Here is a 57,203-nt window from a genome sequence, read left to right as displayed (position 1 = left end):
CGGGAAGTCGCGCTCGAACTCGCTGATGTTGCGGATGTCGGCGCCGCGGAACGCGTAGATCGACTGGTCCGAGTCACCCACGACCGTGAGCGACGCGCCGGCCTTGTCGGGGTCGTCGGCCGGATCGGGCTCGAAGATCATCATGCCGCCGGCGCCCGCCAGGGGCGCGGCATCCGACCCGATTGGCCTGGTGAGCTCGTGGATCAGCGAGTACTGCGCGTGGTTGGTGTCCTGATACTCGTCCACGAGCACGTGGCGGAACCGGCGGCGGTACACGTCGGCCACGTGCGGGAACGCGCGGAACAGGAAGACCGTCTGGGCGATGAGGTCGTCGAAGTCGAAGGCGTTGGCCCGCTGCAGCTCGCGCTGGTACGCGGCGAACAACTCGACGAAGACGCGTTCGGCGGGATCGCTCATGTTCGCCGAGCGGGCGTAGGACTCGGCATCCGCCAGCTCGTTCTTGAGCTTGGAGATCTTGCCCTGCGTGGCCGCCGGCGTGAGCCCGTAAGCGTCGGCCTCGTGCTCTTTGACGAGGCGTTTGATGAGCGCGCGGGAGTCGCCGGAGTCGTAGATCGTGAAGGCCTTCGTGAAGCCGAACTGCTCGGCCTCGCGCCGCAGGATGCGCACGCACGCCGAGTGGAACGTCGAGATCCACATGCCACGAGCGGTGTCGCCCACGAGCTGCTCGACGCGCTCGCGCATCTCGCCCGCCGCCTTGTTGGTGAACGTGATCGCGAGAATCTGGCTCGGCCACGCCTCGCGGTTGCGCAGCAACGACGCGATGCGCCGCGTGAGCACGCTCGTCTTGCCCGATCCGGCGCCGGCCACGATGAGAAGCGCCTGTCCGCGGTAGGTCACAGCCTCGCGCTGCTGCGGGTTGAGTCCCGCGAGCAGGTCCTCGTCGGCGCGCGCGTCAGGGGACTCGTGAGCGCGCGGGCCGGCGCTGCCGTCCAGAACGATGGGACGGGATGCCGCGCCCGGCGCGGTCGGAGTGGCGTCGGTCATGTCCCACCAAGTCTAGGTCGCGCGACCGACACCCGAACGGGGCGTCAGAGCAGGCGCCGGGCCGACGCCCACGCGGTCAGCTCGTAGCGGGACGACAGCTGCAGCTTGCGCAGCACGGCCGACACGTGCGATTCCACGGTCTTCATCGAGATGAACAGCTCGGCGGCGACCTCTTTGTAGGCGTAGCCGCGGGCGATCAGCCGCATGACCTCCTGCTCGCGGGCCGACAGCCGGTCGAGCTCGTCGTGGGTCGTCGCGGTCTCGCCCACCGCAGCGCCGAAGGCGTCGAGCACGAATCCGGCGAGCCTGGGCGAGAACACTGCGTCGCCACCCGCGACGGCGTGGACGGCACGGCTGACCTCGGCGCCCGACGAGCCCTTCGTGATGTACCCCCGCGCACCGGCCCGGATCACGCGCACGACGTCTTCCGCGGCATCCGACACGCTCAGCGCGAGGAAGCGCGTCGACGGCGCCGAGGGTCCCGCGCGCAGGATCACTGCTTCGCCGCCCGCGGCGTCGGCTCCGGTCCCCACGGCCCCTCCACGCGCCGCTGGCGCGTCGCGCGGAGCCTCCGGCCGCGTGGGCCCAGCTGCCGCTCCGGCCTCGCCCGACGGCAGGTGCACGTCCAGCAGCACGACGTCGGGCTGCGTCCGTGCGATCGCTTCGACCGCGGCGGCGACGTCGGCCGCTTCGCCGGCCACCTCGATCGAGGGGTCGAGGTCGGCCCGCAGACCGGACCGGAAGATCGAGTGGTCGTCGACGATCAGCACCCGCACCGCTGAGTCAGCCACGACGCACCTCCTCCGACGGCATCGGATCCTTGGCGGCGGAGGTGTCGTTCACGAAGTGGAGATGCACCTCGGTGCCTCCGCCGGAGCCACGCCGGATGGTCGCGGAGCCTTCGGCTCGCCGCATCCGTCCGATGATCGACTCGCGGATGCCGAGCCGGTCGGCCGGCACCGACTCGAGGTCGAATCCCGGCCCTCGATCGCGCACGAACACGTCGACCGCGTGGGAATTGCCCTCGATATACACCGAGACGTCACCGCCCGCGTGCCGTGCCGCGTTGAGCATCGCCTCGCGGGAGGCGGCGGCGACTTCGCCGCTGGCGCGCTCGGCGGGAAGCCCGGCCGAGACGACGTCGATCCGCACCGGATAGTCCAGTTCGAGCGCCGCACCGTAGTCCCGCAGGTCGGTGGGCAGGTCGCTGTCGGCCGGCGCGTCGCCGTCGTACAGCCACGCGCGCAGTTCGCGCTCCTGCGCTCGGGCCAGTCTCGCCACGTCGCTCGACGCCTCGGAGCGGTTCTGGATGAGCGCCAGCGTCTGCAGCACCGAGTCGTGCAGGTGCGCCGCCATCTCGGCGCGCTGCTCCTCGCGGATGCGGCGCACGCGCTCGCCCGACAGTTCTCGCCACTTGCCGATCAGCACGGACGAATACACGAGCGCGATGCCGATCAGCGGCACCAGGGCGATCACGAAGCCGGCGATGCCGGCCCCTGCCAGCGTCGTGAGCTGGGCGAAGAGGACCAACGCCAGCACGACCGTCACAGTGATGCGGACGATCGTCTCGTGCCGAGGCCCGCGGGCGGGGTCACGCCGGTCGACCAGGGTCGTCCACACCCCCGCGGCGGCGGCGAGCGCAGTCGTGCTGATCACCGCGGCGACCCACGAGGGAACCGTGCCGAAGGCAACGTCGCCGGCTCGCCATGTGCCGAGCGCGACGAGGGTGGCCAGGACGCCCGCGATCGACAGGGCCGTGAGAATCCACGCGACCGGCACGCGCCTGGTGGGCATGTCGTCGTCGCGTTGGGCCAGCGCCCACGGCACGAACACCCAGAGCCACGCGTACAGCAGCGCTCCCATGCCCCACGTGAGGGACAGCAGGACGAATGCCGCGCGCACGACCCACAGCGGCCAGCCGAGATGGTGCGCGAGGCCGGCCGAGACTCCCGAGACCGCGCACGCGCGCGGACGCTCCAGTGTGGGACGCAGCCCCGCTGGCTGACCACGGACAGCGCGGTCGTGCGCCGGGCGCTTCGCCGCCGCCCGGCCCCGGCGACCGGTCGCCTCCACCGGCGCAAGCCCGCCCGAGGAGACCTCGGCGGGCCTTCCCGCCGCGGGCACGCTGGCGGCGGCTTCGACAGGCGCCACCCCGCGGGGGCCCACGCGACCGAAAGCTCCGCCTGGCTCGCGCGCCACTCCGCCAGTGCCCACGCGACCAGAGGCTCCGCCCGCCGCGTCGGCGGCGGGTGGAGGGGTCGTGGGGACCGTCGTCCTCTTCGCAGCCATGCGCTCATCCAATCACCCGCCGGCTCCCCGAGCGCATCGAGGGCGCGAGGATCAGGGTCGGGTCAGGGGATCACCCCATGGCGGGCGCGGCGGGCGCACCGCCAGGCTGGACTCATGACCGACACGACGTCCGCTCCGGCGGGTCCCCCCGCCGATCCCGGCCCGCCCCCGCCCGCTCCCCCCGGCCTTCCGACCGGATCGGACCGCTTCTTCGCCTGGGTCCGCGGCTTCGGCATCGTCCGCGCCGACGGGTGGCTCGGCGGCGTGTGCGGCGGGCTCGCAGCTCGGCTGCGCATCGATCCGATCATCGTGCGCGGCATCTTCGTGGTCGTCGCGCTGACAGGGTTCCCGGCGCTTCTCATCTATGCGATCGCCTGGGCGCTGCTGCCCGACGCGAACGGCCGGATCCACCTGCGCGAGCTGTTCCAGGCCCGGTTCGACCCCGCCATGATCGGCATCCTGATCCTGCTGCTCGTGAGCTTCGTGCCGGTCATGCCGTGGCTGTGGAATGCCGCGTTCTGGCCGCTGTGGGGCGGCTTCGGCGGCTATCCCCTCCCGATCTGGGATCTCTCCTCCCCGTTCGGCGGGTTCGGTGTGATCCTCACGCTGGCGCTCATCGGTGGCGCCACGTTCCTCATCGTCCGGTCGGCGCGTGCCGACCGGCGCGCCTCGGCGGAGACTTCGCGAACGGCTTCCGCGGAGTCCGACCCGACGCCGGCGCCCGCATCGTCTTCGGGTGACGACGCGAGCGCCGCTCCCCTCGCGGGGCACGGGGACTCGGCCGGTCGGGCGCCGGCCGAGTCCTCGTCGGGGGCGCCGCTGGCTCCCCCGCCGCCCGGCCCGCTCGCGGATGACGCCGAGGTCGCGCAGTGGCGTACCACGCACGAGGCCTGGCGCGCGCAGAACGACGCATGGCGTCGCAGCGAGCAGGACGCCGAGCGCGCGGCGCGCGAGCAGGCACGCCGCGAGCGCGAGGCCGCGGGCGCGGCGTTCGCCGCCGAGGCCGAAGAGCGTCGCCGCATCCGCCGCGCCACACGCCCCCGGACGAGCTTCGTGTACGTGCTGACGGCACTGGGCGCGGCGATCGTGACCGGTGCGATCTGCGTGCTGGCGGCGATGACGGATGCCGCGACCACGCCGTTCGCAGCGGCCATCGGTCTGCTCGCGGCAGCCCTCGTGTCCGCTCTGGCGATGGTGGCGGCGGGCGCATTCCGGCGGCGCAGCGGGTTTCTCGCGGCCGTGACGATCGCGCTGCTGGTCGCGGGATCGGCGACGGCCGTGGCATCCGGCCCCCGCAGCTTCGTGCTGGGCAACGTCTCACTGGGTACGAGCACCGAGCCGGTGTCGATCACCCAGACGTTCGGGAACACCGACATCGCGACCCTGCCGCTCTCGGACGAGGAGGACGTCGAGGCGGGGCTGATCACGGTGCGCAAGGCGAGCGGCGACACGTACATCTCCGTGCACCCGGGCACCGTGCTCGACCTGAAGGCGACCCTCGACCGCGGCGGGGTGAATTTCAGCCGCATCGATGCCGAGACGGGACGGTCCGAGGAGGGCGTCGTATCTCCGCATGACGGCCCCGACGGACGCGCCGAGTGGACGTGGTTCGTGCGCAACGCCGGCCCGCCGTCCGAACCCGAGACGCGCCAGCGCATCGAGCTCGACCAGGCCGCCGGATCCGTTTTCGTCACCATCCACGAGCCGGAGGAGAACCGATGAGCGACACCCCGACCCCCGCATCGACCGCGATCTTTCCGCCGGCATACGAGGCGCCCGTGCTCCCCGACGCCGCAGCTCCGGCCGGCACGACCGAAGCCCCGCGCACCCGCTGGGCGGCCATCATCTGGGGCCTCGTGTTCGCCGCGACCGCCGCCCTCGCGCTGTGGGTCACGACCAGCCCCGACCGCCGCGCGGCGGTGGCCGACTGGACCGTGAGCCTCTCTCCGACGACCGCGGTCGCATACCTCGTGCTGGTCATCGGCGCGGTCGCGCTGGTGGCGGGTGTGGTGGGCGTCGCGCGCCGCGCGCAGCGCGCTCTGGCCCGCCGCCGGTCCGGGTCGGTCGACGCGGAGGCCTGACCCGGGCCCAGCCGAGGCCTGTACGAAGGGGGACGGATGCCGCGGCATCCGTCCCCCGCTCGTCGGTGTGCGCCCGCCACGAGATCAGGTGATTTCACCGAGGTAGGCCGAAAACCCGCGAGAACTCCTACCCTCGCCACATCACCTGATCCCTCAACCAACGAGCAGGGCGGTTCAGGATGCCGCCACCCCGCGCCGCCGCCACAGCACCATCCCGCGCCACTCACACCCGGCCCACCACCAGATCAGGTGATTTCACCGAGGTAGGCCGAAAACCCGCGAGAACTCCTACCCTCGCCACATCACCTGATCCCTCAACCAACGAGCAGGGCGGCTCAGGATGCCGCAGCCCCGCGCCGCTGCCACGGCAGCGCGAGCAGCACGCCGAGCACGAGCAGCACCGCCCCGGCGCCGGCAGCCACCCACGGCGTCGAGGCCGGGATCTCGAGGTACGTCGTGATGCCCAGGATGCGGGCGAGGCCCCACGGCAGCAGGCCCATCTCATCGTTCCAGAGGGTGAGGGCGGTCTCGAGGCCGATCACCCCGACGACGGCCGCCGGCACGGCGAATCCGGCGCCGACGCCTGCGAGCACGTACCCGGTTGCGCGGCGCGCGCCGACCTGGGCCGACAGCGCCCAGCCGGCGGCGACGAAGACCCACACGAACAGCGCGAACGCGAGGGTGATGTAAGCGGTGCGCAGCACCGGGTCGGTCCAGAAGCCGAACCAGTATCCGCCGGGCCCGGTGAAGGCGACGGCGAAGAGCGTGAGAAGGCACCGCAGCACCACGACCCCGCCGACCGCGGCGAGCACGGGCCACGGCGAGCGCCGGCCCACGCACGCCCGCACCACGAGCGCGAACATCGCCCAGGCGCCGAACACGACGGCCAGGTGCGTCCACGACAGGAACGACGTCTGCACGGCGCGCGTGGCGACGAGCAGCGCCGCGGGCACGGCGAGGAGCAGCCAGCGGTCGAGTTCGAGCATGCCGAGCGTGGACTCGCGGGCGCGCCAGGGCCGGGTCGAGGCGATCCACGACGCGCGAGCCGCCGCTGCGCCGGGGCGGCGCACCAGCCGCGTGCGTGCCGCGATCATGCCGATCAGCAGCCACGCGCCGGCGAACACGAGCAGCACGCGCGCCAGCCATGCCATCGTGAGGTCGCGCTCGGCCCGCTCGACTCCCAGCTGCGCGGCGGCGAGGTTGAACGCCGGGTGGTCGATGTCGCCCTCGTACCGGTCGAGGTGCTCCGCGGCGAGCGCCTCGAACTCGGCGCGGTCGGCGTCCCACGCGGCGTGCGCCTCGGGCGCGAGGGTGTCGTGCCACTCCCCCTGGTGCAGGATCATCGCGCGGTACGCGGCGAGCAGCCGCAGCGTGTCGAGCTCGTAGTCCAGGGTCGAGACGAACGCCTCGCGCATTTCGGCGGAGCGCCAGGCCGAGGCATCCGGAGCCGTCACCAGTTCGCGCATGCGCTCGACTGCCTCGACGGCCTCGGCACCGCCCGAGATCGCGGCTTCGACGCCGCCGTCCGCATCGCGGGCGATCGCGTACATCACGTCGAGCACGGCCGAGTCGCCGGTGAGGATGTCCCACTCGAAGATCCACATCATGGGCGGCGGCTCGAGGCCGATCGCGAACACCCGCTGCTCGGCGAACGGCTCGATGTACATGCCCTGCGCGATCGCGTCGCGTGACGCACCCATGGCCGCCACGATGGCCTCGACGGTCGCCGGGTCGTCCGAGAACCACTCCCGCGCCCAGTCGGCCGTCACCTGAGCGACATCGACCGAAGGATCACGGGCGAGGGATGCCGCCACCTGCGTGTTCAGTTCGTACAGCTGCCAGAACCCGGCCTTGAGGTACAGGGACATCGGTCCGGCGCGCCAGGGCCCGCCGTCCTGCGTCCACACCCACACGCCCTCGAGGCGGTCGTTCGCGGCGAGCAGCTGCTGCAGCGCCCACTGGTACTCGGGTCCGAGGTCGTTCGGGAAGGCGCCGTAGTTCTCGAACTCACGCCGGCTCTGCAGCTCGACGATGCGCCGCTGCTCGCCCTGCTCGAGCGTGTCGTTCAGCGGCAGCCACGTGTAGAAGTCGCCGAGCGTGTACTTGGTCGACACGATGAGCGCCGGCGAGTCGATGCCGCCCAGCACCGCCTCGTACGACTCGGCGTTGGTGTGCATGTCGCCCACGGCGCCGACGCCGACCGACCACGTGCGGAAGATGACTTCGCGATCGGATGCCTCAGCCTGCCCCGTGAAAGCCTCGAGCATCGCGCGCACGGCGTCGACGGTGGTCACCTCGAGCGCGGAGTAGGAGTCCCAGCCGCCCACGTCGTAGACGGGACCTGCTTCACCGATGCGGATGAGGACGCCGTCGAGCGCCGGCACCGCGTCGTAGAGCTCCTTGAGGCCGGCGGTGTAGGCGTCCCAGAACTCGGGGTTCTCGGTGTCGAGCGAACCGAAGCGGTCGGTGAGGTACTGCTCGAGCGGCCCCGTGAGCGCGAGCATGTCGGTGCGCAGGAACACCTTCATGCCGAGCTCGTCGGCGCGCTCCCAGAACGGCGCGAACGCCTCGCGCAGCGCGAGCGCCTTGTCTCGGTGGTCGTCGCCGTCGGCGTAGACGGGTCCGCCGGGCGCATCGTCGAAGGTGACGAACTCGACGAACCCCGGGAAGGCGACGGCGTTGAACCCGTTCGCGAGTGAGTGGCGGAGGAATCCGTCGAAGTCCTCGTACGCCTCCGCGAGCGCAGCGTCGTCGATGTAGGGAGCCTCGGGCCGGAGCACGTCGGCGAACGCCTTCGACGCGTGCGAGTAGTCGTCGCCCGACTCCCACTCGGCCGGGTCCGGGGTCACGCCGACCGCGCCGAGATCGGTCATCCGCAGCGGCAGACGCGAGGGCTCGTGCTCACCGAGCAGGTCCGGCAGCGGCCGCGCCGCCCGCACGTGCGCGGCGAGGTCGTAGATCGCGCGGACGGTCGCGGTCTCGGAGCCGGCGACGATCCGAAGCGCCGAACCATCCCCCTCGAGCGTGTACCCGTCGGCGGCGGGGTCGTCCTCGCCGGAAGCCTGGACGACGTTGACGGATGCCTCGCCCACACGCTCCGGCGCATCGGCGACGGCGTCGAGCAGCTCGTCGACGGCCACTCCGACACGCTCCGTCGTCGGAACGTCTAAGGATGAGATCGACGGCGGGGCCGCGGCATCCGCTACCTCCGCAACCGCCGGTGCAGCGGGCTGCATCTGCGCGGCGGGCTCGGTGCGGATGCCGAGCGCATCGCCCACGACGACCGCAGCCCCGAGGCCGAGGGCGAGCAAGACGATACCGGTGACGACGGCGAGGATGGCCCGCCGTGTCGCCTGTGTCATTCTCTGATCCTAGGACCGCGCGCAAAGCCGCCTTTACCGTACGCCGCAGCCGTTGCAGACCTGTTGCCGGGGGCGCGGAACGCGCGTGCTCACACGCCTCGTTCGTTGAGCGCGCGAGGAACGGGCGACCCATGCCGTCCCAGGACGCTTCGTCCCGGTCGCCGGCCCTCCCTCGCTCAACGACCGGGGAAACCTCGGCCGGGAGATCTCACAGGCTGTCGAGCGTCCCGCGAACGATGCCGTCTTCGGCGAGCGCTTCCGAGGCCATCTTCCGCTTGAGCTCGATGGAGGCACCGATCTCGGCGGCGAGCCGGGGACGCTTGCGTACGAGCTCATCGACCGTCGCCAACGGAACGACGAGCAGCGTCAGAACGTCGGCGGCCACAGCGGTCGCCAGCGTCTTCTCCCGCGTGAGCGCCGTCTGTCCGATGTAGTCCCCGGGCTCGACGGTCGCGAACTCGATGCGTCCGCCCGCGGCTTCGGCTGCCAGCCGCGCGACGCCGTGAACCACGAAACGGATCTCGTCGGGGACGACGCCTGCGGGAATCACGATCTCGCCGGTCCCGTACCGTTCGAGGTGGGCGGTCGAGAGCACGAGCTCACGCTCGGCTTCGCCGAGGTGAAGGGTCGATCCGACCACCTCGAGCGCCCGCTCGAGCTGATCCGGCTCGGCGATCGGATCGGTCGAGTCTCCGTCGAGCGCGAGCCCGCGGCGGCGGGACGCGTACCAGAGCCACGCCAAGTAGAGGCTCAGCGCCTGCTGCTCGAGCGCCGGGCTCGCGATCGGCAGCGTCACGCTGTACGAGGCCGATCCGGCGTAGTCGACGGTCGCGCGCTCTTCCGGCACGCGCATCGGCAGAGAGTCGGCCACCTCGATCAGCAGCGCGATCACCTCGTGCGGCGGATCGTCGGTGGTGAACTTCACGTCGGTCGTGACGTGCTTAGGACCCGCGGGCTGGCTGAGGTTGGTGAACGAGGCACCGGACAACGACGAGTTGGGGATGATCTGGATGCCGGCGCCGGTGTCGATGTGCACCGCGCGCCAGTTCACCTCGATGACCCGCCCGCGCACGTTCCCCACCTCGAGCCAGTCGCCGATCTTGAACGGCTGTTCGAACAGCAGGAGCAAGCCTGAGATGACACCGCCGACCGCGTTCTGCAGCGCGAGGCCGATCACGATCGATGTGACTCCGAGCGTGGCGATCAGGCCTCCGACATCCGCACCCCACACCCACTGAAACAGGAAGGCAAGGCCCACGACCACCAGGAGCAGGCGCACGATCTCGACGAAGATCGTCGGGATCCGTTCCCGCCACGACCCGCTCTGAGCATTCGCGAAGAGCGCGACGTTGAACGCCGAGAGGACGAGCAGGATCAACAGGAACCCGAAGATCGTCGCCACCACGCGAGGCCACGGGTTGTCGATGTCGGTCTGGAAGGCGAAGATCAGCAGCGCCAGGAGGGCGCCGACCGGAACGATCCAGTTGCGCAGCAGCCGGAGCGGCCCCGCGGCGGGGTTTCCCTTGCGGCTCAGGCTGTTGACCAGCTCGGTCAGCACGACGAGCAGGAGCGGCACACCGACGGCGATGCCGACCGCCCACCAGACCCAGTTGTCGAGCGCGAGCACGGCTACTCCACCCGCCACACCGGCTGCGAGCGGCCTTGAAGCTCGACCGTGCCAGCCTGCGAGAACGTCACCGAGTCCTGCAGCCGGTCCCGCACACCCTGGCTCACGAAGATGCCCGGCTCTCCGGTGACGCTGCGAACGCGGTACGCCAGGCTCACGGCATCGCCCCACAGGTCGTACGCGAGGCTGGTGCGGGCCACGAGTCCGCTGGTGACCGTTCCGGTGTCGACCCCGGCGCGCACGTCGATGTTCGTGCCGTTCTGCGAGTTGAACCGCTGGACGACGGCGCGCATCTCGCGGGCGAAGTCCACGGCCCGTCGCACGTTGTCGACGCGGGGGACGATGAGACCCGACGACGCGAGGTATCCGCCACGCAGGGTTCGCACCTTCTCGACACCGGCCTTCTGTGCCGCCTCGTCGAACCCGCGCATCAGAGCGTTGAGCTGCGCGATCTCGTCGCCGCTCGAGAGCGCCTCGGCATGCTCGTCGAACCCGACGAGTTCGGCGAAGACGACCGAGACGTTGTCGTGCTCTTCGGCGATGGACTCTTCGCCCTTCTTGTACCGCTCCGCGACGGTCTCGGGCATGAGGGTCAGCAGCAGCCGCTGATTCTCTTCGCGCTGCGCGTCGATGAGGTCCTGCTTGATGCGCAGGCTCGACGCCATGTCGTTGAACGCATTCCCCAGATCGCCGAACTCATCGCGCGACCCCTCGGGCACCTGCACGGCGAGATCTCCACCTGCAACGCGCCTCACGGCATCGACCAGGCGCTTGATGGGCCTGGTGAAGACTTGTGCGAGCAGAAGCGACGCGACGCTCACAGCGAGGAGAATCGCCAAGGTGGACAGCACGAGGTCCCGGGTGAACGCCGTCACAGGTGCGAATGCCTCGCCGGAATCGATGCGCGCGACCGCCACCCAGTCGAGCCCTTCGATGTCGACGGGCGTGTAGGCGGTGATGCTCTCACCGCCGATGTAGTCGTTCGTGATGGCCGTTCCGGTACGGCCCTGCTGCGCTTCGTTCACTGAGAACGTGTCGACAGGCTGCAGCTGGATGGTGCCCTTGACGTCGACGATCCGCTCGGCCACATCGGGCGGGGTACCGTTGCGGATGACGTCTTCGGCGTAGGTCTCGGGCGATTCGACCAATTCGCGCGAGACGCTGCGCATGAAGTCGTCCCGCCCCGCGAGGTACACCTCGCCCGTCTGCCCCAGCCCCTGCTGCTCCCACGCATAGTCGCCGGTCATCGCCTCGTTGATCGTTTCGATGGGGATTTGCGCGGCCAGCGCCCCGGTCACCCGGGTCGAGTTGCCGATCGGCGAGACGACCCACAGCGTGGGAACGTCGAGCGACGGAATGTAGCGCTCGAAATCCGTCGTCGCGACCGTGCTGACCGAGTTGGTGGCCATCGTCTCGTGATAGGCCTCGGCGAGCACGGTGTCGCGGTAGGGGCCCGTGCTGAGGTTGGTGCCGAGGTCCACACCCTTGTACGCGGTGTAGACGACGTCGCCCTCCGTGTTCAGAACCAGCAGGTCTTCGTAGCCGATGGTGTCGATCAGGCGCTGGAAGTAGTCGTGGTACTGCTCGTGTGCTGCAGAGTACGCGCTGCCGTCGCCCGCATCCGAGATCGTGAGGGCCTGGTCGAAGCCTTCGTCGTCGAACGTGGTGTTGCCGCGCGAGTACCAGTACTGCACGTATCTGCCCGCACTGGATTCGGGTATGAACGCGGTGTCTCCGTACTCCTTGCCGGACCGATCTTCGAGAGCGGGAATGAAGCTCTCGGCGTAGAACGCCTCGAGTTCCGCGTCCTGCTCGGGGGTGAGCGGAGTGGTCTCGAGCTTCGCAAACGCATCGTTGAGCGCGAGCGAGGCGTTCTGGGCGCTCAGGTTCCTCGAGTCCAGCGTCACGCCACGCTGTACGTTCTCCATGACGTGTTCGACCTCATGCGCCCGCAGCTCGCGGATCGTCGTGAGCTGGTCGACCGCGGCTGTCCGAAGCGACTCGCGCCCACTGATGAAGCCGATGATCCCGACGATGACCGATGAGACGAGGCTCACGGCGAGCAGCATGATGAGCAGCTTGGACTGAATGCTGAGGCCGCCGCCGCGACGACGCCTGTCCTTAGGTGGAGCGGCGTCCGCGTCTCGCTTGAGCAACTCGTGTGCGCGCAGGCGCTCCGATTCGGTCACAGGACCGTTCGTTTCCGTGACAGTCACGCGAAACCCCCCGACAGGCTCGCTGGTCACTCTAGTCACACGCGTCACAGTGGAACAAGGGTCCACGAACAAGCCCGCGGTGATCACGGCGGCGTCCGCCCTGTTTCCAGGACGGACGCCGCTCGTCGTCTTGCTCAGCTGCTCTTGCGCATCGCCCGGATTCCGGCCCACAGACCGAGCAGGGCGAGGATGACCGCGGCCACCCATCCCCACAGCACCGCGATGTTGCCGAGGTCGCCCGCGAACAGCGCGCGCTCGGCCTGCACCACCCAGTTGATGGGGTTCACCGTCGAGACGGCCTGCATCCAGCCGGGCGCGTCATCCAGTGGCAGCAGCATTCCCGAGAGGATCAGCAGCGGGAAGATCAGCGTCTGCTGCACTCCCCAGAACAGCCACTCGCGGTCCTTCGTCTTCAGCGCGAGCGTGTACGACAGCGAGCCGAGCCCGACGCCGAAGACAGCGAGAAGCGCGAGGCCGATGACGAGCCCGGCCACGTCGATCGAGAACCCGAACGGCCACGCGATCAGCACGATGATGAGCGCCTGGACGATGATCGGCACGATCTCTTTGAGCGCGCGGCCCACCAGCAGCGACGACCGCGCCAGTGGCGCGACCAGCGTGCGCTCGTGCGAGCCCGTCATCATCTCGTACTGCAGGTTGGATCCGGTCGCCCCGGTGCCGAACAGCACGATCATCACCAGCACGCCCGGCACGAACCATTGCAAAGTCTCGCCGACCGGGGCGCCCGACGAGCCGATCAGCAGCGGAGCGAACAGCCCCAGGAAGACCAGCGGCTGCACCAGGCTGAAGATGAGCGTGAACGGGTCGCGCACGACCGGCTTGAGCTCGCGCGTGAGCACGTTCCAGGTGTCTCGCGCGGGATTGGCCCGCACCGCGGTGTCGGGGCGCTGGGTTGCGGTGGTCGTGGTCATCGGTTCGCTCCCGTCTTCTCTGCCACCTGTGAGGTGGCGGTCCCCACGCCCCCTCCAGACGACGCTGGCGCGTCGCCCGGAGCCTCCGGGCGCGTGGGCCCAGCCTCGGCCGAGGCATCCGGAGTCTCTTCGCTCTCTTCGTCGACGCCCTCGCCCTCGCCCGCCTCGCGGAGCGTGCGCCCGGTCAGCGCCAGGAACACGTCGTCGAGCGTGGGCGGCACGCCCGTCGCTCGCTGCACCTGCAGACCCGCGGCGTCCAACGCGCGCACCGCCGCCGGCAGGAGCGCATCGCCCTCGGGGGCGGTGAGCACCACGGTGGCATCGGCTTCTCGCCGCACCTCACGGTCAGTCAGCTGCTGGATCACGGCGACCGCTCGCTCGGCATCCGCATCCGTCGCGAACCCGAAGGTGAGCAGGTCACCGGCGAGGTTCGCCTTCAGCCGTGCTGCCGTGTCGTCGGCGATCACACGGCCCTTGTCCATGACCATGACGCGCTCGGCGTAGCGGTCGGCCTCCTCGAGGTAGTGGGTGGTGAGGAAGACGGTCGTGCCGTACTTGGCGCGCAGCTCGAGGATGTGCTGCCACAGGTTCGCCCGGCTCTGCGGGTCGAGCCCCGTCGACGGCTCATCGAGGAAGATGAGCGGCGGCGCGTGCATCAGGCCGAGTGCCACATCGAGCCGACGCTTCTGCCCGCCCGACAGCTGCTGCACCGAGCGGTTCGCGAAGCCCGCGAGGTCGAGCGACTGGATGAGCTCGTCGGCCCGCGCCCGTGAGGCTGCCTTGCTCATGCCGTAGAACGCGCCCTGGCTGAGCAGCTCGTCGCGAGCCCGCTGCGAGAAGCTGCCGCTGGTGAGCTGCCCGACGTATCCGATGCGTGCGCGCACGTCGGCCGGGCGCTTCAGGATGTCGAAGCCGACGACGCGGGCACTGCCCGAGGTCGGCGGGATGAGGGTGGTGAGCATGCGCAGGCTCGTCGACTTGCCTGCGCCGTTGGGTCCCAGGAACGCGACGAGTTCGCCGCGCGTGACCTGGAACGTGAGGTCGGTGACCGCCTCGACGGTCTTCTTCTTGACGGAGAAGCGCTTGGTCAGACCCTGCGCTTCGATGATCGGTTCGTTCGCCATGAATCCAAGCTAGAAACCAATGCGGACAGATCCGGTCCTCATCATGAGGCAATCTTTAGCCATGTCCGACACGACGACCCGAGCACTCTCGCTGCTCAACCTGCTGCAGACCCATCGGCATTGGCCCGGATCCGAACTGGCCGGCCGGCTCGGCGTGACCGAGCGCACGGTGCGCCGCGATGTGGAGCGGCTGCGCGATCTCGGTTACCGCATCGAGTCCTCGCCCGGTTCCGCCGGCGGCTACCGGCTCGAGGCGGGCAGCGCCGTGCCGCCCCTGCTGCTCACCGACGAAGAGGCCGTGGCCATGGCGATCGGGCTGCGGGTCGCGGCTTCCCAGCGCCTCGTCTCGGGGCCCGAGACGACGATCACCGCACTCGCGAAGCTCGAGCAGGTGCTGCCCGCTCCCCTGCGGCGCCGGGTCAACGCCCTCGCCGAGGCGGTACAGCCCTCAGGTCTCAACTCCGGCGCTCCCGTGTCGAGCGAGGTGCTCGGCGAACTGGCCCTGGCCAGCCGCGACCACGAGCGTGTGCGGTTCACCTACACCGCAGCATCCGGCGAAGTCACCAAGCGCCGCGTCGAGCCCCACGCCCTCGCGCCCGCCGACCGGCACTGGTACCTGCTGTGCTGGGACCTCGACAAGGAGGATTGGCGCACCTTCCGCGTCGACCGGCTCGCCGACGTGGAGCACACGCGCGTGCTGTTCACCCCGAAGCCGCTCACGCCCGAAGAGATCGAGGAGTTCATCCTGATCGCCCGGTCGTGGGTGCGGCAGGCGGTGGAAGCGGATGCCGTCATGGAGATGCCGTTCGACGAGATGCGCGACTTCTTCGGGCAGTGGGGCCAGGGAGCGACGGCCGAGGACGAGACCCACACGCGCTGGCCCGTCGGCGGCGCGGACTGGCGCGAGACTTTCTACGGCCTGTCGTACATCCCGGCCGGCGTCGAGTACACCACAGACCTGGCATCACCCGGCCGCGAGGAGCTGCGCGAGACGCTCGAACGGATGCTGCGAGCCCTCGACGCTCCTCCTCCCCCGTCGCGCCCCGAGTCCGCCCGCCCACTCCCCGGTCGTTGAGCGAGCGAAGCGAGTCGAGACGCCCCGAGCCTCCGAGCAGTCTCCGCCACCCCATCCGTCACTCGCCGATGAACCCGCTGATCATGGCCGCGATCATCCGGCGGAGGCGCGGCTCGACGTCGAACAGGGCATGACCGAGTCGCTCGTCCGAGCGATAGAGCTCCGCGACCTCCGGCCCGGGCGTCGCGATCTGCCAGAATGCGCCGGCCATCGCTGTGGTGGCCGCGATGATATCGACGCCCTGCTGCGGCGTGAGCCCGGGAAGAGCGCCGCGCATCGCCGCCACGATGCGATCCAGCTGCGCGTGCGTCACCAGCTTGAAGCGACGCACAGCCTCGATCGACACGTTCCGCTCGAGGTTGAGCGGCGTGTGCGCCAGCAAGTCGCAGAACATCCCGCGCCGGGCCAGAGTCGCCGCGAGCTCGCGCGCCATGCCGTCCGGTGACTCGGGTGCTTCCGTGAGCAGTGGCAGCAGCTCGTCTGTCCACGAGATCCACTCGTCCGCGGTGAGTCGCAGGAAGATCTCCTCGCGCGTCTCGAAGTACCTGAGCATCGCCGATTTGTGCATGCCGACGGCCGATGCGATCTCGGTGAGGCTGACGTCACGCACGCGGGTTTCGCGCGCGAGGCGTCGGGCGGCATCGAGGATGGCTGCTTCGCGGAGGTCCTTCGCCTCCCGGCTTCGCGCGCGCTGGAAGTGAGGTTCAGTGGGGCGCGGCTGCGGCATCCCCCCATCGTAAAGCAACGCAGTTGCGTTATTAACGAAACGATGTTGTACTAACCTCCATGACATCAACCTGGTTCATCACCGGCTCCTCCCGCGGCTTCGGCCGCGCCCTCGCCGTCGCAGCACTGCGCGCCGGCCACCGCGTGGCCGCGACCGCCCGCCGCACCGACGACCTCACCGCGCTCGTCGACGAATTCGGCGAACGCGTGCTCCCCCTCCGCCTCGACGTCACCGACCCGGTCTCGGTGAAGGAGGCGCTGAGTCGTGCGCGCGAGACGTTCGGGCGCCTGGACGTCGTCGTCAACAACGCCGGTTTCGCAAACGTCGCACCCGTCGAGACCGGAGACGAAGCGGACTTTCGTCACCAGTTCGAGACGAACTTCTGGGGCGTCTACAACGTCTCGCGCGCTGCCGTGCCGATCATGCGCGAGCAGGGTGGCGGACTGATCATCCAGTTCTCCTCTATTGGCGGTCGCGTCGGAGGTTCGGCAGGAATCGCTTCGTATCAGGCGGCGAAGTTCGCCATCGACGGGTTCAGCCGAGTCCTTCGCGCCGAGACGGAACAGTTCGGGCTGCGCATCCTCGTGGTCGAGCCGAGCGGCTTCCGCACGGACTGGGCGGGCAGCTCGATGAGCATCGCGCCGATGCCGGACGAGTACGCCTCACTCGCCGAACGCTATGCCAACGCGTCGGATCCCTCGTCCCCGCTCGCCGCCGGCGACCCCGAGAGGGCGGCTGAGATCCTCGTCCGGCTCGCATCTCGTCCAACGCTCCCCCATAACCTCCCTCTCGGCGCGAACGCCGCCGACCTCGCGATCGCCTACGGCAAGCGCCAGCTCGAGAGCGATACCGCGTGGCGCGCGGTGAGCCGCTCGGCCGACTACGGCGCAGAGTTCCCCGTGCCGTTTCCCGACTGAGGCGGGCGCCGGCAAGACGACGAGTTCGTCATGACCCGCACTGCGAGGTCGTGCGACGGTGGGGCTATCGGCCGCATTCGGCAACCGATACATTTCGTCCAGGGGTCGGGGGGCTCTGGGGGTTGGGATGGTTGATCCGCGTGTGGGCTTCGGTTTCGTGCGTGTGCTCGGCGTCGTCACGAGCACTGTTGCCGCCGTCGGCCTGACGGCCAGCGCCCACGCCGGGCCGCCGCCGGCGGCCGCCGAGGGATCTTCTCCACCGCGAGCGATATCGCCGTGCTGGCACAGACCCTGCTGAACGGCGGGCAGTACAAGGGAACCCGGATCCTCGAGGAGCAGTCGGTGCGCACGCTGTTCACCGACTACAACGAAGCCTTTCCGACCCACGCGCACGGGCTGGGCTTCGAGCTCGATCAGCGTCGGTACATGGGCGCGCTCGGCTCTCCGGTGACGGCGGGGCACACGGGGTTCGCGAGAACCTCGATCGTCATCGACCCGATCGCACACTCGTTCATGATCCTGCTCACGAACTGCGTGCACCCGAGCCGCAGCTGGGGCGCCGACAATCCGCCGCGCGAAGGCGGCGCGGACCTGTCATTCGACCTCTGGTACGACACGTCCGACACCGACGACGGAGCCGTCCACGCGTCCACCGACGGAGGTGCGACCTGGCAGCTGCTTCCGCTGTCGCTGCGGGCGCGCGGCGATCGCTGGCAGACCGACGGCACGTTCACCGGATTCGAAGGCAGACAGTGGTTGCAGGCGACGGCGCAACTCCCCCCATCGACGACTCACCTCCGGTGGACTTACACCACCGGCTCGGAGGCGCACGGCCGCGGCGTGTACGTCGACGCGGTGACGGTGACCGGCGACCAAGGCCCGATCTTCGACGACGGCCGCCGCGCCGACGCGGTGCAGTTCCAGCCCGTCTCTTGGACCGAAAGGAGGAACTGACCGACGAGTTCATCCTTCATCGCGACTCGCGACGTCTCATAGCGAAACGCGAGTTCACGCATACCCGGCTCCTCGCATGACAGGGTTACGGTGGAGCCGTCCTCGGGTTCATCGAGGAGCATCGCGGCGATCCGGGCGGTCCCGGGCACCGGCTCATATCCGGTTGCGTTGCGGGTTCGACTCCCGCCGTCGCGTCCACTCCTGCCCACACTTTTCGAGGTCGGAATCGTCCTGTCTTCGACTCGCTTTCGATCTGGAAGACCCGGGCCGGAAGGCTTGCACTCTTTTCACGATTCCCTCGCGGTTTCCTATCGGTGACTTGATCCCCCTTTTGCGGATGAAGGTGTCGACTGTCTGCCGTTCGACATTCCGTCGAGCGAGACTGGGTGGGAACCTCTGGGCATGCCCGAGGCCGGTGCGTCGACGCCCCTGGGATGAGGAGTGGGCAGATGAGCGCCAAGGAGCGCGCACCGCGGCGGACGCCGCGAGCAGCGAGTGAAGGGACGCGGGACGGGGCACCCGCGACCACCGACGAGGTCGAGGCACAGAACGGCGGCATGGGTGAGGGCGGCTCGCCCCCACCGGATGAATCCGGCTCGGCGATGGGCGCGGAAGCCGAGCCGCCCGGCGGGTCCGCCGGTGGCGACGTGTCGCTGCCGACCGAGGAGGACTACCGGGGATGGTTCTCATCCATCAAGAAGGCGGTGTCGAGTGCCGCCGGCAAGGTGAAGGATGCGGTCGCCGAGAATGCGAAGGACGTCATCAAGGCCGGACTACCCTGGGCGGGCTCGGCGATCGGCGGCTTCTTCGGCGGACCCGCCGGCGCGGCACTGGGAGGCAAGGCAGGTGGCATCGCCGGCGGCTTCATTCGCGAGTTTCCCGGTGCGGCCGAAGAGGCGGAGGCTCGAGCGCTGCGCACCCTGGACGAGTTCCAGACGCAGTCGGCCCAGCTCACGGCGATCACGAACCAGGTGCTCGACCAGACGCTGCCCGTGCTCATCGACGAGATTGCGAGGGACTCCGCCGATCGCGCTGCGCGCGGCGAGGGCGGCCCGGCCGACGACGAGGTAATGGAACGGTTCTGGGGTAAGGCGTTCGGCAAGCTCGCCGGCGTCATCGCCGATGAGTTGCCTTGGGCGATCAAGAAGGTCACCCAGTACCTCGGCGACGACGGCAGCCGCGATGTCAACGCGATCGATCCGCTCATGCTCGACCCCGAAGTCGCGCAGCGCTTCTGGGGCCCGGCGTTCAGCACGATCGTCACGTCGATCCAGTCCATGTTGCCGACAGCGTTCGATCTGATCTCGGGCAAGTCCCGCAGCTTCCAGCCGGCCGGCGGCACCATCGACTGGAAGCAGCTCGAGTCTGCAAGCCGCCTCCCGGGCGGCGATGACATCACGGTCACCGGTATGACCCAGATCGAGGACCCGACGGCGGTGGAGCTCGGCCTCACGATCCCCGACCACAAGAGCTGGTTCAAATGCGTGCAGGTGCGCGGCGCCGACGACGCCGTACTCGCTTCGGTCGAGGTCGAGGGCGCGACGAAGACGAGCAGCGTCCGCATCTCGGCAGACGCCCTGCAGACAGCGGGTGCGAGGCTCGTGTTCGCCAAGGCGGACGGCCTGTACACGCTGCCCAAGAAGTCCCTTCCCGAGCTGGCCGGCCAGCGCGTCGACTTCTACTGGTATGCGGGCTGATCATGCGCACTCTGCAGATGGGATCAAGGGGCGACGACGTTCGACGGCTGCAAGCGCGGCTGAACGAAGTCGGCGGCTTCGACCTGGCCGAGGACGGCATCTTCGGGGCGATGACGCGCAGCGCCGTCGTCAAGTTCCAGCGCACAAAAGGGCTCGCCGACGACGGCATCGCCGGGCCGATCACGCTCGGTGCGCTCGGGCTCACAGATGGCTCGCCGACGGTCGAGCCGACAGTGCCGGGGTCCTCGGGCCGGCGACGCAGGTCGCTCCATGTCGGCGTCAACCAAGTCGATCCCGCCCACTACGACGGCTGGGATGGCGCGCTGACCGGATGCGAAAACGATGCTGCGACGATGCGCGCCATCGCCACGAGCGACGGATTCAGTCCAACCACCCTGCTCACGCGAAACGCCACGGCCGGCAATGTGCTCGCCGAGATCTCGGCAGCGGCGCAGCAGCTGGTGAGCGGAGACATCTTCCTCCTCACGTACGCGGGACACGGCGCTCAGGTGCCGAACGTGAGCGACGACAACGAGTTGGATCAGCAAGACGAGACGTGGGTGCTCTTCGAGCGGATGCTGATCGACGACGAACTCGAGCAGGCATTCTCGCGGTTCGCGGCCGGTGTCGACATTGTGCTGCTGTCCGATAGCTGCCACAGCGGAACCGTCTATCGAAAAATGTTCACCCGCGATCAGCTGGAGTTCGCCGAGCGGAAGGGCGCCTTCTACGTCAACCTGTCGGCGGCGGTCGACGGTGGGAGCAGGTCGTTCCCGCAGCCCGCCGCGCCGGGCGGAAGTCGCGGCGTCGAGACCGCAGCCACGACCGAGAGACAGCGTTCACTCTTCTCGAGCTCGGCATCGCAGTTCTGGGAGAAGTTGAAGGCGGGGGCGGGGTGGACGCCGGGGGCGGGTCCGTATGTGTCGATCTTCGACCGGTTCGAGAAAGTCCGCACGCGCGAAGCGCCGCTCGAGCCGCGGCGATTCCCCGGCCAGGGTAGTCGCTCCGGCGAAGGTGATCGGGCGGCGGCCGGGCCCGTAGCCACGCGCAACATGCCGATCGGCGTGAATGCGGCGGTGGTCGCTCGGCACGCCGCGCTCTACGCGGGTCTGCAGGCAGGGGCACGCGGACAGGCCACCGTGCGGGCAAACGGCGTCTCGATCTCGGGGTGCCAGGACTCGCAGCTCTCGCAGGAGGTCGGGGGCAACGGAGTCTTCACATCGACGCTCGAACAGGTATGGAACTCCAGCTCGTTCAGCGGAAACTTCCGACAGTTCCATCAGGCGATCGTCGGGAGAATGGGACCGACGCAGACACCGACGCTCGGGCTGTGGGGCGCTGACTCGGAGTCGCTCGTGGTCAAGACGCCTTTCGGGTGAGAGCAGCTTCACGCCGGTCCGTCATAGCGCAGCTCATGCGCGAGGTTGGTGAGGATCGGCGCCGGTTCGACATCCATCTCGCGGAGGAGCATCGATCGGGCGCTCTCGTACACCCGCAGCGCGAGCGCTCGGTTTCCCGCGAGCATGTGAGCGCGCATCTGCAGTTCGTACGAGGATTCACGCCATGGCTCGGCGTCGAGGGCGATCGCTGCAGCAGTGAGGGCGCCGTCGGCGTCGCCGAAGCCGAGGAAGCGGCGACCGAGGCCGTCGAGCGCGCTCAGGCGCTGCTGTCGCACGCGTTCCTGCTCGAAGTCGAGCCATGATTCGAACCACCCGGGCAGGAGTTCCGCCCGCCGGGCGAACTCGAGCCATACCCACAGCTGTGCGCGGTCGGTCGCGCGATCGATGATCACCGGAAGACGACGAAGCGACGCGACATCGACATCGACTCCCGGCAAGAGTACGAGGGGATCGGAGTCGGCCAGGATGCCTGGATGGTGCCGGCGGATGTCGGACAGGTTCACGCGCAGGTTCGCCTGCGCGTGGCCGCGGCTGCCGTCCGCCCACAGGATCTCAGCGAGCTGGCGCCGTGGGCGAGCATCGAGAAGGGCAACGGCGGCGATGACGCGCTGGTCACGCCCGGGCACTGCGACGGCGCGACCGCTGACCGCCAGCCGCCAGCATCCCAGGAGCTGCAGCGTGGCCGTCCCCGAGTCCTCCGCCGCCATGTTCATTCGATGTCCAGGTCAGTCGGGCGTCTGATCCGTATGCAACGGTACTCGCGCCTGCTCGCTGCCGCACGGGGATGCAGTCTCGGTGCTCAACTTGAGAGCGGGTCTCAGGTAGACCGTCATCCGAGCTGCGTGATGACCTCGGCCGGACCCACTCCCGAGGAAGTGGTAACCAGACTCGGGCAGATCAGACAACGCCGCCGCGAAACGAACGGGCCCCACCGCCCGAGCGGCGGGGCCCGTCCGTGGCAGTGCCTCAGCCCGCCGCCGGATACGAGGCCGTCTTGGTGACCGCAACCGTCTCGTCGCCGACAACACCCGTCACCTCGACGCTCACCTCACCGGCAGGGATGGACCCCACCCGCGAGTTGATCGACACGCTCGCCGACTTGCCGGGTACGACCGCCGTGAACGTCTTCGCGCCGTAGGGCGTTATGACCACAGCATCCACCGGCACGTCCTCGTTGTTGGTCACCGTGACCGAGACGTACTGCTTGCCGGCAAGCGCCCGCGTCGAAGCCGACACCGAGACATCCAGATCAGCGATCGGCCCCGGCTCGCTCAGAGCGTCCAGCGCTGCAGCGAGTCCGTCCACCGCAGAGGCGGTCTGCTCGTACGGCGCATCGGCGGGCACGGCGCGTGCGACCGCGAGCGCTTCGTTCAGTGCCGCGATGCGCTCGGGCGCGTGAGCGGACGGGTCGACGGCCTCGGCCCGCGCGATGAGAGCCGGCAGCTGCCTCACCACCGCGTACTCGAGCTGCCCCGTCGCGAGTGCGAGGACGCGCTGCGCCTCATCCGCAGCATCCTGGGTGACGTCGGCGGCCGCGGCGACCCGCTTGGCCTCGTCGAGCGCGGCGCGGAACACGGCGAAGTCGATCCCGATGTACCGATCCTCGTGCACCGTGAGCGCCTCGCTCTCGGCGATGGCAGCCGTGAGGGCCGTGAGATCGACCTCGGGGTTCTCCTGTGGCGCCCCGCCGAACTCGAACCACTGCAGGTTGGCGACGTAGTTGAACTCCTGGCCGGCAACGGCGTCCGTGCGCATCACGACGAGCAGCGTGTGCGTGCCCGATACCGCGGTGTCGAGCTTCACGGTCGTGGAGACGTAGTTTGCCCACCCACCGGTCTTCGGCAGCTGCACGGTTCCGATCTTCGTCGTCTCGCTGACCTCGTCGAGGTAGAACTCGAGTCGGCTGCTGTCACCGACACGCTCGTCGCGTGTCGACGCGTTCACGGTGACGTGCGTCAGCGGCTCGCCGCCGAAGTCGCGCGCGGTGTAGGTGAGCTGGCCACCGTCCCAGGTGCCGCCGACGTTGCCCGCGGGCGGGTCGCCGCCCTCCTTCTTGAGGCCGTTGCCGTTGTCGGCGTCGTAGGTCTCGGCCTCGACCCGCACGGGTTCGACGGACTCCGGAGCATCCTCCGCGGTCTTGAGGAACTGGAGCCAGTCGAAGTTCACGACCCACGAGTTCGGCTGTGCGGCATCGGGCGTGCCTTCGAACACCACGTAGAGGCGGTTCGACCCCGCCAGCGCGCTCGGGTCATCGATCTTCGCCTCCACCGTGGCGAAGTCGCTCCAGCCCGCCGTGGGCGGAACGGCCACCCTGGCTGCGACAGGACCGTCCACCGCTCCGACGCGCACCTCGACGAACTCGTCCGTCGCGCTGTCACCGGGGTGGTTGGAGTAGCGCATCTTGACGCGCAGCGGCTCGACCCCGGCGAAGTCCACGCCGTCGTACGCGATCCAGGAGCCGACCTGCACTCCGTTGACGGCCCCGAACGGCACGCCGGTGGAGTCGTTCCCCGACTCCGTGCCCAGGCGCCCGCCAGAGGATGCTTCGAAGTTCTCGGCCTGGAAGACGCGATAGGCCGTCTCGACGATGCGCAGTCCCTCGATCCCCCGTGTGAGCCCGTCGAGCGCCGACTGCAGGTCGTCATCGCTCGCCGTGGTGCTGGCGAGGGCGTCACGAGCGACGGTGCGGGCACTGTCGAACGCTGCGAACGACGTCGCCGAATAGGCACCGCGAACCACCAGCTCGGCCTCGGCGACGAGCCCCGTGAGCTTCTCACGCCACTGCTGGTCGCGCTCGAGCACGAGAGTTCCCAGCCCCGACACCCCGTCCCCGCGCACGCTCGTCGCGGGCGTGCCCGCGAAGGCGGCGTCGGTGAAGTCCAGCGCGAACGATGCGCGCGGGGACTCGCCGAGCGACCCGGTGAGCCGAAGCGTCGCCGCGTCGGCACCGCTCAGCACGACGGAGGCAGACACGCCGCCGGGAAGACCCGTGATCGCGAGTGCGCCGTCGGCGACGAGGTCGCGGCCGGCAGCTCCGGCGAAGTCTGCGCCGCTCAGCGTCAGCTTGGCCGTCGCATCGACCGCGCCGTCGGCAGCAGCCTTCATGCGAGGCATGTCGATCGAGAGAGTTGCGCCCTCGAAGACGACCTTGAGCGTGAACTCGCGCGTGCCGTTCGACGGCTGCCGCGAGAATGCCCCGTCGGCGATCTTCAGCACGAGGTCGTCGATGCCGTCCATCGGGGCGGACGCGTCGGCCGTGCCCGCGAGCGACAGCTTCACCGTGCGCGACCCGGTGCGCTCGGCCTTCAGCGCCAGCCCGGCGGGGACGTTCTCAGCGGTGATGGATGCCGACAGGTCGGCGCCGTCCGTGCCCGCGAACGTGCCGTTGGAGAGGGTGAGATCGATGCTGTTGCCGATCGATCCGTCGCCCGCAGCCGCCTCGGTGAACAGGCGGGACGACACCGAGATCGCACTGATGGGGTCGTAGCGCGAGCTCGAGAGCTCGTCGCTCAGCGACGACGATGCCATCGAGTCCGCCGCCCAATCGGATGCCGCGTCGCCCATGCGGAACGCCAGTCCCCCACCCGCGGTGAGCTGGTCGTACGTGATCCACGTGCGGTCGAAGTCCTGACCGTTGAGCGTCGCCGACTGGATGAAGTAGTCGTCGGGCGAAACGCCCTCGGCCGAGATGTCGAACGCGCGACCGGACTCGTAGTTGATGCGCACGTTCTCGAAGAACGGTGTTCCGATCTGGTACTCGTCCGATCCCGCGAGCACGGGGAACAGGCCCAGCGACGCGGCGACGAACATCGACGACATGGTTCCGGTGTCGTTGTCCATCGTCGGCAGGAAGCCCTGCGGGCTGTTCTGGTACACCTTCATCTTCACCGGAGGGGTGAACTCCCCGCCGCCGGACGGGTACTCGTGGGTGCTGCCGGTCGCGATGTACCGGTTCCACGTCTCCTTCGTGTAGATGCTGCGCACCCATTCCTGCGTGCGCGAAGGTGCGCCCACGTAATTGAAGAGGTACGGCGCCTGCAGGTCGATCTCGTTCGCGTTGGCGTGCAGCATCCGCCTGCCGTCGTCGGGTGCGTGCTCACCGAACATGAAGCTGAGCGCCTTGAGCGTCGCCTCTTCGCCACCCATCTTCTGGATGAGGCCGCCCATGTCGTTCGCCGCGTACCAGTGGTACTGCCACAGCGTGCCCTGGTAGACGTTGCCCGCTTCGAACCGCTCGGGGTCGGCGTCGTTCCATGCACCGACGGCGTTCTTGGGGAAGATGAGGCCCGTCTTGGTGCCGTCCGCGAGGGTGACCGCATCCGGCTTGAAGATGTTCGTCCAGTTCGCGGCACGTAGGCGGTAGTCGTTCGCCTCCTGCGTCTTGCCGAGCTCGTCGGCGATCGTCGCCATGGCCCAGTCGTCGTAGGCCGTTCCGAGCGTGTCGTCGACCTCGTTCGCGATGTATCCGCGGCTCACGTTGTCGGCGTTGGCGTATCCACCCGCGGACTGCGAGACCAGCGCCGGCCACGCCTGCGACAGCCCGCGCAGCTGCGCGCCCTTCGCGATGGCGTCGGCGACGACAACCGCCGCACGCTCGAAGCGCACGGTGGGAACCGCGTGGGTCACGTTCGACAGTGATCCGCGGCCGGTCGAGGCGAATGTCGCGTAGAGGTCGACGATGGACTGCGCCTGGTCGTGGAACACCTCCGGGTAGCCGATCGCGAGCACCTCGTACTTGCGGAAGTCGTCCCAGAATCCCCACCCGTCGTAGTGGGTGTAACCATCGGCCGTGTGCACCTGGCCGTCCAGCCCCCGGTAGGTGCCGCTCGTGCTGGTCGCGTTCACAGGCGAGCCGAACATACGGTACAGATGCGTGTAGAAGAGCGTCTTGAGGTCGCCCGTCGGGTCGCTCGTCTCGGAGGAGGTCACGTCGAGACGACTGAGGATGGCGTTCCAGTCGGCCTTCGTGTCGGCACGCACCTGGTCGAAGGAGCGGTCGCCCATCTCGGCGGCCATGTCGACCCTGGCCTGCTCGACGCTGATCGGCGACAGCGCGACCTTGAGGCCGATCTGCTGTCCGGCCGCGACGTCGAACTCGACGACCGCGCCGATGTCGGTGCCCTCCTGGTGCGCGGTGCCGGTGAGCGCGCCGCTGCCGCTCCACGTTCGCGTGCTCTTCGCAGCCGCCGTGGACTCGACGTAGTAGTGCATCTTGTAGTCGTAGCCGTTGAAGTGGCCGGTGAAGTCACCCGAGACCGCGACGCGGCCGTCCGGCAGCGTCGCGTAGTCGAGGGTCGCACCGCGGCGACTGGTGAAGTTGTTGCGCAGGTCGAGAACGAGCGACGCCGTTCCCGCTGTCGGGAACGTGAAGCGGTCCTGGCCGGTGCGCACATCCGTCGTCGCTTCCGCGCGGATCGCGCCGCCGGCGACGGCGAGGTCGACTCCGTAATAGCCGGGCGCCGCGTCCTCGGCGTCGTGGCTGTAGTTCTTCGCGTAGGAGCCGGTACCGGGGCGGCTGGAGTAGCTCTCGTATGTCGGCACGACCAGCAGGTCGCCGCCTGCGCCGGAGCCGCCGACGCCGTTGAGGTTGGTGTGCGTGAAGCCCGCGATCTGGTCCTCGGCATAGTCGTAGCCGCTGTGCGACCGACCCGAGACCGTCATGGGGTTGATCTTGACGAGCGAGTTCGGCGCCTCCGCACCCACGAGATCCTGACCGAAGTCGTCCTCTGTCGAAACGAACGAGTTGACGAACGAGGTGTAGTCGGTGTCGACGGATGCCGCGGCCGGCGCGAGCGCGACGGGTTCCGCGGCTGCGGCACTGGTGGGCAAGCCGGCGCCGAGCAGAGCGACGGCCGCACTCACGGCGAGGAACCGGAGGGACGAGGACGGGAGCGACATGAGAGTGGGATCTCCAGGTGGGGTGGCGCGATCGTGGGCGCAGGCCGAGGCAGAGATGAGCGCCGAGCCCATCCCTGCCTCGGACCGGGTCTTACTCGAAGAGCGAGAGCGTGAGCGTCGAGGTGTAGTTGCCGGCCGCGACATCGGCCGGAACCACGAGCTGCAGGTCGGCCGTGGCCGAGAAGACGCCGCCGCCGGCGTTGCTCTCAGCACTGTCAGCGAGGTAGAGGAGTTCCTGGTCGACCAGACCCGGCTCGGAGGGCAGGACGTCGCCGCCGACCTCGACGAAGGGCTCGCCTTCCCCCTCGCCCGCGACGAGCTTGGGCACCCAGCCGAGGTGCTGCGCCGCGATCGTCTTGCTCGTGGCGGCATCCACGAAGTCGCTCGTCGAGCCGAGCACGTACCACGCCGATCCTGCCGGGACGTCCTCGGCCGCACGGGTGTCGGTGACCGTGACCTTGGGCAGCGTGCCCGTGAACGTGCGCTCGAGCGCCGTCGATGCACCCTCGACCAGGGTGGTGTCGGCGCCCTCCACCGTCAGGGCCAGAGCGCCGGGGCCGGCGACCTCTTCGATCGCGACGTTCACATCGACGTCCTGGGTGCCGTGTTCTTCTTCGGCGACTGCGGCCGAGCCGGCGGACACCAGGAGGGCGGCGCCGAAGGCGATGACGCTGCTGCGCAGCAGGACAGACTTGTTCATTTCATTCACTTTCATTGGGGGGGTGTGATCTCGCGGCGCAGACGGAGCGCCTGCGCCGCGGGGCCGCCGGCGTCGGGTCAGCCGGCAGCCGCGTACGGGGCGGACTTGGAGACGGTGATGGTCTCGTCGCCCACCTGGCCGGTCGCCTGGACGGTGACCTCACCTGCGGGGATGGACCCGAGGCGGGAGTTGATCGACACGGCAGCGGACTTGCCCGGTGCGACCGCGGTGAACGTCTTCGCGCCGTACGGCGTCGTGACCACGGCATCCACCGGCACGTCCTCGTCGTTGGTCACCGAGACCGAGACGTACTGCTTGCCCGCAAGCACCCGCGTCGAAGCCGACACCGAGACATCCAGATCAGCGGCCTCGTCGGCCTTGCGGAGCACGACCTCGTCGACCACGCTGTTCACCGGATTGGCGGTGCCGTTGGCCTGGCTGCGCAGCGTGCGGACCGTGATCGACTCGTCGGTCACTTCGACCGCGGAGTAGTTGCGGACGCGCTCCTGGTTGCGGACCGAGGACCACCACAGGTCGATACCCGTGTTGAGGTTGTAGTACTTGGAACCGCTCGCCGAGTTGGCGGTGACGTAGAGAACCTCGCCCGGGCCGGCGACGACCTCGGCCGCGGCGGCCTGCTCGTCGGGGTTGGCCAGCTGGCCGTCCTTGATCAGGTAGCTGCGGGTGTAGTGGTGGTCATGGCCCATGAGGACCATGTCGATCCCCAGCTCCGAGATCTTCGCGGGCATGTTGTTGCGGCGGTCGATGATGTCGCCGTCCGTCGCGTGCACGGCCGCGGAGTAGATCGAGTGGTGGAACGCGAGCACCTTCCAGGTGACCTTGTCACCCTGCTCGGCCACGACCTTCTCGAGGAAGGCGTTGTGCGACGCGTAGTCACGGCTGTTCGAGTTGATGTTGAGGAAGAGCACGTCCTTGTAGATGAACCAGTAGTCGCCGCCCGACGACGACGGGCTCCCGGCGGCGCCGGCGGTGAGGTCCTCGTTCGGCAGGTTGTAGTGCTGCTCGTAGGCCTTCGACCCCACGTCGTGGTTCCCGTTGGTCGCGACGAACGGGATGCTGCGCATCTGCTCCGGCTTGAGGAGCGTGGTGTACTCGTTCTCATTGCCGGCGCTCTCGACCTGGTCGCCCGCCGAGAAGAGCATCTCGGCGTTCGGGTAGGTCTGCGACGCGACGTTGAGCGTGTCGATCCAGCCCGCCTCGTCGCCTGCGAGATTGCCCGACGCGCCGACCTGGGGGTCGCCGAAGAACAGGAAGTCGAAGCCGCCCGTGAAGCTCCGCGTGCGGAAGGTGTGGACAGTCGACCAGCCGGTCTCGTCGGCACCCACGCGGTAGGCGTACTCGGTGTTCTCCTCGAGTCCCGACAGCGTCGCGTCCCGGAAGAACTCACCGCTGCTGGTCGCGCCGCCGGCGGTGACCGGGAACGTCGACGCCGTGGCGGGGAAGACGCCGTCGATGATCGCGGATGCCTCGGCCAGTTGAGCCACCTGGGGCACATCGATGTCCGAGTACCAGGCGAGGTTGCGCTCGGCCTCGGTCGCGCCGACGCCGAGGAGCAGGTCGGAGATCCTTGCGGTCGTCACGTCCTGCTTCTCGACGGGCGTGAGGTTCTTGAAGTCGAGGAAGATGTCGCTGCTGGTCTCACGGTCCTGGTACAGCGCGACCGCGATCTGGTTCTCACCGGCGACCAGCGTGTCGGCGGGGATCCGCACGGTGCTGGTGGCCGGGTCGCCCGCGCTCACACCCGCGTAGGTGAGGTTCGGGTTCGCGGCGCCGTTCACACGGTCATCCGCGAATCCGGCGACCTTCTCGCCGTTGACGAACACGCGCACGGCGTCGTCGTACGCCAGTTCGCCCTGCAGGGCGTCCAGCTGCTCGAGCTCCTCCGCCGTGATGGTCACCTCCGTGCGGAAGTGGTAGGTCGGCACCGTGTCGGCCGAGCCCGTCTGCGCGTACTGCAGCAGCGTGTCGGCGACGTAGCCGTTGCCGAGGTCCGCCGCGCCGCGCTTCGATCCGAAGGCGCCGGCAGCCTCCTTCCAGGCTGTGTCGTCGAACTGCGCAGCGGTCCACGAGAGCGAGCCGTCGCCCGACGGGTCGGTGCCGTTGTCGGAGTACTTCCAGGGCGAGTCGCTCGTGAGGTAGGCCTCCGGAAGGTCGACCGGCGCGGCGGGACCGAACTCGAAGTAGTCGAAGTTCGCGACGTAGTTGCGACGATCCGGAAGGTCATCGACGTGCATGACGATGATGACATCGTGGACGCCGGTGACGGTCGTGCTGAGATCGACGGTCGTGTTGAGCCAGTTGCTCCATCCGCCGGTCGTCGGCAGCGCGACATCGGCGATCTTGTTCGCTGCGATCGCCTCGTCGAGGAAGAACTCCAGGCGCGGGTTCGCGCCGATCGCGTCGTCGCGGGTGGCGGCGCGCACGGTGAGCGTGCCCATGCGGTCCGTGAAGTTCACGTCGTCGAACTGCACGACGGTGCCGTTGAACGTGTTGCCCAGGTTGATCGACTCGCGCTTGAGCGCTTCTCCGTTGGGGTTCGATCCGCTGGTGTACTGCTCGCCCTCGAGCCGGAGCGGCTCGGCTGCAGCCGTGATGGCAACGGGCGTGATCTGCGGGGCGGCGACCGCGGGGAATGCGGCGGTCGCGACGGCGGAGCCCGCGATCAGCGAGACCAAGACGGCTCCCGCGACGGTTCGTCGAACCGTCCGAGTCGCGTGAGCGGCACGGACCGCGTCCGCGGTCACATCGGAAATGGGCAAGAGGATGCTCCGATCTGGCATGGAGGGAAGACGCGCGAGAGCGCTCCCGAGAAACCTCTCGAATCGGCGTGACCTGATGTCGGCGCAGAGGTGAACGCAGGCTGTCCGGACTCTGGCGTCGCCATGACGACGACCGTCACGCGGGCAGATGAAGCACGATGCCCGATTCGCCCGACATCACCGTCGCCAGACCGACGGACACCGCTTCCGCGGCACGCGAAGGGGTGATCGCGGTGTCCTCCAGGTCGCCGTCGGCGGGAGCTCCCGAGCCGCGCGAGGTCGCGCCCTGCCAGATCACGGCGGCCACGTTCGAGGTGGGCTCGGCCACTTGCGCTCCGAGCAGCAGGAAATCCTGATCCAGCCATTGCGACGAGTTGTAGGCGAACACGTCGACGGCCCCTGCGCCCAGACCGACCACGATGTGCGGTTCGGCCTCCAGCGCCTGTGCGAAAGCCGCGTCGACGGATGCCGCATCCCCCGTCGCGACGAACTCCTCGACGACGAGACCGCTCACCTCCGCGAAGCCGCGGAGCCCCTCCTGCAGCGCGCGGCTCGTGGCACCTTCGTCAGGCACGACGACGGCGATCCGCACACCCCGCAGGTCACCGGCGTCAGCGGGCACCACCGCTTCGACGGTGCGTCCCGGCGCCGGCTGGGGAGGGCTCACACTGTCGGTGGTGGAGCCCAGCGGGACGGGTGATGCGGTGCGCTCGGCTGCGGAGAAGCCCGACTCCGGCGCGGCACACGCCGTGAAAGTCATGGCGAGCATGCCCGCCGCCGCGATCGACGCGATCCGGCGTGGCACCGAGAGAGCTGAGGTCACGGGCGCCAGTGAACCGTCCCGTCGTGCGTCCCAGGTGGCCCGCTGGTGTCGCGCTGGTGAACCCGGCGGGCCTACCGGGAACGTCACTCGGTTTCGGGGGCCCGACGCCGCCGCCCAGAGCGGATGGCCACGCCCGTCACCACTGCGCCTGTCGCCACGGCGGCCGCGCCAACCCACAGCCACGCACTCATGTCGGGAGCGCCCGTCGTGGCAAGATCCTCGCCTCCGGTGGCCGGCGCCGGGGTTGCGGGCGAGGTCGCGCCGGGGGTGGTCCTTGGCGCGATCTCGACGCGGATCTCCACCGGATCGTCCTCCGGGGTCGCCGCCATCGCGGGCGGTCCCGCAAGGAGCAACGCGATCGCGACCGCGGCGGATCCGGCTATCCGCCGGAGGGCCGGCTGCCGGTCTCCGGCCGACTCGGCGACGGCGTCGCGTCGGGCCTGGGCAACGAGTTCCGCGATCTTGCGGTCGCGGCGGCGGCGGTCCCGCCACAGCAGCCAGAGAAGCAACACCGCGACGGCGATCGACACCAGCTGCGGCCACGGGATCGCGACGACGAGCGCGTGCGCCGAGGCGGGCTCGATTCCACGCGCCGGGAGTTCTTCGCTGACAGGCTCCGCCGCAGCCGTCACATCCGCGGAGTAGACGAACAGCGGCCACACCGACGGGTACGAGATCGCGGCCGATCGGGACTCACCCGGCGCGATCTCGACGATCTCCTCGCCGGTGGCGGTGTAGGAGACCCATCCGAACAACGTGCTGACCTCGACCTGCGGCAGGATCGACAGGCGCGTGTTTCCGGTGTTCTCGACCGAGTAGTCCACATCGATCCGACCGGCCTCGAACGGATTCAGCGATCCGGTGTACTCGCCGGCGACTGTCGCAGCCGCGGCCGGGGCGAGTTCGCCGGTCACTCGCGTCATCACACGGAAGCCGACGCGTGATTCGATGCCGACCTCCTCGGTGCCACCCGAGCGGATGGCCGCGGCGACGCCGGCCGGGTGATCCCCGGGGGTCGCGTTGCCGGGAACGGTGATCGTGAACGGTACGATCACGTCGGCTCCTGCCGGGACCTCCACGGCGTCCTGGATCTCGACCCACGTCCCCGCGTCGACGGACTCCCTGTCGGCAGTCAGCATGTTGAACCGACCGGTCTCGGTGAAGTACCCGTCCGCCGCCGTGAGCGAGAACGTCACCGGCGATGCGCTGAGATTCCGGACGAGCAGGTGCTCCTGCACCGTCTCGCCCGCGTCGAGTTCGAGTTCGACCCATGAGCGGCCGTCTTCCCCGACGCCGTCGCTCGGTCGCACCATCCAGGTGATCGCATCGTCATCTTGCTCTGCAGCGGCGACAGGGGTCGGCATCGCCGCGATTCCCAGGAACGCCAGCACGATACCGAGCAGGGTGCTGAGAGAGCGGGTCATCGGGGCCTTCGAAGAGTGGGAGTGCTCGATTGTGCCGACGCCCTCGGATTCAGGCGGATCGCTGCCGAGGATTTGGGCTCGTCGATGATCGCACGCTTGCTACCGCCGGCTGTTCAGCCTTCCGGGCGCCCCAACGACTCGAGGACGGCACCGACGCCCACGAGGAGGACGCTTCTTTCGAAGGTCCGATGTTCGCCGAACGCCGCAAAATCAACGATCTGGGCGTCCCCGAACGCACGCGCGAGGCGCCTCAGGCTGGGGGCTCCAACAACCGCTGTTCACCGGCGAGACCTCGATTCTTCTCCTGATGGACGCTTCGACCGCGGGCCGGAGGAGCGCCTGCATCCTGGCGGATGCCGCGCGAGCGAGTCCGGCCCGGATCCTGGAAGCGCACCGCGTGACCGCATCCACGATCCGCCCTTCCGGGGTATGGTCGCGCCATGAAGCGAATCTGGCCGTACGTCGTGCCGGGCGTGATCCTGGCGCTGGTCGGCATTGTGTGGACCCTCCAGGGGCTCAACGTGCTCGGCGGGTCGGCGATGAGCGGCTCACCGCTCTGGGCCACCATCGGGCCGATCGTTCTCGCGGTCGGCGTCGTGTTGATTGTGATTGCGATCGTCATCGCGCGCCGCCGAAAGGCCGACTGACCCGGCAAACGGCGGCACAGCCTACGCCAGGAACACTCTCGTCTGCTCTACGACCGCCGGCGCGGGCTTCGCCTCCGGGCCGAAGTGGTCCAATCCCGGCAGCACCACCAACTCCCCCGCCGGAAGGACCCGCGCGAGGACCCCGAGCTCGTCGGCCGTGCCCGCGACCGATCGGCCCCCGCTCAGGATCAGCACGGCCGCCCGCACCGCTCGGAACTCCTCGACGCGGCCCACCTGCTCGGCGATCACGCGGTGCTCGGCGAGGTTCGCCGCCAGCAGCGGTCGCATCCGCCGCCATGCCTCGCCTCGGAATCCCACGCGCAGAGCCAGGCGCAAGTACCAGTACGGCAGTTTCGCGAACATCGGCGGAGCTCCGCCGGCTCCCCGGATGAAGTGGACGAACGCGCCGTGAGGATCGCCGGCGGCAAGGCGCTGATCGTACGGCTCGAACCACTCGGTGGCGACAGGAGCTGCCGGAACGCCGGGCTCATAGACCACAAGACGGTCGAACCGGTCGGTCACCCGCGCCGCCTCGAGCAGCACCAGACCGCCGAAGCTGTGCCCGAACGCGAGCCGGGCGCCGGTCGCCTGCTGCACGGCGAGCAGATCCTCCACCTCGCGCGCGAGGCTGTAGTCCGGCCCCTGCGGTCCGCTCCGGCCGCGCCCGCGCCGGTCGATCACGTGGACCCGGAACTCGTCCGCCAGAGCCGTGGCCAGCCCGAGATAGTCCTCGCCGGTGCGAAGCGAACCGCCGAGCAGAAGCACGTCGTGGCCGGTCCCGAGCGTCCGGTATCCGATCTCGGTCCCGTCCGTGGACCGCACGCTGCTGCCGATGCCTTCGCTCACGTCGCGCTCTCCTCTCTCGCCTGCACCTGCTCGAGAGTCCCGAGCATCCTCGCCGTCTGCTCGGCGTAGTCGTCATAACTGACGTCGCTCGCGGCGACGAGCTCGGCGAACCGCTCCTCGAGCCGACTCTGCACCGAGGCGACGAGCGCCGAACCCGCCTCGGTGAGGCTCAGCCGGCGGCCGCGCTCTCCCGCAGCGCTGCGCTGCACGTCGAGCAGCCCCTCCGCCGCGAGCACGCCGACCATGCGACTCACCGAGGGCTCGGTCACACCCAGCGCGTCGGCCAGCGCGCGCTGCGTGGAGACGCCGAGCTCGCCGACCATCGTCAGCGCGAGAAACCGCTTGTACGACACCCCTTGCTCGGCCTGCAGCATCCGGTCCGCAGCGCGGTCCAGCCGTGCGGTCAGCACGTGCAGCATGAAGCTCAATCCGCGACTCATGACAGGTAACTTAGCATGCTAAGTCTCATCCGAGGCGATCCGCCGGAACCACATACCCAGCCGATGTGGTTGACACAGACCCTCGCATCGCCTTAATGTAAGCAAGTCCTTACGTAAGAAGGTGCTTAATGGCAGCGACAGATCGACTCAGCGTCGTGTTCAGTGCGCTCGCGGATCCCACCCGCCGCGACATCCTGACCCGGCTGTCAACCGGGCCCGTCACCGTCGGCACCCTCGCTGCGAACTACACCATCAGCCGTCCGGCCATCTCGCAGCACCTCGGCGTGCTCGAGAGCGCCGGCCTGGTGGCCCGCACCGTGAACGCGCAGTGGCGCGAGGTCACGTTGAAGGACGACGGCCTCGACGACGCCTCCGAGTGGATCGCGAAACAGCGCGCCCACTGGACGGAGAACTTCGACCTCTTGGAAGAGCGACTCCGTGAACGACGAACAACGAAGGGATCAGAATCATGACCGACACCGCACGCAGCTTCACGCTCGTCCGCGTCTTCGATGCCACCCCGCAGGAGCTCTGGGACGCCTGGACCAATCCTGACGAGGCGGCTCTCTGGTGGCATCCGCGGGGCGTCTCCACACCCCGCGAATCGGTGACCATCGACGCCCGCGTCGGCGGCCGGTACGCGTACACGATGATCAACGACGAGACCGGAGAGTCGTACCCGACCGGCGGCGTCTACCTCGAGGTCGACCCGTTCGAGCGCCTCGCGTTCACATGGGGCAACCCGGATGCCGAGCCCGAAGCGGCGCCGAAGATCACGGTGTCGCTCGACCCGGAGGGCGAGCGCACCCGCATGACCTTCGTGCTCACCGCCGAAGGCGCGGTTGACGGTGACATCCGAGACGGCTGGGAGAGCGCGCTGGACGTCCTCGCCGACCACGTGCAGCGCTCCGGAACGAGGAGCTGATGCTCGAGAGCGAGGTTTTCCGGCTTCTCAACGAAGACGCCACCGCCCGCGAGCTGCTCGAGTCGACGATCCCCGCGCGACTCGCCTACATCGCGGTCGACGGCACGCCGAGGGTGATTCCCGTCGCCTACGTGTTCACCGGCGAAGCCTTCGTCTTGGGCTCGCCGGTGCGTGCCCCGAAGGTCCCGGCGCTCGGTGAGAACCCGGCGGTGGCGCTGACGATCGACGACGTCGAGCAACCCCCCGCCTCGTTGCTGGTTCGAGGCGTCGCGACGGTGACGATCGTGGAGGGTGCGGCGCCGGAGTACGTCGCGGCCAACCTGCGCAGGATGCCGCGCGAGCACTGGGCGGAGTTCGAGCGCGAGGCGGCGGAGATGTACGACCAGATGGCCCTCATCTCGATCCGGCCGACGTGGGCGAAGGTCTTCGATTTCAAGACGCGGATACCCGGCGCCATGGCCGAACTCGTGCAGAAACAAGGTTGACGAGCACTTCCCGACGGGCATCAATCACCACCGGATCACGTTGCCGGTTGAGGTGATGACCATTCCTCAGATGAACGCCGTCATGCTCGATCGCTTCGGCGGCCCCGAAGAGCTGTCGTTGCGCGCGATCCCCCGGCCCGAGATGCGTGAGCACGACGTGCTCATCCGCGTCGAGTACGCCGGCGTCGGGTCGTGGGACGCGCCGGAGCGGGAGGGCGACTACGCCGGCGCGTTCGGCGTGCCGTCGTCCTTCCCCTATGTACTCGGGTGGGATGCCGCGGGCACAGTCGCCGCGGTCGGCCCGGGCGTCGACCGGTTCGCGGTCGGCGACCGGGTCTATGCCGCGACGACACCGGTCCCCCGTGGCAGGGCGTACGCCCAATACGCCGTCGTGGAAGCCGAGCATGTCGCCCACCTGCCCGAGCGGATGCCGGCCTCGCAGGCCGGCGCGCTGGCGTGGGATGCGCTGACCGCGCTGAGCGGCGTGGACTTGCTCGACCTGCAACCCGGCGCGACACTCATGGTGTTCGGGGCCAGCGGCGGCATCGGGCACCTGGCCGTGCAGATCGCGCGGCACCGCGGACTCCGTGTGCTCGCCGTCGCCTCCGGTGACGATGGCGTGGCCCTTGCGCGACGCCTCGGCGCTGACGCGAGCGTCGACGGGCGTCGCGAAGATGTCATGGCCGCAGCATCCGCCTTCGCCCCCGAAGGTCTGGACGCGGCACTCGTGACGGTGGGAGGCGCGACGGCCGAGCAGGCACTGCGTGCCGTGAAGGACTCGGGCCGGATCGCCTGGCCCTACGGCGTCCACCCAGCGCTCTCGACGTCGCCGCGGGCGTCTGTCTCGTCCTACAACGGCGACCGCAGCAGCGCGGCCACCGACCGGTTGAATGCCATCATCGAGGCCGGCGGTCTTCAGGTGCATGTCGACCGGACGTTCCCGCTCGCCGAGGCCCGAGAAGCGCACCTGGCACTCCGCGAGCACTACGTCGGAAAGCTCGCGCTCCGCGTCGCGTAGGAGGCGGCGTCGTTCGGGGGTCTGCCCTACTCCCCCGCGGGGGCGCGCACCATGTTCGACTCTCGCGGCCAGGGCCATCGTGAGAGACGGAAAGGTGCCCCATGTCAATGATCGCCACGTCTTCATCCCTACCCACCACCACGCGGGTCCGCCCGCGCCGGATCACCGCCGCCTTCTGGCTCTGGATGCTCGCCCTCGCCGCGGGCGTCTTCGAAGCAGCCATCTCGGTGACGCAGGCGCTGTCGGCGGGTGAGCAGTTCGGCTCGCTGCTCGCGCCCATCGGGATCCGGCTGCTCGCCTTCGTCGTCCTCGCTGTGCTCGCCCTCGCACTTCGCGCCGGCCGGGGCTGGTCTCGCTATGTGCTGCTCGTGCTGTTCACCGGGCTCGGCACATGGTCGCTGGTCGCCGACCCGCTGACCTATCTGCTCGACGGCGGCACGGTCAGCGAAGCACTCGCCGCCGCGACCGGCTGGGACGCCGCGTTCCTCGTCTCGCGCGTCGTGCACATCCTGGCCGTGTGGACCGCGAGCGTGCTCATGTTCACCGCGCCGTCCTACTTCCGGCGCAACGCGGTCGCCTGACCGCGGCCTCTGGGGGAAACACCGGTGATTGCGGGATGCTGTGAGTCACAGCATCCCGCAATCACCGATCAGCGCAGACGGATGACGAAGACACCACCGACGTCATCTGGACGACGATGCATCGGCTGACCCGCTCGTGACCGAACGGATGCGGCGGCGCTCGTAGCGCAACGTCGCGAGCAGCACCACCAGGCCGACCGCGATGCCGATCAGTGTCGCGGGCAGCGTGCGCAGGCCCAGTCCGATCGTCAGCACCAGCGTCACGAGCGCTCCGCCGAGCACGGAGTTCACGGCGCCGACCATGCTCGCCATCGTGAACAGGTACGACGATCGCGCGTACCGCACCCCGAGCTCGCCGGTCGTGCGCGGGTCGTCCTGCGCGATCAGGGTCGGTCCGAGGGCATGCAGGCTGGCGAAGTACTCACGGATGCGGGTCATGCGCTGCTTGGCGGTGATGCTCTCGACGCTGGTGTCGACCAAGCGCACCACGGTGAACCAGCCCAGCATGAAGATCGTGGGAAACACGGTGAAGGTCAGGACTGCCAGCAGCGACGGCGACGATCCGGCGAATCCCACCGCGACCAGCCCACCCGACAGCGTCGACAGGTAGATCGTCGAGCGCGTGCCGGCCTCGCTGATCGTGGAACTCGCGGCGGACTGCAGCACGAACAGCTCGGTGCCGAGCGCGCTGTGCAGCGCCCCGGTGTCATTCGGTTCACTCATGAGACCTCCTGTGTCGGCAGCACTCGGTGCATCGGATCGGCGGCGGGTGACGGCATCCGTCCCCCGCAGATATGACCGGGTGCACCTGGCGGTTGTGACGGGTCCGTGGTGACGACGCCTGCCCGCGGACCGGCCTGTTCCAGTGATCGGCGTCGGGGCGCGGCATCCGGAATCGCCTTTTCCTCCCGGCGGAAGATCGGTGGCTCCGCCCGGCGGAGGATCGCGCGCGCGGCGGAGGATCGGGCGCGCATACTGCGAGACTCGCGCGATTCTCCGCCGGGCGGACCGCGAAAAAGGAACTCCGGATGCTGTCCGCCGCCGTGTGCCGCACGAGAGGCCGTGGGCGTTCCGCGCCGGCATGTGGGTCCCCTTACGCGTGCGCGGGAGGCGTCACAGAAGCGGGCCCACCGTGGTCATGGCTGTGGCGGCTTGCCATGCCCGGCGAGCGCTCGCGACGCCGGGCGATCGAACTCCTCGGAGGTACTGATGCACAACACTCTCAACGACCACGTCGCGCTGGTGACCGGGGCCTCATCCGGGATCGGGCGCGCCATCGCGCTGGCGCTCTCGCGTGCGGGAGCGAAGGTGGTCGTCGGCGCCCGGCGGGTCGAGCGACTCGACGCCCTGGTGGCCGAGGCGCCTGGCGAGATGCTGGCGGTCACCCTCGACGTCACCGATCCCGACTCGGCCACCGCGGCCGTCGCCGCGGCCGTCGAACGCTTCGGCCGCCTGGACTCGCTGGTCAACAACGCCGGCCTCATGCTGGCCGGAACGGTCCTCGGCGCCGACACGACGGAATGGGTCCGGATGATCGAGACGAACCTGCTCGGCTCGATGTATGCGGCGCATGCCGCGCTGCCGCACCTCATCGAGTCGCGGGGAGCGATCGTCCAGGTGTCGTCGACATCGGGGCGCATCGCATCCGCCGGCAACGCCGCCTATGCCGCGAGCAAGTTCGGCATCAACGCGTTCTCTGAGGCGCTTCGTCAGGAAGTGACCGCCCGCGGCGTGCGGGTGACCGTGATCGAGCCGGGCTTCGTCTCGACCGAGCTCACCAGTCACATCACCGACCCCGCGATGCGCGAGATGGCGGCCGGCATCCAGCAGTCCATGCGGACACTGACAGCCGACGACATCGCCAACGTGGTCGTCTTCGCGCTCGGTCAGCCCGACCATGTCGCCGTGAATCAGATCCTGGTGCGCCCCGCCGACCAGGTGCAGTGACGGCAAGGGCGGCCGGGGTCGCGGTGACTCTCGGCCGCCCGTGTCTCAGGGTGTTCCCGCGCCGTCGCCGGGAGGCTCGGCCACGTCGAAGATCGCCTCCGCGAACGCGTGCGGCGCTTCGGCCGGCAGGTGGTGCCCGGCGTGCGGGATCTGACGGTGCTCTCGCTGCCCGGTGAACAGGTGCGCGTGCTGGCTGCCGTCGGTGGCGGGAAAGTTGCCGTCCGCCATGCCGTCGAGCGTGATCGTCGGAACACGGATGCCGGGGGCCGCGGCGAGGCGCTGCTCCAGATCGGCGTACCGAGGTGCCCCGGCGGCGAGTCCCAGCCGGTGGCGGTAGGAGTGGATGACGACGTCGACGTAGTCCGGATTCTCGAACGCGCGCGCCGCGCGAGCGAGATCGCCCTCGGTGAAGGACCATTCCGGCGAGTTGCGCCGCCAGATCACCTCGGCGATCTCGCGCCGGTGCGACTCCAGTCCCCTCCGGCCCCGCTCGGTGGCGAAGTACCAGAAGTACCAGAACCCGGCCTCGAGGTCGGGCCGGATCGGGTTCTGGGCTGCCGCGATGTCTTGGATGAGGTATCCGTTCACCGAGACGAGCCCCGAGACCCGATCCGGCCAGAGCGCCGCGACGACGCATGCCGCCCGTCCGCCCCAGTCGTACCCCGCGAGCACCGGCTCCTCGAGGTCGAGCGCGTCGAGGAATGCGAGCAGGTCGGCCCCGAGCGCGGACTGCTGCCCCGACCGGTCGGCGTGGTCGTCCAGGAAGCGCGTCGGCCCGTGCCCGCGCAGGTAGGGAACGAGCACGCGGAATCCCGACTCGACGAGGAGCGGCACGACGTCGGCGTAGCTGTGGACGTCGTACGGAAAACCGTGCAGCAGAACGACGGGCTCATCTGCCGGACTGCCGAGGTCGTAGTAGCCGACCGACAGCTCACCGGCGTCGACGCGACGCAGCGGCGGGTTGCTTGCGATCATCGGAGCACCACCTGTCAGACCGTGCCGAAGGCTTTGCGCAGCACGTGGACGGCCTGCTCGATCGCGGCCGTCGTCGCGGCGGACGATGCGAGCGGGTTCAGCATCATGAAGTCGTGGATGGTGCCGTCGTAGCGGACGAGCGTCGTGCGAACACCCGCCTGGATGAGTTTGCGACCGTACTCCTCGCCCTCGTCGCGCAGCACATCGTTCTCGTCCACGATCAGAAGTGTCTCGGGGAGCCCTGCGAGCTCGTCGATCGGCGCCTGCAGCGGCGACGCGGTGACGTCCTTGCGCGCGTGCAGGTCGGGCTGGTAGCAGTCCCAGAACCATGCCATGGCGTCCGCGCGCAGGTGGAAGCCCTCCGCGAACTCCCGGTAGCTCGGCGTGTTCTGCCCAGCGTCGGTGACGGGGTAGAAGAGCGACTGGTGGATGAACGACACATCGCCGCGCTTCTTGGCCAGGATCGCGAGCACCGCCGCCATGTTGCCGCCGACGGAGTCGCCCGCGACGGCGAGCCGCGATGCGTCGAGGCCCTTCGTCCCGCCTTCGTTCATGATCCAGCGGGCGGTCGCGTACGCCTGCTCGATCGCGACGGGATGCTTCGCCTCGGGCGACCGGTCGTACTCGACGAACACGACCGCGGCGCCGGTTCCCGTGACGAGATCGCGCACCAGCCGGTCGTGCGTGCCGGCGTTGCCGAGCACCCAGCCACCGCCGTGCACGTAGAGGATCGCGGGCAGCGAACCCTCGGCACCGACCGGCTTGACGATCCGTACGCGGACGTCGCCGACCTCGGCGGGGACGGTGATCCACTCGTCCGCGACGTCGGGCTTGTCGATCGGCGCGGCCTGCACCTCGTCCAGCAGCTTTCGCGCGCCTTCGACCCCGAGGTCGGCGAGGAATGGCGGACGGGAAGTCGCATCGGCGAAGGCCTGGGCATCCGGCTCGAGAATGTGGTCGATCATGGCGTTTCCTTTCGAGAGGTCTGGCGACGATGGGCGAGGCCGGCCGCGGCGGCCGGTTTTCGCCTGTGCCAGAGATGACCAGGCAGCAGCGCCGGCTGTGACGGGGTGCGCGCAGATCGCCACGGAGGCGGGCTTCGGTGTGGCCCTTGTCGATGTCTGAGGGCCGTGGTTGTCTGGCGGCCATGAGCACCGTGACCTCGGCAGACGGAACCTCGATCGCATACGAGCAGACGGGCGACGGGCCTGCCGTCGTCATCGTGGGTGGCGCGCTGTCGCTCGGCAAAGACGCGGCGGGGCTGGCGTCGGCATTGGCGGATGCCGGATTCCGCGCGATCTCATGGGACCGGCGTGCGCGCGGCGCGAGCGGTGACGCGCGTGGCTCGACGCCCGAGCGCGAGGTCGAGGATCTCGCGGCGGTGATCGAGGCGGCCGGCGACGCCGCGGTCCTCGGCCATTCGTCGGGCGCGGTGCTCGCGCTCTACGCCGCGTCGCGGGGCGTCCCCATCCGGGCGCTGTTCCTGTCGGAGCCGCCGCTGCGCTTCGGCGTCGACGAGCCGCCGGCCGACCTCGCCGAGCGCCTGCAGCGTCTCGTCGACGATGGCCGCGCCGACGAGGCGGTCGCCACGTTCCAGATCGAGAACATCGGGCTGCCCGAAGAAATGGTCGAGGGCATGCGTGCCGGCGACGAGTTCGCAGCGCTCGTACCCCTCGGGCAGTCGACGGTCTACGACACCGCACTCGTGGCGCAGGTCTCGACGCCGACGCCCGAGATGCTCGCCGTCGCGCAGCCGGTGACCATCCTGCGGGGCGAGCAGACCTTCCCCGTGCTCGTCGCGGCCGCCGATCGGCTGGCCGACGAGATGGCGGACGCCGAGCTGGTCGTCGTGCCCGAGTCGGTCATGCACCGCCCCGATCCCGTCGCCACCGCGCGCGTCGTGCGCGAGCGACTGGGCTGAGCCATGGACATCCGATTCGTCGCCGGGTTCGGCCCCATCAGCCCGGATCCCCAGCCCGCCCTCGACTTCTGGACGACGACGCTCGGCATTCACCTGCACGAGCTCGCGCCCGGCTATCACCACACCGAAGACCTCGCAGGAACGCGCGCTTTCGCAATCTGGCCGCTGGCCCAGGCCGCCGAAGCAACCTTCGGCACCTCGCAATGGCCGTCCGACCGCCCGGTTCCGCAGGCATGGATCGAGTTCGAGCTCGAGTCCCCCGAAGCCGTCGCAGCCGGTGCCGCCGAGTTGCGAGACCGCGGTCAGGAAGTCCTGGCCGGCCCCAAGGTCGAACCCTGGGGGCAGACCACGGCACGGCTGCTCAGCCCCGAAGGCCTGCTCGTGGGGCTCTCCTATCTCCCGAGCTTCCACGAGAGCGAGAGCTAGTCGGTCAGGCCACGGCGTGCGAACCGGCGCGACTACCCCTTCAGATAGACCGTCGCTGTCTCGGTGAAGAAGTCACGCGCCACGGCACCCTGCTCCTTCGGACCGAGGCCGCTGCCCCGGTTGCCACCGAAGGGGACGTGCAGGTCGGCGCCCGCCGAGGCGGAGTTGATGTGCACGACACCGACACGGATGTCATCGATCGCAGCAAGCGCGCGACCGAGATCCGTCGTGAACACCGCCGTCGACAGCCCGTACTCGCTGTCGTTCACGAGCGCGAAACCCTCGGCCGCGGACGAGGCGCGGCGCACCCCCACGACCGGGCCGAACAGTTCCTCCCGCCACAGTTCGCCCGGGTCGTCGTGCGACAGCTCGAAGATCGACGGCGGGATGAAGTAGCCGTCGGCCAGCGGCCCCTCGCGGTACAGGTCAGGCGCCACGACCGGACGAGCGTATGCATGGGCCCGCCCGATGGCCGCCGCGACGCGGTCACGTGCGGCGCCGTCCACGACGGGGCCGACCTCCACTCCGTCGCCGAGGGCGTCGCCGACGACCATCGCGCGCGTACGTTCGGCGAGCCGCGCAAGGAACTCCGCTGCCACGGCGTCGTCGACGACGACGCGCGAGGTGGCCGTGCACTTCTGGCCCGCCGCACGGAACGCGCCGATTGCGACCTGCTCGACGGCCAGATCCAGTTCGGCGTCGGCGAGCACGAGCGAGGCGTTCTTTCCCCCCAGCTCGCCTTGGAACGGGATGCCGCGTGCCGCGAGCTGCGCCGCGATCGTGCGGCCGACGCGCGTGGAGCCGGTGAAGGTCACGGCATCGACATCAGCGTGCGAGACAATCGCCTCGCCCACGGCTGCCGTGCCATTGACGAGATTCAGCACCCCACGGGGAAGCCCGGCCTGCTCGAGTGCCTCGGCGAAGCGAACTGCCAGAAGGGGCACGGTCGTGGCGGGCTTCCAGACGACGGTGTTGCCCCACACGAGAGCGGGAGCGAGCTTCCACGCGGGAATCGAGATGGGAAAGTTGAAGGGAGTGATCGCCCCGATCACGCCGACCGCCCGCCGGACGACCAGGATCCGCTCACCCGCGGTCGGCGACTCGTAGACCTCTCCTGACGCGCGCTCGGCCTCCTGGGCGTGGTAGCGCAGGATGTTCGCGGCATGGGCGACCTCTGCGGTCCCCTCGAGCAGTGTCTTGCCCTCTTCGCGTGCGAGCTCGCGGCCCCATTCCTCCCGGTGCGCGGCAATGACGTCCGCTGCACGCAGAAGAACGCCGGCCCGCTCGCGGGCGGGGGTTCGGCGCCAGCCGTCGAAGGCCGCGCGCGCAGCACGGAAGGCGCGATCGACGTCGGCCGATGACGCCCCGGGACCTTCGGCGACGATGTCGGACGGCCGGCTCGGGTTGACGTCGGTCAGCAGATCCCCTCCGCCTTCGATCCACTCTCCGTCGATGAGATGACGCAAAGGCGTGACGGTCATGCTGCTCCTCCTGCCGATGGCCGGAAGGCCGGGATGCCCGTGATATGGGCGCCGAGCACGAGTGTGTGCACCTCGTCGGTCCCTTCGTAGGTGCGGACGGACTCGAGATTCGCCGCGTGGCGCATCGGCGAGTACTCGGCCGCGACGCCGTTGCCGCCGAGAATCGTGCGGGCTTCGCGAGCGATCGCGATCGCCGCCCGCGTGTTCGAGAGCTTCGCGACTGAGATCTGATGCGGCTGCAGCGTGCCGGCATCCTTCAGCCGTCCCAGCCGAAGGGCGACCAGTTGCGCCTTCTCGATCTCGAGCGCCATGTCGACGAGTTTCTGCTGTGTGAGCTGAAAGCCCGCGATCGGTGTGTTGAACTGCACGCGGGAGAGGGAGTAGCGCAGCGCCGTCTCGTAGCTGTCGCGCGCGGCCCCGATGACACCCCATCCGATGCCGTAGCGGGCCTCGTTGAGGCATGAGAACGGCCCGCGCAGGCCGCGGGCCTCCGGCAGCTGTGCCTCAGCCGGCACCCGCACGTCCGTCAAGGTGATGTCGCATTGGATCGACGCCCGCATCGACATCTTCGGGGCGATCGGCGTCGCCACGAAGCCGGCGGTGTCGGTCGGCACGATGAAGCCCCGCACCCCATCGTCGGTCTGCGCCCAGATGATGGCGATGTGGGCGATCGAGGCGAGGCCGATCCAGCGCTTGGCCCCGTTGATGACCCACGTGTCGCCTTCGCGGCGGGCGAAGGTGGTCATGCTCGACGGATCCGAGCCGGACTGCGGTTCGGTGAGCCCGAAGCATCCGATGACCTCGCCGCGCGCCATGCGGGGCAGCCAGCGCTGCTTCTGCTGCTCGCTGCCGTGCTTGTGGATCGCGCTCATGGCGAGCGAGCCCTGCACCGAGACGAACGTGCGCAGCCCCGAGTCTCCGGCCTCGAGCTCCATCGCGGCAAGCCCGTACTCGACGGCGCTGCGGCCGGGGCATCCGTATCCGCTGAGATGCATGCCGAGCACTCCGAGATCCGCCAGCTCCGGGATCAGAGCAACCGGGAACTCGGCGCGGTCGTACCAGCCGGCGATGTCGGGACGGACGCGGGCGTCGACGAAGGCGCGCACGCGGTCGCGCACCGCCCGCTCGTCCTCGGTGAGCAGGCCGTCGAAGTCCAGCAGGTCTGGCACGCCGGTCATGCGGCCACCTCCCCCGCATCAGAGGCGATCGCCCGGATGGCGCCGGTGAGGATCTCGAGCCCCCGCTCGAGCACCGCGAAGTCGATCACGAGCGGCGGGAGCAGGCGGATGACATTGCCGTGCGTGCCACAGGTGAGCGTCAGCAGTCCGGCCGTGTGACACGCGGCGGAGATGCGCTGCGCCAGGTCGGCGCGCGGGGCGAGGTCTGCCGCGTCGGCGAACTCGATCGCCATCATGGCGCCGCGGCCCCGTACGTCGGCCACCACGTCGAACTCGAGCTGCAGCGGTTCGAGGCTGCGTCGGATGATCGCCTCGATCTCGCGCACGCGCGGCAGCAGCGACGGATCCTCGAGCACCTCGAACACCGCCAGGGCCGCCTCGCAGGCCAGTGGGTTGCCGGCGTACGTGCCGCCCAGACCGCCCGGGTGCGCGGCATCCATGATCTCGGCACGCCCCGTCACCGCGCTGATCGGAAGACCCGCGCCGAGCGCCTTCGCGGTCAGGGTGACGTCGCCGACGACGCCCTCGTGCTCGCTCGCGAACAACGCGCCGGTGCGGCCCAGGCCGGACTGGATCTCGTCGATGACGAGGACGATCCCGTGCTCGTCGGCGATGCGCCGCAGCCCCGCGAGGAAGCCGGGTTCGGGAACGACGAAGCCACCCTCACCCTGAATCGGCTCCACCACGAGCGCCGCGAACGCATCGGGCCCGCTGTCGGCGACGACACGCTCGAGCTCGGCGAGAGCAGCATCGACGCCCACGCCTCGCAGCGGGTTGGCGTTGGGAACTCGCACGACCTCTGAGGCGAAGGGACCGAACGAGGTCTTGTACGGGTGCACCTTTGCGGTCATGCTCATCGTCAGCAGCGACCTGCCGTGGTACGCCTCGTCCACCACGAGCACGCCGGCCCGGCCCGTGTAGGCCCGAGCGATCTTGACGGCGTTCTCGACCGCCTCGGCGCCCGTGCTGAAGAGCGACGTGCGCTTGTCGAAGTCGCCGGGCACATGCGCATTGAGCCACTCCGCGACGCGCACGAACGACTCGTACTCGGTCACCATGAAGCAGGTGTGCGTGAAGCGATCGAGCTGCGCGGCGACCCGCTCGCGTACGCGTCGGTTGGATGCGCCGACGCTCGTCACAGCGATGCCCGAGGCGAAGTCGATGAGCAGGTTGCCGTCGACGTCTTCGAGCGCGGAGTCGGTGGCGCGCTCCACGAAGACCGGCAGGGTGACACCGAATCCCTGCGGGACGGCGGCGGAGCGCTGGGCGTGCAGCTCTCGCGAGCGCGGTCCCGGGATCTCGGTCACGAGGTGAGGCAGGTCAACGGTCATGCACGCGACGATACAAACCGCAACGCCGACTCTTGATAGTCGATCTGCACTCTGCGTACGCCGACACTGTGCATCCTGCACAATGTGATCATGACCACCCTCGGAGAACTCGTCGAGACCGCTGGACCGGCGCTCGTCGCGGTCGGACCGTTCGATCCCGCACGCCAGATCACCGGGGTGCATGTCTCGGAGCTCGCAGACCCCGGCCGCTACCTCGACGGTGGCGAATTGCTGCTGACCACCGGCATCCGCCTCACCGGCCGAGAAGACGACGATGCGTACGTCGCGCGCCTGGCGGAGCAACGGGTCGGCGCGCTGGGCCTGGGACTCGGAGAAGGGTGGGATGCCGTGCCCCCGGGTTTCGCCGAGCGCTGCGCGAACGCGGGCGTGCCGTTCTTCGTCGTGCCGGACGGTGAGCCGTTCCTCGCCGTGACACGGTCGTTCTGGCAGGTGGAAGGCCGCGACGAGCGCGACGCAGTGGCGCGGGTGGGCCACACGCACACGCGTCTGGCCGAGGCCGCCGCCGGCGATGACCCGGTCCGTGACGTCGTGCGCCTGACCTCGGAGGCGGTGGGCGGCTGGGCGGCGTGGATCCCCCTCGACCACACGTCGCCGGGTGCGCTGCTCCACCCGGCAGGCCTGGCGGGACTGCTGCCCACTGTCAGGACCGACGTCGAGCGATCACTGGAGCGCTCCGGCGTCGCCGCCGCCTCGTTCGTCGCACACGGTTCGGTCGTCGTGGCACACCCCGTCGTCGCCAACGGCCGAACGCGGGGCGCGGTCGCCGTGGGCGCGAGCCGGCCGCTCACCCGCACGGACCGGCAGCTCGTGCTCACTGCGGTCGCCGTGCTGCGCCTCACCATGCGGCCGGCGCCGGCGCCGGCGCCTGCGCCGTCCGCGGCGCAGTGGGTCGCTCACTTGGCCCTCGAGGGGGATGCCGCCGCGGCACGCTCGCTTGCCCGGTCGGCGGGAGTCGGGCTGCCATTGCTGGCCCGAGTGCATGTGGGCGGAGCCGACGACGCACCGGTGGGCGACCTCGCCGTCGAGCGCGACGGCGTCCGACTGACGCTGGTGGAGGCCGAGAGTCCGACCGACGGCGGGGTCGGGGTGCTCAGCGCCGCGGTCGCCCTCGATGAGGTCCCGTCCGCCGCAGCCCGGGCCCTCGCACTCTGGCGGCGCTCCCCCGGACGGCCTCTCGTGGACTCCGCGGAACGGGCCGACGACTGGGTGCGCCTACTCGAGGGATCCTCCGTTCTTCTCGCGACCGCACGGGCCCATCTGGCGTCGGGGCGGCATGCCGAGCACACGGCCCGGGCGCTGGGCGTGCATCGAAACACCGTCCGGCAGCGGATCGCGGCCGCCGAACAGCTGCTGGACGTGGACCTGGCGGATCCGGACGTGTCGGCTGAGCTCTGGCTGGCGCTGCGTCGACGGCCCTAGCGGCTGTCCGCGGCGAGCCATCGGAGGACATCATCGGTGTGCTCCCCCAGCCGCGGCGGCGCCACCGTCGGCGCCGGGATCGCCGGAGACCACGCGATCGGGGGCCGCACCTGGCGTGACACGCGGCCGTCGCCAGCCGTCGTCTCGCTCACCGGTTCAAGTCCCAGCCGCTCTGCGAGAGCCAGCCCATCGCCGATGGTGTTGACGACGCCCGCTGCGACACCGACCGCATTCAGGCGCTCGGACCAGGTCTGCGCCGAGTCGGCGGCGAGCGCGTGCTCGAGAGCCGTCGCCAGTTCCTCGCGATGCGCGACACGGTCGGGATTGCGCGCGAAGCGCGCGTCGGCTGCGAGGGCCGGCACCCCCAGCACCGCGGTCATCTTGGCGAACTGCGCGTCATTGCCGCACGCGACGGCCAGGGGGCCGTCTGCGCACTCGAGCACCTCGTAGGGCGCGATCGACGGATGCCGGTTGCCCAGCCGCCGCGGCTCGACGCCTGCTCCGAGCTGCGCCGACACCTGGTTCACGAGCGCGGCCTGCAGGCTCGAGAGGAGGTTCACATCCACGCGCGAGCCTCGGCCGGTCAGTTCGCGCCGACGCAGGGCGGCGAGGATGCCGATCACCGCATCCTTGCCGGTGAGGACGTCGACCAGAGCCACGCCCGCCTTCATCGCCTCGCCGTCGCGGTCGCCCGTGATGTGCATGAGTCCGCCGACTGCCTGGGCGACGAAGTCGTACCCCGGAAGATCCGCGCCCGCCGTGAGGCCGAATCCGCTGACCGAGGCGTAGACCAGCCGCGGGTGGCGCTCCGACATCGCCTGCCAATCGAAGCCCAGGCGCGCGAACTGGCCGGGGCGGAAGTTCTCGATGACGACGTCGCTGTGCGCGATGATCTCGTGGGCCCGGTCGCGGTCGTCGGCGTCGGTCAGATCCAGCTCGATGGACTGCTTGCCGCGGTTGGCCGACTCGAAGTACGTGGTCATTCCCGACGCGGCATACGGCGGGCCCCAGGCTCGCGTGTCGTCGCCGGACCCCGGCCGCTCGATCTTGATGACGCGGGCTCCGAGGTCGGCGAGCGTCATGGTCGCGAGCGGTCCGGCGAGCACGCGGGAGAAATCCGCGACGACGACGCCCTCGAGCGGAGCCGTCATGATGCCCTCACCCGCAGCGCGTGCGCGGTGGACTCGCGGGCGACGACCGTGATCGGGAACTCGATGTCGGCACCTGGTTCGGCGCGCCCCTCGAGGACGTCCAGCAGCAGCGCCGCGCAGGCGACACCCGACTCTCGCGGCCGGAGGTCGATCGAGGTGATCGACGGCTGCAGGTAGGGCAGCGAAGGATGGTCGACGCACGAGACCACCGTGATGTCGTCGCCGACGACACGGCCCATCCGGCCCAGCACCGCGACCACTTCGATCGCGCTCGAGTCGGGGGCGCAGATGATCACGTCGGTCTCGGGGCGCTCGGCGAGCAGGCGCTCGGTGGCCGCGCGAACAGCCGCCCACGGCGCCTCGAACTCGATCGGGGCGAGGACGGGTTGCAGCCCCCGGCTCTGGCAGCCGCGCCGGTAGCCCGCGACGAGCTGGCGGCTCCAGTCCGTGATGTCGGGGGCCACGAGCAGGGCAGGGTGGCGCGCACCGGTGCGGTCGATCTCGTCCATGAGGCGCAGCATCCCGGCTTCATGCGACGACCACACGACGCCCACGGGCTCGCCTTCGACATCGTCGGGCAGATGTTCCTGCGTGACGATCGGGATGCCGCTCGCGAACAGCGCCGGAAGCGCCGGGTCGCCCGACAGCGGGTCGCCGATGATCAGCCCGTCGGCGCGGATCGGCCGCGAACGACCCGACGACAGCGACGGGCTCACGATCGTGACGTCGACATCGTGCGCGGCCGCGTGGGTCACGATCCCGAACGAGAAAGCCATGTAGTACGACGATCGCGACACCACCTCGGGCAGGACGATCCCGATCGTCCCGATGGACCCGTTCCGCAGGTGGCGCGCCGCGGTGTTGGCGGTGTAGCCCAGGTCTGCAGCGGCGGCGAGCACGGCGTCGCGCGTCGCCGGCGAGACCCGCCCGCTTCCGCTCAGGGCATCCGACGCCGTCGTCTTGCCGACGCCGGCACGACGGGCGACATCGATCAGGCGCGCACGCCGGGGCCCTTGCATGCGGCCGATTCTAACCACACCCAGAAGACCGTAATCCGCTCGCAACAATCAGGGCCTTGCGCCGTAACACGGATTTCCCTTACCTTTGCCGGAACGTTCCGGCATTCGAGCCGGAAACGTCCCCCGACTCGGAGAACCGATGACCTGCTCCTGCTCCACCGGAACCCACGCGCAGCGCTCGCGCCGCCTCGGCGACGAATCCGGCGCACCGTTCGCAACGCTCTCGGAGGGGGAGCTACAGGAAGCGGCGGCCATCCTCCGCCGCCACGGGCGCCTGGAGGAATCACACAGGATCGCGTACATCGGCCTGGACGAGCCGGACCGACGGGAGGTGCTCGCCGGTCGCCCCGTCCCCCGCCGCGCCCGGGTACAACTGCTGGATGTCGCGACGGGTCGTGCGCGCGACATCTCGGTGGACCTGGACCGCGGCGACCTCGCTCGCGACGAGCCGATCGATCCCACCGTCTCGGGCCAGGTGCCACTGCTGAAGGAGGAGCACGTCCTCATCCGGGACCTGCTCGCGACCGACGAGCGGTGGCTTGCCGCGCTCGCGCTGCGCGGCATCCACGATCCCGCCACCGTCGCCCTTGCAGGGCTGTCAGCCGGGCGCTTTCCGATCGAAGGCGAAGACGGCAGGCGCATGGCCCGCGTGCTCGGCCACCACCAGCCGACGCCGCAGACGATGCCGTGGGCGCATCCGATCGACGGGCTGGTCGCGTATGTGGACCTCGGCGCCCGCAGCGTCACGCAGGTCATCGACACCGGCGTGATGCCGATCCCGCAGGAGACGGCGGACTACCACGTGCCCGGGACGTTCGGACCGGAACGGACGACCCAGAAGCCGATCGTGATCCAGCAGCCCGAAGGACCGAGCTTCTCGTTCGACGGCGACGTCGTGTCGTGGGAGAAGTGGTCGCTGCGCGTCGGATACGACATGCGCGAGGGATTGATCCTGCACGGGGTCGGCTTCGAGGATGCCGGACGCGTGCGCCCGATCGTGCACCGGGCCTCGATCGCCGAGATGCTCGTCCCGTACGGCGACCCGGGGCCCGTCCGCTTCTGGCAGAACTACTTCGACACGGGCGAGTACCTGCTCGGCCGTCTCGTGAACAGCCTCGAGCTCGGGTGCGACTGCGTCGGCGACATCACGTACCTCGACGTGCCGATCGCCGACGCACGCGGCGAGGTCAAGGTGCTGCCGAACGCGGTGTGCATCCACGAGGAGGACGCCGGGGTGCTGTGGAAGCACACCGAGCAGTTCACGGGAACCACCGATGTGCGGCGGCAACGCCGGCTCGTGATCTCGTTCTTCGTGACGGTCGGCAACTACGACTACGGCTTCTACTGGTACCTCTACCTCGACGGCAAGATCGAGTTCGAGGCGAAGGCGACCGGACTGGTCTTCACGGCCGCCTACGACGAGCGGGCGAGCCGCTACGCCAGTGAACTGGCGCCCGGTCTCGCGGCGCCGTACCACCAGCACCTGTTCTGCGCACGACTCGACATGGCGGTCGACGAGGGACCGGCGGTCGTCGACGAGGTGGATGTCACCACCGTCCCGATCGACGACGACAACGCGCACGGCACGGCGATCGGCTTCCGCGCGACGCGGCTGACCAGCGAGAAGAACGCCCGGCGACGCTCCGACGCGTCGGTGGACCGAACCTGGCGCGTCAGCAGCACCACGGCGACGAACCGCCTCGGGCGCCCGGTGTCGTACGTGCTCGCCGGCGAAGGAAAGCCCGTCCTGCTGGCGCAGCCCGACTCGGTCATCGCGTCGCGCGCCCGATTCGCCACCTCGGACCTCTGGGTGACGGCGTACGACGTGGACGAGCGCTATCCGGCCGGCGCGGTCGTGAACCAGAGCGCAGGCGAGCAGGGCCTGCCGGCGTTCGTCGCCGACGACGCCTCCCTCGACGGCGCCGACCTCGTGCTCTGGCACACCTTCGGCCTCACGCATTTCCCCCGCACCGAGGACTGGCCGATCATGCCCGTAGACACCTGTGGCTTCGTCCTCAGGCCCCATGACTTCTTCGACCGGAACCCGACCCTCGATGTCCCGGCCTCGGTCGCGGCATGCTCGTGCACCCACGAGGAGCACGCGCACGCGGACGCGTCGCACCAGCACCATGAGAACCAGCACTCAGCTCGAAGGGAACACTAGAAATGCTCAAAGCAGCTCGAGCGGGAGCCGCGATCGTCGCGGTCGCCGCCCTCGCCCTCACCGGCTGTGCCGCGGGCGCGGACACCTCGTCCACACCCCCCGCGCGGGAGGAGGCGGCACCCGGCTTCATCGCGGTCGCCGACGAGTCGTTCGACTCCGGCGGCGAACTCGTCGTGCAGGTCGACTACGACACCGCCGAAGCGAGCGGCCTCGACCCGCAAGGGGCCGCGACGGCACGGTCATGGATGATCGAGGGGCTCTCGTACGAGACCCTCACCACGATCGACGAGAATCTGGCCGTGGCACCGAACCTGGCGACATCGTGGGAGACGCCCAGCGACACCGAGTACGTCTTCACCCTCGCCGACGATGCCGTGTTCTCGAACGGCCGTGCGATGACCGCCGACGACGTGGTCGGCAGCCTGCAGCGACTGATCGACAACCCCACGACGTGGACCGGCCAGCTCGGTCCCGTCGCCTCGGTCGAGAAGACCGGCGACCTCGAGGTCACCGTGACGCTGTCGGAGCCCTATGCGCCGTTCCTCGCCGCCCTCGCGAACACCCCGGCCGCCGTCCTCCCGATCGCAGAGATCGAGGCCGGCGAAGTGGACATCACGCAGGAGATGCTCGGCACCGGCCCCCTCGTGGCCACCGCGCATCGTCAGGACGAGGAGTGGACGTTCGAACCGAACGAGCACCACCCCGACGCCGCCGCGCTCGGCTTCTCGTCGTTGCGCATCGACATCGTCGGCGACGAGGCGACGCGCGCCGCCGCGCTGCGCGACGGCTCTGCGGACTTCGCCGTGCTGAACTCGGCGGATTCAGCCGAACTGCTCTCCAACGCCACCGACGTCACGGTCGCGGGCCAGAAGAACACCGACTACCACTACCTCATGGTCAACTCCGTCTCGGGTGACGAGGCGCTGCAGGACGAGGCAGTCCGATTCGCGATCAACTCGGCGATCGACCGTGATGCGATCAACGAGCTCGCCTTCGGCGGTTCGACGGCCGCGTCGGGCGTCACCCCCGCGGGACTGCCCGACAGCTGCGCGCCGGGCGAGCTTCCGTCCGCCGCGACGGATGCCGCCGAGGCCAAGGCCGTCATCGACGAGATCGGCGGCCTCGACCTGGACCTGCTCGTGTACACCGACGAGCCGGTGCTCGCTCAGATCGCACAGGTGATGCAGCAGAATCTGGCCGAGATCGGCGTCACCGTCTCGATCGAGCAGCTGGACTACGCCACCTACTCCGACCGCGTCTACGGCGACCCCTCCGATTTCGACCTCGCCTTGAGCTGGTTCGCCGGCTACGCCGACCCCGCGATGGTCACCACGTGGTGGAACCCGGGAGTCGCCGGATTCTCATCGGTGTACATGAGCGGATCAGACGAGCTGAACGAGCTCATCGCCGCCGGGTACTCGACCGAGCCGGGAGAGGCACGCGCCGACGTGTTCACCGACCTCTGCACGCTCGCAGATGAGCAGAGCGAGATGATCCCGCTGGTGCTGCGCCCGTCGACGATCGCGTGGAACACCGCGTCGGTCAGTCCCACCCTGACCACCGACGAAGGCTACGGCGACTTCCTCCGTCACATCACCGAGTTCCGCGCGGGCTGACATGCCGGTCGTCCTGTGGTCGCTCCGGCGCGTCGCCGCCGCACTCGTGACACTCCTCGGGGTGTCGGTGCTGATCTTCGCCTCCGTGCGGTTGATGCCGGGCGACTACACCGACCTCGTCCTGGGTCCGCTCGCCTCCGAGGAGCAGCGGGCCCAGGCGGTGGCCGCATCGGGCCTGGACGCGCCGATCGTCGAGCAGTACTTCCGCTGGCTGTTCGGCGTCTTCACGGGCGACCTCGGGTTCTCGTTCGTCTCGAACGTCTCGGTGTCGGAGGAGTTCGCCGCACGACTTCCCGTCACCGCGACGATCGCGGTGGTGACGATCGTCGCGACGCTGCTGATCGGCATTCCCCTCGGATTCCTGTCCGCCCTGCGCTCGGAGGGCTCGGCGGGAGCAGCCGGACGGCTCGTCAGCGCGCTGGGCATCAGCATCCCGGAGTTCCTGCTCGCCGGCGTCGTGGTCTTCGCCGTCTCGACACTCGGACTGGGCATCTCGGTCGGCCAGTACGCGCCGTTCGCCGAGGACCCCGGGCGGTTCGTCGGGTCGCTCGTGCTGCCGATCGCGGTGCTGTCGATCGGCTGCGTGGCCGTCGTGGCGCGCAATACACGGGATGCCGTCATGAACGTTCTGGTGGAGCCGCATGTGCAGGCGGCCGTGGCCCGCGGCGAAGCCGCGGGCTTCATCGTCCGCCACCATGTGCTGCGCAACGCCGCCGCACCGATCCTGACCGTCGTCGGATCGCTGATCGCCGTCCTCCTCGGGGGGACCGTGATCGTGGAGTTCGTCTTCAACGTCCCCGGAATGGGCTCATACCTGCAGACCGCGCTCGGTCGCCGTGACTACGCGATCATCCAGGCTGCGGTGATGCTGGCCGCCGCGGTCTTCATCATCACGAGCCTTCTGGTCGACCTCGTCGCCAACGCACTGGACCCGCGGCTGCGCCTGACCGGACGGAGTCGCCGATGACCGTCGCACCCACTGCCACCTACCGAGTCCGCGCGGCCGGCGCGGCGACCCGAGGCGCCTGGCGCAACATGGACGGGCTGATGCGCCTGGCCGTCATCGTGCTGGCCGTGATCGTGCTGGCGACCATCCTCGCGACGCTCACAGGATTGGCCGGGTCGACCAGCGCGACCGTCGGCGGCCGCTTCGAGGCTCCCTCCGTCGTGGCACCCCTCGGCACGGACAACCTGGGCCGGTCACTGCTCCCCCGCATCTTCGAGGGCATCGCGACGACTCTCGTCGTATCCCTCATCGCGGTCGTCTGCTCGGCGATTCTCAGCACGGTGATGGGCATGCTCGCCGGCTACTACGGCGGGGGCGCCAGCGAAGTGGTCATGCGCGTCGTGGACGTCCTGTACGCCTTCCCGGCGCTGGTGCTCGCGATCCTCGTGTCAGCGCTCATCGGCCCCGGACGCCCCGCGGCGATCATCAGCATCATCGCGATCACGATCCCCCTGATGACGCGCGTGGTGCGCATCGCGACCCGCGCCGTCGCCGAGCGCGACTTCGTCGTGTCGGCACGCATCAGCGGCGTGCGCACTCCGGTCATCTTCGTGCGGCGCCTTCTGCCGAACATCGCGGGCACGGTCGCAGTCCAGGCGAGCTACGCGCTGTCGGTGGCGATCCTCGTCGAAGGCGGGCTCAGCTTCCTGGGCTTCGGAGTCCAGGTGCCCGAAGCATCCCTCGGACTGCTCATCCAGCAGGGAATGCTGTACATGACCCTCGCTCCCCAGCTGCTGATCGTCCCCGGCGTGATCCTCGTCGTGTCGATCCTGTGCATCAACATCATCGGCGACGGACTGCGTGACCGGTTCGAGCCTCGAGAGACGAGGTCCCTCACATGACCGCCGTACGCATCAGCGACCTCGTCCTGGAGTTCACCGGCACCACCACCGTGCGCGCGCTCGACGGCATCGATCTGGAGGTCGCCGACGGCTCGTCGCTGGCGATCGTGGGCGAGTCCGGCTCTGGCAAGTCGACGCTGGCCTCGGTGATCGGCAGACTGCATCCGCGCTCGGCGCGCATCGTGAGCGGCACGCTCGAAGTCGGAGGCATCGACGTGCTCGCGCTCGACACCGGCGGGCTTCGGCGCTACCGGCGGGACACTCTCGCCTACATCGCGCAAGACCCGATCGGCTCGCTCGATCCCACGATGCGCATCGGCAGGCAACTGCAGCTCATCCTGCGTGCGATGGGCGACGACACCTCGACCCGACGGCAGATCGAACTGCTGGACGCGATGCGCATCTCGAATTCCGAGCGGGTCATACATCTCTTTCCCCATCAGATCTCGGGTGGAATGGGCCAGCGGGTCGCCATCGCGATGGCGATGTGCCGCGCACCGAAGCTCCTGATCGCCGACGAGCCGACCGCGGCCCTGGACAGCCAGGTGCGCGAAGAGGTCGTGAGGCTGCTCTTCGAACAGGCCCGCGCGCAGGGGACGACCGTGCTCTGGCTCAGCCACGATCTGCCGGCGGTGGCCCGGTGGTGCGACGAGGTGGCGGTGATGTACGCCGGCCGCGTGGTCGAGCGGGGACCGGCGCAGGCCGTGCTCGGTCAGCCCGTGCACCCGTACTC

The 57,203-nt window shown here is 69.5% G+C and carries 46 protein-coding genes, 1 tRNA gene and 1 pseudogene (2 of these 48 cut by a window edge); 23 read left to right on the top strand and 25 right to left on the bottom strand.

What is annotated here, in order from left to right:
• The 3 genes in view from ACLKM7_RS18800 to ACLKM7_RS18790 are tightly spaced (at most 44 nt apart) and all read right to left on the bottom strand, a layout consistent with a single transcriptional unit that may run on beyond the window.
• Positions 1–1,005 carry the 5' end (the start) of an ATP-dependent helicase gene (locus tag ACLKM7_RS18800; protein WP_436448825.1) on the bottom strand. It extends 1,494 nt beyond the left edge of the window, so only the first 1,005 of its 2,499 coding nucleotides appear in the window; the start codon lies at positions 1,003–1,005; the stop codon falls past the left edge of the window.
• 44 nt (positions 1,006–1,049) lie between these two features.
• Entirely contained in the window at positions 1,050–1,796 is a 747-nt protein-coding gene (locus tag ACLKM7_RS18795; RefSeq protein ID WP_436448824.1) for a LuxR C-terminal-related transcriptional regulator, read from the bottom strand.
• On the bottom strand, positions 1,789–3,294 hold the full coding sequence (locus ACLKM7_RS18790; protein ID WP_436448823.1) for an ATP-binding protein: 1,506 nt from the start codon (positions 3,292–3,294) through the stop codon (positions 1,789–1,791). Before ACLKM7_RS18790 ends, ACLKM7_RS18795 begins: the two co-directional genes overlap by 8 nt.
• 114 nt (positions 3,295–3,408) lie before the next feature.
• Between ACLKM7_RS18790 and ACLKM7_RS18785 the strand changes: the two genes are divergently transcribed.
• Both ACLKM7_RS18785 and ACLKM7_RS18780 read left to right on the top strand, forming a co-directional pair.
• Entirely contained in the window at positions 3,409–5,016 is a 1,608-nt protein-coding gene (locus ACLKM7_RS18785; RefSeq protein WP_436448822.1) for a PspC domain-containing protein, read from the top strand.
• A complete protein-coding gene (locus ACLKM7_RS18780) occupies positions 5,013–5,375 on the top strand; it encodes a hypothetical protein (RefSeq protein ID WP_436448821.1) in 363 nt (120 codons plus the stop codon). The genes ACLKM7_RS18785 and ACLKM7_RS18780 overlap by 4 nt, the downstream gene beginning before the upstream one ends.
• A gap of 335 nt (positions 5,376–5,710) precedes the next feature.
• Here ACLKM7_RS18780 and ACLKM7_RS18775 read toward each other — a convergent pair whose 3' ends face one another.
• From ACLKM7_RS18775 to ACLKM7_RS18755, 5 genes are all read right to left on the bottom strand, one after another.
• On the bottom strand, positions 5,711–8,737 hold the full coding sequence (locus ACLKM7_RS18775) for a hypothetical protein (protein WP_436448820.1): 3,027 nt from the start codon (positions 8,735–8,737) through the stop codon (positions 5,711–5,713).
• Positions 8,738–8,945: 208 nt separating this feature from the next.
• Complete coding sequence (locus tag ACLKM7_RS18770) at positions 8,946–10,364, bottom strand: mechanosensitive ion channel domain-containing protein (RefSeq protein WP_436448819.1); 1,419 nt, start codon at positions 10,362–10,364, stop codon at positions 8,946–8,948.
• Between the two features lie 2 nt (positions 10,365–10,366).
• Positions 10,367–12,553: an adenylate/guanylate cyclase domain-containing protein gene (locus ACLKM7_RS18765; RefSeq protein WP_436448818.1), complete on the bottom strand. Its 2,187-nt coding sequence runs from the start codon at positions 12,551–12,553 to the stop codon at positions 10,367–10,369.
• Positions 12,554–12,714: 161 nt separating this feature from the next.
• A complete protein-coding gene (locus ACLKM7_RS18760) occupies positions 12,715–13,512 on the bottom strand; it encodes an ABC transporter permease (protein ID WP_436448817.1) in 798 nt (265 codons plus the stop codon).
• Complete coding sequence (locus tag ACLKM7_RS18755; RefSeq protein ID WP_436448816.1) at positions 13,509–14,636, bottom strand: ABC transporter ATP-binding protein; 1,128 nt, start codon at positions 14,634–14,636, stop codon at positions 13,509–13,511. Before ACLKM7_RS18755 ends, ACLKM7_RS18760 begins: the two co-directional genes overlap by 4 nt.
• Before the next feature lie 61 nt (positions 14,637–14,697).
• On the opposite strand from ACLKM7_RS18755, the gene ACLKM7_RS18750 reads away from it, so the two are divergent.
• The gene (locus ACLKM7_RS18750) at positions 14,698–15,711 is read left to right on the top strand and encodes a helix-turn-helix transcriptional regulator (protein ID WP_436448815.1); all 1,014 of its coding nucleotides are present in this window, start codon (positions 14,698–14,700) and stop codon (positions 15,709–15,711) included.
• 58 nt (positions 15,712–15,769) lie between these two features.
• Here ACLKM7_RS18750 and ACLKM7_RS18745 read toward each other — a convergent pair whose 3' ends face one another.
• Positions 15,770–16,438 carry a TetR family transcriptional regulator gene (locus tag ACLKM7_RS18745; RefSeq protein WP_436448814.1) on the bottom strand — a complete coding sequence of 223 codons (669 nt, stop codon included), beginning with the start codon at positions 16,436–16,438 and terminating at the stop codon, positions 15,770–15,772.
• 59 nt (positions 16,439–16,497) lie between these two features.
• Between ACLKM7_RS18745 and ACLKM7_RS18740 the strand changes: the two genes are divergently transcribed.
• The 5 genes and pseudogenes from ACLKM7_RS18740 to ACLKM7_RS18720 all read left to right on the top strand — a co-directional run bounded on the left by ACLKM7_RS18740 (position 16,498) and on the right by ACLKM7_RS18720 (position 21,385).
• Positions 16,498–17,355, top strand: a complete 858-nt coding sequence (locus ACLKM7_RS18740) for an SDR family NAD(P)-dependent oxidoreductase (RefSeq protein WP_436448813.1) — start codon at positions 16,498–16,500, stop codon at positions 17,353–17,355.
• Between the two features lie 213 nt (positions 17,356–17,568).
• Positions 17,569–18,309 (top strand): annotated as a pseudogene (locus ACLKM7_RS18735) (serine hydrolase); the annotation flags it as partial.
• Between the two features lie 122 nt (positions 18,310–18,431).
• Positions 18,432–18,507 (top strand) — tRNA-Met (locus ACLKM7_RS18730).
• A gap of 251 nt (positions 18,508–18,758) precedes the next feature.
• Positions 18,759–20,006: a hypothetical protein gene (locus ACLKM7_RS18725; RefSeq protein WP_436448812.1), complete on the top strand. Its 1,248-nt coding sequence runs from the start codon at positions 18,759–18,761 to the stop codon at positions 20,004–20,006.
• 2 nt (positions 20,007–20,008) lie between these two features.
• Positions 20,009–21,385: a caspase family protein gene (locus ACLKM7_RS18720; RefSeq protein WP_436448811.1), complete on the top strand. Its 1,377-nt coding sequence runs from the start codon at positions 20,009–20,011 to the stop codon at positions 21,383–21,385.
• A gap of 8 nt (positions 21,386–21,393) precedes the next feature.
• Here ACLKM7_RS18720 and ACLKM7_RS18715 read toward each other — a convergent pair whose 3' ends face one another.
• The 6 genes from ACLKM7_RS18715 to ACLKM7_RS18690 all read right to left on the bottom strand — a co-directional run bounded on the left by ACLKM7_RS18715 (position 21,394) and on the right by ACLKM7_RS18690 (position 33,031).
• Positions 21,394–22,113 (bottom strand): AfsR/SARP family transcriptional regulator, encoded by a 720-nt coding sequence (locus ACLKM7_RS18715; RefSeq protein ID WP_436448810.1) that lies wholly within the window; start codon positions 22,111–22,113, stop codon positions 21,394–21,396.
• A 259-nt stretch (positions 22,114–22,372) separates the two neighbouring features.
• Positions 22,373–27,304 (bottom strand): glycoside hydrolase domain-containing protein, encoded by a 4,932-nt coding sequence (locus tag ACLKM7_RS18710; protein ID WP_436448809.1) that lies wholly within the window; start codon positions 27,302–27,304, stop codon positions 22,373–22,375.
• 91 nt (positions 27,305–27,395) lie between these two features.
• Positions 27,396–28,004, bottom strand: a complete 609-nt coding sequence (locus ACLKM7_RS18705; RefSeq protein WP_436448808.1) for a hypothetical protein — start codon at positions 28,002–28,004, stop codon at positions 27,396–27,398.
• A gap of 77 nt (positions 28,005–28,081) precedes the next feature.
• Complete coding sequence (locus tag ACLKM7_RS18700) at positions 28,082–30,700, bottom strand: fibronectin type III domain-containing protein (protein ID WP_436448807.1); 2,619 nt, start codon at positions 30,698–30,700, stop codon at positions 28,082–28,084.
• Between the two features lie 220 nt (positions 30,701–30,920).
• Positions 30,921–31,607 (bottom strand): hypothetical protein, encoded by a 687-nt coding sequence (locus ACLKM7_RS18695; RefSeq protein WP_436448806.1) that lies wholly within the window; start codon positions 31,605–31,607, stop codon positions 30,921–30,923.
• Positions 31,608–31,690: 83 nt separating this feature from the next.
• Complete coding sequence (locus ACLKM7_RS18690) at positions 31,691–33,031, bottom strand: COG1470 family protein (protein ID WP_436448805.1); 1,341 nt, start codon at positions 33,029–33,031, stop codon at positions 31,691–31,693.
• Positions 33,032–33,471: 440 nt separating this feature from the next.
• Between ACLKM7_RS18690 and ACLKM7_RS18685 the strand changes: the two genes are divergently transcribed.
• Positions 33,472–33,678, top strand: a complete 207-nt coding sequence (locus tag ACLKM7_RS18685; RefSeq protein ID WP_436448804.1) for a hypothetical protein — start codon at positions 33,472–33,474, stop codon at positions 33,676–33,678.
• A 21-nt stretch (positions 33,679–33,699) separates the two neighbouring features.
• On the opposite strand, the gene ACLKM7_RS18680 is transcribed toward ACLKM7_RS18685, so the two are convergent.
• Entirely contained in the window at positions 33,700–34,524 is an 825-nt protein-coding gene (locus ACLKM7_RS18680; RefSeq protein WP_436448803.1) for an alpha/beta fold hydrolase, read from the bottom strand.
• Positions 34,521–34,964 carry a MarR family winged helix-turn-helix transcriptional regulator gene (locus tag ACLKM7_RS18675; protein WP_436448802.1) on the bottom strand — a complete coding sequence of 148 codons (444 nt, stop codon included), beginning with the start codon at positions 34,962–34,964 and terminating at the stop codon, positions 34,521–34,523. Before ACLKM7_RS18675 ends, ACLKM7_RS18680 begins: the two co-directional genes overlap by 4 nt.
• 128 nt (positions 34,965–35,092) lie before the next feature.
• Here ACLKM7_RS18675 and ACLKM7_RS18670 point away from each other — a divergent pair, with 128 nt between their 5' ends.
• The 5 genes from ACLKM7_RS18670 to ACLKM7_RS18650 all read left to right on the top strand — a co-directional run bounded on the left by ACLKM7_RS18670 (position 35,093) and on the right by ACLKM7_RS18650 (position 37,973).
• On the top strand, positions 35,093–35,437 hold the full coding sequence (locus tag ACLKM7_RS18670; protein WP_436448801.1) for an ArsR/SmtB family transcription factor: 345 nt from the start codon (positions 35,093–35,095) through the stop codon (positions 35,435–35,437).
• Positions 35,434–35,889, top strand: a complete 456-nt coding sequence (locus ACLKM7_RS18665) for an SRPBCC family protein (protein ID WP_436448800.1) — start codon at positions 35,434–35,436, stop codon at positions 35,887–35,889. Before ACLKM7_RS18670 ends, ACLKM7_RS18665 begins: the two co-directional genes overlap by 4 nt.
• Complete coding sequence (locus ACLKM7_RS18660; protein ID WP_436448799.1) at positions 35,889–36,374, top strand: pyridoxamine 5'-phosphate oxidase family protein; 486 nt, start codon at positions 35,889–35,891, stop codon at positions 36,372–36,374. Before ACLKM7_RS18665 ends, ACLKM7_RS18660 begins: the two co-directional genes overlap by 1 nt.
• A gap of 55 nt (positions 36,375–36,429) precedes the next feature.
• Positions 36,430–37,392 carry a quinone oxidoreductase family protein gene (locus ACLKM7_RS18655; protein ID WP_436448798.1) on the top strand — a complete coding sequence of 321 codons (963 nt, stop codon included), beginning with the start codon at positions 36,430–36,432 and terminating at the stop codon, positions 37,390–37,392.
• 101 nt (positions 37,393–37,493) lie between these two features.
• Positions 37,494–37,973, top strand: a complete 480-nt coding sequence (locus ACLKM7_RS18650; RefSeq protein WP_436448797.1) for a hypothetical protein — start codon at positions 37,494–37,496, stop codon at positions 37,971–37,973.
• A gap of 102 nt (positions 37,974–38,075) precedes the next feature.
• Here ACLKM7_RS18650 and ACLKM7_RS18645 read toward each other — a convergent pair whose 3' ends face one another.
• Positions 38,076–38,696 carry a hypothetical protein gene (locus ACLKM7_RS18645; RefSeq protein ID WP_436448796.1) on the bottom strand — a complete coding sequence of 207 codons (621 nt, stop codon included), beginning with the start codon at positions 38,694–38,696 and terminating at the stop codon, positions 38,076–38,078.
• A 486-nt stretch (positions 38,697–39,182) separates the two neighbouring features.
• Between ACLKM7_RS18645 and ACLKM7_RS18640 the strand changes: the two genes are divergently transcribed.
• Positions 39,183–39,920 carry an SDR family NAD(P)-dependent oxidoreductase gene (locus ACLKM7_RS18640; protein ID WP_436448795.1) on the top strand — a complete coding sequence of 246 codons (738 nt, stop codon included), beginning with the start codon at positions 39,183–39,185 and terminating at the stop codon, positions 39,918–39,920.
• 45 nt (positions 39,921–39,965) lie between these two features.
• Here the strand turns inward: ACLKM7_RS18640 and ACLKM7_RS18635 are convergent, their stop codons facing one another.
• Entirely contained in the window at positions 39,966–40,895 is a 930-nt protein-coding gene (locus ACLKM7_RS18635; protein ID WP_436448794.1) for an alpha/beta fold hydrolase, read from the bottom strand.
• A gap of 14 nt (positions 40,896–40,909) precedes the next feature.
• Positions 40,910–41,860 carry an alpha/beta hydrolase gene (locus ACLKM7_RS18630; protein WP_436448793.1) on the bottom strand — a complete coding sequence of 317 codons (951 nt, stop codon included), beginning with the start codon at positions 41,858–41,860 and terminating at the stop codon, positions 40,910–40,912.
• A gap of 182 nt (positions 41,861–42,042) precedes the next feature.
• On the opposite strand from ACLKM7_RS18630, the gene ACLKM7_RS18625 reads away from it, so the two are divergent.
• Both ACLKM7_RS18625 and ACLKM7_RS18620 read left to right on the top strand, forming a co-directional pair.
• On the top strand, positions 42,043–42,816 hold the full coding sequence (locus ACLKM7_RS18625) for an alpha/beta fold hydrolase (protein ID WP_436448792.1): 774 nt from the start codon (positions 42,043–42,045) through the stop codon (positions 42,814–42,816).
• 3 nt (positions 42,817–42,819) lie between these two features.
• The gene (locus ACLKM7_RS18620) at positions 42,820–43,242 is read left to right on the top strand and encodes a VOC family protein (protein ID WP_436448791.1); all 423 of its coding nucleotides are present in this window, start codon (positions 42,820–42,822) and stop codon (positions 43,240–43,242) included.
• 32 nt (positions 43,243–43,274) lie between these two features.
• Here ACLKM7_RS18620 and ACLKM7_RS18615 read toward each other — a convergent pair whose 3' ends face one another.
• From ACLKM7_RS18615 to gabT, 3 genes are read right to left on the bottom strand one after another with little or no spacing between them, the layout of a single operon-like run.
• On the bottom strand, positions 43,275–44,723 hold the full coding sequence (locus ACLKM7_RS18615; RefSeq protein ID WP_436448790.1) for an aldehyde dehydrogenase family protein: 1,449 nt from the start codon (positions 44,721–44,723) through the stop codon (positions 43,275–43,277).
• Complete coding sequence (locus ACLKM7_RS18610; protein WP_436448789.1) at positions 44,720–45,901, bottom strand: acyl-CoA dehydrogenase family protein; 1,182 nt, start codon at positions 45,899–45,901, stop codon at positions 44,720–44,722. The genes ACLKM7_RS18615 and ACLKM7_RS18610 overlap by 4 nt, the downstream gene beginning before the upstream one ends.
• Positions 45,898–47,232, bottom strand: a complete 1,335-nt coding sequence (gene gabT, locus ACLKM7_RS18605; RefSeq protein WP_436448788.1) for a 4-aminobutyrate--2-oxoglutarate transaminase — start codon at positions 47,230–47,232, stop codon at positions 45,898–45,900. Before gabT ends, ACLKM7_RS18610 begins: the two co-directional genes overlap by 4 nt.
• 90 nt (positions 47,233–47,322) lie before the next feature.
• Here gabT and ACLKM7_RS18600 point away from each other — a divergent pair, with 90 nt between their 5' ends.
• Positions 47,323–48,672, top strand: coding sequence for a PucR family transcriptional regulator ligand-binding domain-containing protein (locus tag ACLKM7_RS18600; protein ID WP_436448787.1), 1,350 nt, complete (start codon positions 47,323–47,325; stop codon positions 48,670–48,672).
• Here ACLKM7_RS18600 and ACLKM7_RS18595 read toward each other — a convergent pair.
• Together ACLKM7_RS18595 and ACLKM7_RS18590 are read right to left on the bottom strand one after the other, a co-directional pair.
• On the bottom strand, positions 48,669–49,823 hold the full coding sequence (locus tag ACLKM7_RS18595; protein WP_436448786.1) for a CaiB/BaiF CoA transferase family protein: 1,155 nt from the start codon (positions 49,821–49,823) through the stop codon (positions 48,669–48,671). The two genes, ACLKM7_RS18600 and ACLKM7_RS18595, sit on opposite strands and share 4 nt — an antisense overlap.
• Entirely contained in the window at positions 49,820–50,842 is a 1,023-nt protein-coding gene (locus ACLKM7_RS18590; RefSeq protein WP_436448785.1) for a LacI family DNA-binding transcriptional regulator, read from the bottom strand. The genes ACLKM7_RS18595 and ACLKM7_RS18590 overlap by 4 nt, the downstream gene beginning before the upstream one ends.
• Before the next feature lie 139 nt (positions 50,843–50,981).
• Here ACLKM7_RS18590 and ACLKM7_RS18585 point away from each other — a divergent pair, with 139 nt between their 5' ends.
• The 5 genes in view from ACLKM7_RS18585 to ACLKM7_RS18565 are tightly spaced (at most 2 nt apart) and all read left to right on the top strand, a layout consistent with a single transcriptional unit that may run on beyond the window.
• Entirely contained in the window at positions 50,982–53,006 is a 2,025-nt protein-coding gene (locus ACLKM7_RS18585; protein WP_436448784.1) for a primary-amine oxidase, read from the top strand.
• A gap of 2 nt (positions 53,007–53,008) precedes the next feature.
• Positions 53,009–54,622: an ABC transporter substrate-binding protein gene (locus tag ACLKM7_RS18580; protein WP_436448783.1), complete on the top strand. Its 1,614-nt coding sequence runs from the start codon at positions 53,009–53,011 to the stop codon at positions 54,620–54,622.
• A 1-nt stretch (position 54,623) separates the two neighbouring features.
• Positions 54,624–55,589, top strand: a complete 966-nt coding sequence (locus ACLKM7_RS18575; protein WP_436448782.1) for an ABC transporter permease — start codon at positions 54,624–54,626, stop codon at positions 55,587–55,589.
• Positions 55,586–56,470 (top strand): ABC transporter permease, encoded by an 885-nt coding sequence (locus ACLKM7_RS18570; protein WP_436448781.1) that lies wholly within the window; start codon positions 55,586–55,588, stop codon positions 56,468–56,470. Before ACLKM7_RS18575 ends, ACLKM7_RS18570 begins: the two co-directional genes overlap by 4 nt.
• Positions 56,467–57,203 carry the 5' portion of an ABC transporter ATP-binding protein gene (locus tag ACLKM7_RS18565; RefSeq protein WP_436448780.1) on the top strand. It continues 238 nt past the right edge of the window, so the window shows 737 of its 975 coding nt (coding positions 1–737); its start codon is at positions 56,467–56,469; its stop codon lies off the right edge, out of view. Before ACLKM7_RS18570 ends, ACLKM7_RS18565 begins: the two co-directional genes overlap by 4 nt.

Origin of the sequence: Microbacterium sp. I2, assembly GCF_051364985.1 — a bacterium.
Taxonomy (GTDB): Bacteria; Actinomycetota; Actinomycetes; order Actinomycetales; family Microbacteriaceae; genus Microbacterium.
The sequence above is the reverse complement of the archived record's forward strand: the minus strand, read 5'-3'. Positions and strand labels throughout refer to the sequence as shown.

Excerpts from the sequence above, each read along its gene's own strand:
- ACLKM7_RS18790 (WP_436448823.1), bottom strand. The coding sequence starts at position 3,294 with ATGGCTGCGAAGAGGACGACGGTCCCCACGACCCCTCCACCCGCCGCC.
- ACLKM7_RS18785 (WP_436448822.1), top strand. The coding sequence starts at position 3,409 with ATGACCGACACGACGTCCGCTCCGGCGGGTCCCCCCGCCGATCCCGGC.
- ACLKM7_RS18780 (WP_436448821.1), top strand. The coding sequence starts at position 5,013 with ATGAGCGACACCCCGACCCCCGCATCGACCGCGATCTTTCCGCCGGCA.
- ACLKM7_RS18775 (WP_436448820.1), bottom strand. The coding sequence starts at position 8,737 with ATGACACAGGCGACACGGCGGGCCATCCTCGCCGTCGTCACCGGTATC.
- ACLKM7_RS18760 (WP_436448817.1), bottom strand. The coding sequence starts at position 13,512 with ATGACCACGACCACCGCAACCCAGCGCCCCGACACCGCGGTGCGGGCC.
- ACLKM7_RS18755 (WP_436448816.1), bottom strand. The coding sequence starts at position 14,636 with ATGGCGAACGAACCGATCATCGAAGCGCAGGGTCTGACCAAGCGCTTC.
- ACLKM7_RS18750 (WP_436448815.1), top strand. The coding sequence starts at position 14,698 with ATGTCCGACACGACGACCCGAGCACTCTCGCTGCTCAACCTGCTGCAG.
- ACLKM7_RS18745 (WP_436448814.1), bottom strand. The coding sequence starts at position 16,438 with ATGCCGCAGCCGCGCCCCACTGAACCTCACTTCCAGCGCGCGCGAAGC.
- ACLKM7_RS18740 (WP_436448813.1), top strand. The coding sequence starts at position 16,498 with ATGACATCAACCTGGTTCATCACCGGCTCCTCCCGCGGCTTCGGCCGC.
- ACLKM7_RS18725 (WP_436448812.1), top strand. The coding sequence starts at position 18,759 with ATGAGCGCCAAGGAGCGCGCACCGCGGCGGACGCCGCGAGCAGCGAGT.
- ACLKM7_RS18720 (WP_436448811.1), top strand. The coding sequence starts at position 20,009 with ATGCGCACTCTGCAGATGGGATCAAGGGGCGACGACGTTCGACGGCTG.
- ACLKM7_RS18715 (WP_436448810.1), bottom strand. The coding sequence starts at position 22,113 with ATGGCGGCGGAGGACTCGGGGACGGCCACGCTGCAGCTCCTGGGATGC.
- ACLKM7_RS18710 (WP_436448809.1), bottom strand. The coding sequence starts at position 27,304 with ATGTCGCTCCCGTCCTCGTCCCTCCGGTTCCTCGCCGTGAGTGCGGCC.
- ACLKM7_RS18705 (WP_436448808.1), bottom strand. The coding sequence starts at position 28,004 with ATGAACAAGTCTGTCCTGCTGCGCAGCAGCGTCATCGCCTTCGGCGCC.
- ACLKM7_RS18690 (WP_436448805.1), bottom strand. The coding sequence starts at position 33,031 with ATGACCCGCTCTCTCAGCACCCTGCTCGGTATCGTGCTGGCGTTCCTG.
- ACLKM7_RS18685 (WP_436448804.1), top strand. The coding sequence starts at position 33,472 with ATGAAGCGAATCTGGCCGTACGTCGTGCCGGGCGTGATCCTGGCGCTG.
- ACLKM7_RS18675 (WP_436448802.1), bottom strand. The coding sequence starts at position 34,964 with ATGAGTCGCGGATTGAGCTTCATGCTGCACGTGCTGACCGCACGGCTG.
- ACLKM7_RS18670 (WP_436448801.1), top strand. The coding sequence starts at position 35,093 with ATGGCAGCGACAGATCGACTCAGCGTCGTGTTCAGTGCGCTCGCGGAT.
- ACLKM7_RS18665 (WP_436448800.1), top strand. The coding sequence starts at position 35,434 with ATGACCGACACCGCACGCAGCTTCACGCTCGTCCGCGTCTTCGATGCC.
- ACLKM7_RS18660 (WP_436448799.1), top strand. The coding sequence starts at position 35,889 with ATGCTCGAGAGCGAGGTTTTCCGGCTTCTCAACGAAGACGCCACCGCC.
- ACLKM7_RS18655 (WP_436448798.1), top strand. The coding sequence starts at position 36,430 with ATGACCATTCCTCAGATGAACGCCGTCATGCTCGATCGCTTCGGCGGC.
- ACLKM7_RS18650 (WP_436448797.1), top strand. The coding sequence starts at position 37,494 with ATGTCAATGATCGCCACGTCTTCATCCCTACCCACCACCACGCGGGTC.
- ACLKM7_RS18645 (WP_436448796.1), bottom strand. The coding sequence starts at position 38,696 with ATGAGTGAACCGAATGACACCGGGGCGCTGCACAGCGCGCTCGGCACC.
- ACLKM7_RS18640 (WP_436448795.1), top strand. The coding sequence starts at position 39,183 with ATGCACAACACTCTCAACGACCACGTCGCGCTGGTGACCGGGGCCTCA.
- ACLKM7_RS18635 (WP_436448794.1), bottom strand. The coding sequence starts at position 40,895 with ATGATCGCAAGCAACCCGCCGCTGCGTCGCGTCGACGCCGGTGAGCTG.
- ACLKM7_RS18630 (WP_436448793.1), bottom strand. The coding sequence starts at position 41,860 with ATGATCGACCACATTCTCGAGCCGGATGCCCAGGCCTTCGCCGATGCG.
- ACLKM7_RS18625 (WP_436448792.1), top strand. The coding sequence starts at position 42,043 with ATGAGCACCGTGACCTCGGCAGACGGAACCTCGATCGCATACGAGCAG.
- ACLKM7_RS18620 (WP_436448791.1), top strand. The coding sequence starts at position 42,820 with ATGGACATCCGATTCGTCGCCGGGTTCGGCCCCATCAGCCCGGATCCC.
- ACLKM7_RS18615 (WP_436448790.1), bottom strand. The coding sequence starts at position 44,723 with ATGACCGTCACGCCTTTGCGTCATCTCATCGACGGAGAGTGGATCGAA.
- ACLKM7_RS18610 (WP_436448789.1), bottom strand. The coding sequence starts at position 45,901 with ATGACCGGCGTGCCAGACCTGCTGGACTTCGACGGCCTGCTCACCGAG.
- gabT (WP_436448788.1), bottom strand. The coding sequence starts at position 47,232 with ATGACCGTTGACCTGCCTCACCTCGTGACCGAGATCCCGGGACCGCGC.
- ACLKM7_RS18600 (WP_436448787.1), top strand. The coding sequence starts at position 47,323 with ATGACCACCCTCGGAGAACTCGTCGAGACCGCTGGACCGGCGCTCGTC.
- ACLKM7_RS18595 (WP_436448786.1), bottom strand. The coding sequence starts at position 49,823 with ATGACGGCTCCGCTCGAGGGCGTCGTCGTCGCGGATTTCTCCCGCGTG.
- ACLKM7_RS18590 (WP_436448785.1), bottom strand. The coding sequence starts at position 50,842 with ATGCAAGGGCCCCGGCGTGCGCGCCTGATCGATGTCGCCCGTCGTGCC.
- ACLKM7_RS18585 (WP_436448784.1), top strand. The coding sequence starts at position 50,982 with ATGACCTGCTCCTGCTCCACCGGAACCCACGCGCAGCGCTCGCGCCGC.
- ACLKM7_RS18580 (WP_436448783.1), top strand. The coding sequence starts at position 53,009 with ATGCTCAAAGCAGCTCGAGCGGGAGCCGCGATCGTCGCGGTCGCCGCC.
- ACLKM7_RS18575 (WP_436448782.1), top strand. The coding sequence starts at position 54,624 with ATGCCGGTCGTCCTGTGGTCGCTCCGGCGCGTCGCCGCCGCACTCGTG.
- ACLKM7_RS18570 (WP_436448781.1), top strand. The coding sequence starts at position 55,586 with ATGACCGTCGCACCCACTGCCACCTACCGAGTCCGCGCGGCCGGCGCG.